Raw genomic sequence first — 57,671 nt, 5'->3', positions numbered from 1 at the left:
AAACATTTGGTTGCAATGTAGGTTACAGCAATTCTGCAGTAACTGTCGAAACCAAACCATTAGTCATCGATGGTGTAAAGGTGAAAGCAGTGCAAGAAGAATACTATCTGACTTTTGGCGAAGTAGTAAATCAAATCACCGGTAATACATATAACGAAGCGATATATAATATTTTTGTTGAAAACAAAGGGATGAAGGTCGAAGCACCTTCTAACTACGCCGATAACGTAAACCTCGTGACAACTGGCGACTACTATAAAGGTGGACAATTTGACTTTCTTGACCAGGAAGGGAAGAGCATAAAACGTTTTGATGTTTATACCTTAGTTCAATCAACGACTGCTAATGACGCCCCCGAGACTTTAATTTATGAAGCAAATGAAAACCAATGGTTTAGGTTTAACTACAAAGCACTTCTGGATATTTTGGGGTTAATTGATATTGCCTCAAAGAACGGTTTTTTTAAGGAGATCAGCAATACAGCTCCGTAAAAAGGTACGATAGCTCAATGTGTTGTGTACGATAGCAACTCCGCCTTAAACTTGAAAGGGAATCGAATTTACGGCGTCCAGCTATGAGGAATTTTTAACTGATAAAAATGTCGTCAAGGGTAAATGAGATTGAACTAACGGGCACGATAGTTAAACAACAGCAGACTGCTGGAACTTGTGTTCAGTGAAGATTAGGCATATTGGAGGTTGATTGATAAAGTGAGAAAGTATGCCTTAACTAAACCCAGCACTTCTCATGATATTAAAAAGGTCATGATATATGAAACTGAGCACGATGGAATATATCTATTTGTTTATCTATCACATCGAGATCTACCAGCACACAACGATTTTTGGTTTGACGATTTAGAAGATGCCGAGCATTTTAGTAAAGCTTATTTCCAAACGTCCAAAGCCGACTGGATTCTAATTGACGATCCAATGGAAAGCTGTCAACATGATTTAATCAGACCCATACGACGTAAAAATAACTCTTATGAATTGTTTGAAAACGGGAGTTGGAGAATGGTTGAGTTAGGGATATAAAGAATTATTTGAAATTCAGGATGTTGAACTAACGGAGAACGATAGCTCAATCATGACACGACGGCAGCCGGCCTCAGAACGATCGGCTGCCGTCGTTGCGCATACTGGCAGGATAGTTTAATTTCCTAGCGAATGGTACTAGAAAACCAGTTCATAATTGAGAGGATTATTCCCCATGAGACTTAGTAGCAAGCTGCTTATTGAACAATTAGGAACGGATTATATTGATACTAAGCTAAAGGGCTTCTCATACGACCATGCGTCACATTTAGTTCAAATGAGATATGGAGATGTAGTTAACAATGAAAATGATAAGATGATTTTCTTTAGGAATTGTTTTTCGGTCAGTATTAATACTTGGCTGGAGGGAATAAAGGGGAAGGCTCCTAGCAATCCAGGTGAAATGGATTTCTTCTTGCATGGGATTACGATTGACGATGTTGAAGTTAGTGGTGTTCAACTTTATAAATGTTCAATGAAGATACCTATGATGGATTGTCAAATCACATGTGTCACGATTGAATTGAATTGCACTAACGGGGCACGCTACTTGAATCAATTAGTCTAAAACCTTCTATTAGTAGCAAACTAGTATTAATTGCTCTAATAGGAGGTATTTATTATGAATTTAAGCGAGCTTTGGCATCATTATGAATCAGATAAACGAATCCAAGGGTTTAGTGCAAATACATTGAAAGCCTATTCCCTGCAACTCAAGATGCTGGTTACGGAGCTGGGGGACCTAGAAATTACTGAAATAACTCTGAACCTGCTTAAGGAATACCTAGCAAAGCAGTCCGATCGATTAAAGCCTAGCAGTCTAGGGCACCGTATTCGTTTTGTGCGTTCGCTCTTCCGATTTGCATATGAAGAAACCTATCTACCCACCAACCCTTCACTCAAGCTACGTGCCCAAAATGGATAAGCGGATTCCTAAGTTTTTGATGGAGGAAGATGTAATCCATCTCAAGATTTCCTGTCAGACCTCAAGGGAAAAGGCGCTGCTCGAGTTTCTCTACAGCACAGGCTGCCGTATTGGAGAGGTCGAGAAGATAAACATTGAAGATCTGAATTGGGAAACCTGCTCGGCTATTGTAAATGGAAAAGGTTCAAAGCAGAGAGAAATTTACTTCACAACGGAGTGTAAAGTATGGTTGAGGAAGTACTTGGCTAGCCGTGAAGATTCGTGTAAAGCCTTATTTGTAACGGATACAAACCCGGTTAAACGTATGGCCATTCCAACGCTCAGGTGGGCAATAAAACGGCTTGCAGCTCGCGGAGCAATCGAGGCAAACGTATACCCCATCGATTTCGTCATACTTATGCATGCCAGCTGCTGGATAATGGCGCACCATTAGATTTTATTCAAGGCATGCTGGGGCATGAAAAAGCATCAACCACACAAATCTATGCTCAGCTCCGCGGCGAGCGAAGAAGAGAACTTTATCGCCGATTTTTTTAGTGTGTTAGCAGCGGATGATTCAACTAAAGGGCAGGATAGTTCCAATATGTGGTATTGTAGAAGAGTGTGTTGAAATTTATAAAATATATTTCCGTTCTGAAGGGGATAAATCATGAAACCATGGAAAATTGTTGGGCTATTAGTGATTCTATTAATATTAGGGGGAGTATTTTATTTTCTAGATACAAGATTTTGGATAGACAAATATAAAATGAATGGCGATACATTAGTATTTGAGAATAATGTTTATATTAGTAAGCATTCACTTACTGAATCTGATACTAGCAATCTTGGCAAGACGATTGGTATTGCCGTATACAAAAAAAGGTCAATCACAGACTACCTTTGGCCCGATTGGGTTATAGAGTATAAAAATGAAAAGAATCATAATCGTATTTTTGTAAGGGGACTAATGGACTTAGGAAATGTTTATATAAAACAGTCCCAATAAGCAGCCAATAGAACCGTTTCAGGTTTCGGGCCATTCGGCAAGATTCTTACGCTCCCTCGAAATGATTCACTTTCCTCACTCAAGCTCATGAATTCGCAGGATTTCACCCTTAAATGAAAATGAAAGAAGAAGATAGGCTGGAGCTTGTTGCTGGGAGAAAGCGAAAAGGGCATGCGTAAATAAAGGTGAGGAAAGCTTCACCCACATTGTTCCATTTACGAACGTCTCCACTTTGCCTTAGCGATTCTCGCTCCCATGTCGCAACGGGTCATAGCCCTTTCATTCCTTCGTCACATCTAACTAAAGGGTAGAGGTCAGTGTATCTAATGGAATGGGTCCCAGCCTTTTGCGTAACGTCTCCCGATACTCCGTGCTTCTTGTCATCCTGCGAATGCGTGAGCTGGTGAGGTTAGAGCGGTTTTAAGCTGCCTGAGGGAACAAGCGAGCGGAATCGTAAGCCTCATTGCTCTTAGACAGGCCGACCAGCAAACGCGCTACTTTGTTACATAACTTCATGATGGATTTCATCTTCTTCACGTTCTTTTCTCCACATTGTAACGGTGCAAAGCCCGGATTTCCGGGTTTGTCATGACCATACACATCGTCATGAGCTAGAGGAAATGACGTAGGCGGGGACGACCTCGTTTGCTAGTACCATCTTTCCTCGCCACTTCCCAGAACTGGCCTCAGCTAGATTTAACCCGGCATGCCGCAGCAACGCATTTCCGTGCGAAAAGCTGCTTAAATCGCCGGCCTCACCAAGCACACCGGCTAGACTCGTTGCACGGATGCCTCGGATTTCAATCAGCTTCTGCGCGTAGGGAATTTGTTCAAGAATGAGATGAAGCTCGCGTTCGATCTGTTCGAGCTGTTGCTGTTCGAGGTCGTATTCATCGAGCAATTGCCTAAGATGAAACTGGTAAGCATGAAGTGCCGTGGTGGTCCCGACACTGGATTTTGCCACTGAAATAAGCTGTTCAGCCCGTTTTACACCAACATGACGCTTCACGTGTTGCTTCCAACCGTCGAGGATCTGTGCTTAAGCGGCTGATTTCGTTCGTCAATGGGAAGAGCCTGAGCGTAGCGATTGCGCTGGTGCAGGTGAGAATGTTAAACACCTGTCGCAGCTCGGGGAAGACAATGTCCATCCAGCGGTGGATTTGGTTAACCGCGCTGTTTAGTCGGTTGGTCACCGTCTCTCGGTTTGCCATGAGAATTCGCAGTTCCACGTAAGTTTCGGGATGGAAACGAACCGGGGAGTAGTACCCATTTTTGATCATCTCTTCAATGACGAGTGCGACCTTGCGATCGCTTTTAGACGGGGTGTTGTCTCGGTTTTCCTTTTTCTTTTGACGAGGTGAGGGTTAACCAGAACGGGGTCCAGGCTTTGAGTGACCAGCCAGCGGGCGAGGTTGAACCAGTAATGGCCAGTGGGTTCCATGCCAACGATGACTTTGTTCGGTTTGTTGGTTTTGAATAGCTCTTGAATCCAACGTTTGAATTGATTGAATCCTTCACGATCGTTACCAAACTCAAGCTGAGGACCTAGCGCAATGCCGCGAAAGTTGACGGCTCGGGCTACATGAACTTCCTGAGCAATGTCAACGCCGACAACAAGGTGAGATCGGTAATGTTTTTAATGCGTTAATTTTGCTTGTCCTGTGATTTAAACTTCATAATAGAGCGACCTCCTGATGAGCTTTTTGAGGCTATTGACCTCGTGCATAACCCCATCGTGCTGAGGCGCTCGTTTTTTCTAACGGGACACAATAGCTAAAACATGACACTACGGCAGCCAGCCTTAGACGATCGGTTGCCGTCGCTGCGCAAAAGGCAGGATAGTTTAATCACGTCGCAAATACTTTATAACATACGAACCTTCCCGGTATTCTTCTTCACACTGACCAAGGCTTTCAGTACACCTCAATACCGTTTAATGCTAAACTCATGAGCTAGGCATTGTAGGCAGTCACTCCCGACGCGAGAGAAATGGAATGAAGTCAATAAAAAAATAAATAGTCCGTTGAGGCTTGTACCGGAGAAGAGAAGACAAAGCTATTGGATGGTCGTGCTGATGCTTATGTATGGCATGAAAACAAAAGTCGCGGTTTAATCCCCGCGACTTCAATTCTGTGAGACCCCTATGAAAGCTTCAATAAAATTATCGGCTCCGGTGGCTAATCTGAATATGCAGTTGCATTAAAACTCTCCATTCCTACTCTGTCGGCATTTACCGTACTAAGCAAGTAGAAAGTATATAACAACGTGTTAGACGGATCAACTGGAACATTGAAGTCCGAAGCCGTAAAAGCGAAGACCTGAAAATTAGAATTTCCCAAATTTAGCGGATAGGTTACATAAGCAATAACCTTGTCGCTGGTGATATCTCCTCGTAGCACACCTATAAAAATTGAGGTACTCGGTGGCGGAGGTGAACCTGTAAAACGAAGTTCAGCGACCCCATTGAATACCACTTGTTGCCCCTGTTGCCTCCGCCGTGTTTAACAATACACTCCCTAAAGATGTGCGTACATTAGCTGCTAATGGGGTTAAGATTGAAAAACCATAGCTTGCATTTTGAGCTGTTCTCACATCTAGTAACTTTACCATCGTCATCACCTCCTTGTTACTAGATAATGGAGGTGTTGTCTCATTGGTTACGGCGCTAATGAATTTATAACTAATGTTTTCAGTTCGCATTGCGTTGCAATTTTCCAGAGGAGAAAATCGAGGATAAGTCCCTTGGCGACACTGTCAACAATACCTAACTTCCGAATAATATGGTACACTGGCGCCGAGTAGGAAGCACTAATAGGGGGACGTGCATGTCCGCCTCGACCCTCTCGAACATACTGGCCGGCACTACGAACGCTGTAGCTGTACACGAGTTGAGCTACGCGCTCACATCCGATGGAGTTGTGACAGACATAACTGATCTTTCCTTACGTGAATTTAACACACTGATCGGACTTATGTCCAACGACGGGTCGAAGTGTGTTTTCATTTACTAAGTAATTAATGTAGCCATTAACCTCTTCAATAGTCATTCTATTCAACATTTCCAAATTGACTTCCTTACTGTCGAGGTGGTTGTTTTCAACTCTTGGAGGTGGTGATGTCGTGGATAAAAACCAACTAATAACCTATTTGTATGAGAGATTACGATATCTGAATAAGTGGAAGTTAAGCCATTTAATTTATTCAGTACGTAACAAAAATGAAGGCAGAATTGAAGAGCTTGAAGATATTATTTACCGGATACAAACAGATAACTTAAAAGATCCAGAACATAAATAAAGATCGAGACCCCAAGAGGGTCTCTTTTTTATGCGCGGCCAGTACCGTTTTTGGGACACTTTTCTACGTGGAGGACTTATCGATTAAGGACATCGCGGGCATCTTGGCTGAGCATGAACGGCTTCAAGTTGAGGCTGCACAGAGGCAGCTTAAATCTTGTCATCATTGATGAATGAATCTGAGTCTAAGGGGGAGTTGCAATGAAACACACCGATTGGGATGTACGTTTGGCAGATAAGCTACGCGACGCGGCTTTTGTATTTATGGGATCAAGTTCTTTGACGATCTGCGACAACCACACGGGGCATCGATCGGGAGCGGCCGACCAACATCCGGCGGCGCTTACAGGAAGATGGATTCGCTGGCAACACGCCCTCGGACTAACCCACGTGCAGCACGAACTAGATGTTATTCCCGACGGAGTAGCCTCCAAACAGACTTTTTTCAACACCCTCATCGTAATAGCAAATTGGTGCCGTTTTTTGGGAAACGGCCAAATGGCGGGCTAGGAACTTGATTTTCTGCTTCTTGCCGACGATGAAGAATAGTTTCGATTGGCGGAGATTGATCTAGAAAGTGAAGGAGCAAAAAAATTTTAAGCATTCTGGAAATTATCTGAACATATTTTCATTAAATTTGGGGATATTATCCTCGATTCAAATAGAAGTACCAGTTTAAGGGTGAAATATGAATTTCAGTTGTATCTACTATTGATTACTTTAATTGGTTTCTAAAACCAAGCGCCGTAATCAGGAAGCATGGATCTCCGTATTGTTCTTCACCAGTGCACTTTATATATCACAGGTGAAGGTCAGTATGAAAAATTGTATTTCAGAGTAATGAAAGGAATGACGGGAAAGTGGTGAAGTGGTATGAGTACTATATACGAAGGTGATATTCGGGGATTATTCGAGCACTGCGGCGATGTAGTTTTCGAGCCAAATAAAGATTTTCTATTTGTCTTCTGCCAAGGCATGTCCAATAGAGAGCAAATCAATGAGCTAAGCACATGCAGCGTGGACGTTTGGCGGCAGCATCCCATAACCTTGACGGAATATTGGAAGGACGAGCTCGCCTCTTACGTGTTCAACGGCAGCTTGCTTCTCTTTGAGCTGGCATCGGCTCGGTGCTACGTGCAATATGTGGCAGACCCGCCCCAGAGAAACCCGGAAGAGTCCGTTACGGAGACTTCTTCGAAGGGCGCGCGTGACGGTTTCACCGAGAGCCTTCAGACCAATGTCGCTCTGATTCGTAAGCGGCTAGGGACGACGACGCTCAAAGTAGAATCATTCACGATAGGCGTCCGGAGCCAGACCGCGATTAGCCTCCTTTATATCCAGGATATTGCGAACAAGGGGGCTGTCGATGAGGCCCGGACAAGATTGCGGAAAATCAACATCGATGCGCTCATTACCAGTTCCCAGTTGGAGGAAGCCATCTCAGACCGGACTCTGTCGGTGGTTCCATTGATCGACAATACCGGTCGGCCGGATTTCGCCGCAGAATATCTGATCGGCGGCCGATTCGTCATTTTGCTAAACGGCTCTCCACTTGCCATCATCGCCCCCGTCACGCTGACGTCGCTCATCAAGTCGCCGGAAGACGGCTATTACCGTTCAATCATCGGCTCCTTTCAACGATTGATGCGTTTATTCGGCTGGAATTTGGCCTTGTTCCTGCCTGGGTTCTACATAGCACTCCTCGGCTTCAATTTCGATCAAGTCCCGCTTCCGTTACTGGCTACCATCGCAACGAACCGCATCGGGCTCCCGACCTCACTTCCACTCGAAGCGATCATCGTGCTTATCATTTTTGAGCTGTTTAAGGAAGCTGGCCTTCGGCTCCCCAAATCGGTCGGGCCAACCGTAACTGTCGTCGGCGGAATCATCGTAGGCGATGCCGCCATACGGGCTGGCATTACGTCCCCTACGGTTACGGTCATTGCCGCCACTACGGTCATTGCCGGCTATACGCTTGTGAACCCTACGCTTATCGGTATCGTGTCGATCGTTCGTATTTTAATTATGGTGATTTGCTCGATACTCGGCATGTTCGGATTCTTCATGTCCGTCTTCCTCGTCGCATATTTATCGGATCTAAAATCATTCGGCGTTCCGTATCTGTCTCCGGTATCGCCGCCGTCCTGGTCAGATCTCACGGGAGGGTTACTGAAAAAACCAGCAAACATGATGAAGAAACGTTCGCAAAACCTCCATTTGCAGGACGATACCAAAATGGAGGATGACACAAAATGAAACAGGCAAGAAAAGCGATTTGCATCAGTTGTCTGTTATTAGTTCTCTGCGGTTGCTGGGACGTCAAAAATATTCAATACTTCAACTTCGTTAATATGATGGGTATCGATTTCGTCGATGGACAATACAAAATCTATGCACAAATCAACGAGCTCTCTTCTATGGCGAAGCAAGAAGGAAGCGCAGTTGCCCCGAATCCGGTCGTCGTAGCAAAAGGAGAAGGCGAAAGCATCGGGATGGCGATGTACGATCTGCAGAAGGAAAGCCAGATGCGGACCGATTGGACCCAGAATAAAGTGTTTATTTTCACCGATCGCATGCTGAAAAAAGGAGTCTTCGAAATTCATGACGAATTGATGCGAACACGAGATCAGCGATATACGCCTTGGGTTTTTGCAACGAATGAAGACCTCGATAAGGTTCTCAGCACCAAACCGATTACGGGGACGTCTCCCGTGAACACCATGTACTTCCAACCAAATCTCCTGTTCAAACAGATGAATTCCTCCTTCAAGCCTCTGAGCTACCAGAATTTCATACGCTCATCGAGAGAACCGTACGAGACGACACTGCTTGATCATATCAAGCTGACCGAGAATTGGGATAAGGAAGGCGAGCCGATGACGCTACCGATCGTGAACGGCCTTCTCGCGCTGCGGAACGGAAAGATCGAAGCCATGTTCAACCGTGAAGAGGTGAGCGGTTTGAAATGGCTGGATAAGAATACGTCCCGTGGCATTCTCTCCATTAAAGACGAAAAGGGCAACTTTTATGGAACCGTTGCGGTCAAGAACAGCAAGATCACGAAGAGCCCTGCATATCAACATGGGAAACGGATCATCAAGCTTTCCCTCAACGTGGACGCCTTCCTCCGTGAGCAGAAGCTTGAGTTCGGGCTGAATAAAGCAGAGTCACTGATTAAAGAAAACATCGAGGGCGAAATAACCCAAACCTACGAGAACGGAAAGAAACGCGCTGTCGACATTTACTCCTTAAACGAAATCTGGTATCGCAAAGGTTTTGCCATTAATGAGGACGTACCGGGAATGGAGTTGCAGGTCAAAGTCAAGCTCATGGGAACAAATACGTTCGAGCTGCGAGAGAAAAGCAATGAATGACATAGAAGCGAAGATTGACTTAAGAAATCTTCCCCTTAATCTCCTCGCGCCTTTATGTTGACCAACTATACGACGAGTACTCAGCGAAGCATGTGAATACGGAGTGAGTTCAACACCTTAATGGTTTTCCTCGCTGGTTATTCTTTGTTATGCTGTTATAGACCAAATAATGCGTTAGGGATGTGAAAGTAAAATAATGTTGAATCCAATTGCTATTTCGTTGGGGCCAATTCAAGTTCATTGGTACGGAATTATTATCGGACTAGGAGCTTTTATTGGATTACTGCTCGCGTTAAAGGAAGGAAAGCGATTTGGAATTTCCTCTGATTTCTTTATATTGGCTTGCCTTCCGCATTGATTGCTGCAAGAGCTTATTATGTAGCCTTCGAATGGAGCTATTATCATCATCATTTAGCCGAAATTGTAGCCATATGGCATGGTGGTATAGCCATTTACGGTGCGTTAATTGGGGCTGTCGTAGTGGCTGTTATTTATACGCGGCGAAAAGGGTATGACTTCTGGCGTAAGCGGATTTTTGCGCTCCCGGTTTAATTACAGGACAAATGATTGGTCGTTGGGGAAACTTTATGAACCAAGAAGCGCATGGTGGTCCTGTATCGGAGAGTTTTTTGCGAAATACACTACATCTTCCGAATTTCATCGTTAACCAAATGTTCATCGCAGGTCAGTAATATCACCCGACATTTTTATACGAATCTATATGGAGTCTTATCGGACTTCTTGTACTCCTATGGATTCGCAGAAGATCATTTCTGCGTGCAGGCGAGCTTTTTATGAGCTATTTCATATGATACTCGCTCGGTCGTTTCTATATTGAAGGCGTCGTACAGACAGCAGCCTCGCTTTTGAAGGTCCACAGTGGTTGGCTTCAATGCTTAAAACAATGTGGAGTCCAATGAACGCTTTTGGGTGGGGAGTAATGGAAACGGGTAAAAATATTCGTATATCCCAGTTGCTTGCAGTAGTAATTATTATAGCTGCAGTCGCGTTCATCATAATTCGGCGAAACGAAAAAATTGCTAATTGCTATAGTTCACCCTTTAAATCAAGAAACACGGTTGCTACTGTATTCCAGGTTAATCATCCTCAAGATAGTCATTAAAAACATTAAAACTCCGTCCATCAATATGGCAGGAGTTCATTTTTGATTATAAAAGCGGAAATAGTTAGCGTACAATTATTGAAAAGTTGTATCATTGATAGTACGACGAAAACCCGAACTTAAAAATGTGCAACAGCATTTGGCAAATGAATGAACTTATCTGGCTAGAGAAGTACCTCAATTACGATTATCGGACTACAGAAATAACTAAACAGAACATAGGTAAGCTAAGCTTAGAGCCAAACGAGGTTTTATATGCAAACTTATTGGCCATAATAATGAAAAAAGAAAAAAGAGGCAATATTAATGATCGGACTCCTAAGTTCAGTCGTCCTGTTCAATTTAGCCGCATTCACCTTTAACAAACGGCTTACTGGAAATCAAATACTTCACATATGGTCTTTCACTACGGCGTTTAAAAATACCTTCGATCTTTATGTGGACTTAAAATATCATGGTTATTGGTATTTTACTAAAGACATTGACTGGCCAGCAATAGTAGCTCATTTATTTCTGCTTCCACCAGTTAACATGATGATATTGAATTGGTATCCATTTAAAAAGTCGTTGATTTTTCAAGTCATATACTTACTGCTGTTGGATGTATGCTTAGGGTTATATGAATTAGTTACATTGCTTCCGAGACCTTGGGGATATTTTAACTATGGATGGTGGACAATATGGCATTCTTTAATGATCAATCCTATACTTATATTAATTTTAGTATCATATTTCAAATTGGTTCGGAAGTTTGAAAACATTCTCGGAACTAATCTCAAGTAACATTAGAAATATCTTCAGTAGGAATTGCAGGCTGCCAGTCCAGGTGCAACGACGCTCTGAGCGTTCCATGCACACTTCTAAGTAAAAGCCATTGATTAATTAGAAACTTCCCCTATGTACAACGGAACCTATAAAATGACGAAGGATGCATCAATAATCGTGATGGGAGCGATTAGAATGGCATCCCATAGGCTTCGCAATCATGGAGCAATCATAGTAATCCTCGCTTGCTTGCAATCCGGTCCAAAAAGGTCATCGGCAACACCAAGCGACAGAGGTATCATCGGTTAAAAGAACCCTCGTTATTTGCGGAAATGGGGGTGTAAGGCGTATCGGGTTATAAAATCTTCGATATACCCAGACTTCAGTCTCCATCGTTTTGGAACTTATGAATCCGTCTGCGGATATGATGGAGCAATGGCGAAGACCGTGATTTTACGTTGCGAACTGCCTTCGCTTCAGCCGATTCGATCTGACTTTCAGAGATCCTGGCCGATCTTGAAAGTTGGAATCGTTGAGTTTCTTCAACATGAAGGCATTGCTTTCGAAGGCGTATCTATTTACAACATGGGCTTGATCTCTTATAATCAAAAGCAGACAAATCGCAGGAGCCTGTCACGACAGGCTCCTTTTTGTCAATTTGGTTTAATCCCGACGGTATGCTAGTGCAGTTTCGGGTCGATTGCCGTAGAATGACCGCCATTACGAACTTCGTCGAAGATGGAGCTTGCGGGATTTTGAGGCAGACGAACTCCGAGGAGACGCTCCAAGTCTCCTAACGTGACCGGTCTCGCTTGGGGCGTGAGTTCGTAGCCGACTTGTCCATTCGGTCCGATCGTGGCGCTCTTCACGTCCTCGAACCGAGTGATGCCTTGTTGTCTGAGCAATGCCTCTAATTGATCAACGGTCATCCGAATTGATCTTAATTTGTCAGGTTGAACTTGACCATCCTGTATGACCAATACGGCTCTGCCCGTAAGCAACCCTTCGATCCAATTAAATTTGTATTCAAGTACTTCTACAATAATCAGCGCTGCGATGAAGACAGCTGCCGACCCGATGGCCTTATACATGTGCTGGTCGGCGATCGGCTGTACGATCGTCGTTCCGATGGAAATCATAATGACGGTCGTGGCAACGGTCATTTGCGAGATGGACTTTCGCCCGGCGATTCGCAGCAACACAATCCCGACGAGGACGAGTACGAACGATTTCCATATCCAGTCCATGTTTACGGCACGCTCCTTTTTGCAACTTAGTATGACACGCGATAATGGGGGATATACGATAAATGGAATCAGGAGGGGCCATGGAAACGGTACAGAAACGAATTCAATGTTATTTAAGCTGTTCCTGGTATTTTGACCAAGCATACGAAGAATTAGCGAAAATGCTCGAGAAATCCAATGAATTTACGTTTGATTTCCACACGGTTCAAGCCCATATCGCCCGGTCTCCGAGCTATCAGGGACGACTCCGTTACGAACGAATCAAAGACAAGATGGAGACATGCGACGCGCTTCTTCTGCTCGGAGGCGTCTATACGCATTATCACGACTGGATTAGCAAAGAAATCATGGCTTGTAAGTCGGAGGGAGACAAGCCGTTGATCGTCGTGCTTAAGGATCATAACCTGCATATCTCGCCCGTTGTGAAACGCTATGCGGACCGGTGCGTTCCATGGAACGCCGAAGAACTGTTTAAAGCATTTCACGATCTAATTTGAAGAAATTGTTTCGATAAATAACGCTTGCTTCCGGCTTCTAGGGATGCAGGCGTTTTTTGTGTTCATATACGACTCGTTATAAGTGATGTTTATCTTATCATGTTAACAATAACGGTTTTTTATATATAAGAAAAACTTATTAACATAAAAATAGCGAGATGTAAAACGCTCTCATCGCAATCATCCGGGAGGAAACTGGAGGGATTTGGCGATAGAGGGCGGTGACTCCCTTTGATGTCAAGTCAACCTTAAAAAGGCTGAATTATCTTGCAATTCTGGAAATGACCCCGAGTGCTAATTGATGGTAGCCTTGTAAGTGTTCTAAAAAAATTTTAATGAAAGGTCGTGAGAATGCGTGAGAGGAAAGTGGTTGGTTCTAATGGTCCTTCCCTTGCTGCTGCTTGGCGCGTGCGGTTCGAAAACGAACGACGAGCCGGCTTCGGCCACGGCGGGAAATGCGGGATCGAGCAACGGGGGGAAGGCTTCTGAGAGCATCCTAGAGAAGCTGAAATCGCAAGGATATGCGACTGTCGGGTTTGCGAACGAGAATCCGTACGCTTACAAAACCGCGGACGGCGAGCTTACGGGAGAGGCGGTCGAAATCGCCAGAACCGTGCTGAAGCGACTCGGCATTAACGAAATTCGCGGCGAGCTGACGGAGTTTTCTTCGCTAATCGCCGGACTGCAGGCGGATCGGTTCGATCTCGTTACAGCGGGCATGTTCATTAACCCCGAGCGCTGTCAAGCGGTGGCCTTCGCGAATCCCGAATACAGCATCGGAGAAGGCTTGGCCGTTCAAGCCGGCAATCCGCTCAAGCTAACGAGCTACAAGGCGGTGGCGAGTAACGCGAAAGCGAAAGTGGCCGTCATGGCCGGTGCTATTGAAATCGGATACTTGAAAGCTTCCGGCGTCACCGAGAAACAAATGGTGATCGTGCCGGACCAGGACGCGGCACTTAGCGCGCTGCAATCCGGCAGAGCCGATGCCATCACAATGACGGGACCGGCGCTCCAATCCAGGCTGGATGCCGCCGCAGATGCCAAGTTGGAGCGAGTCATGGATTTCGAACAGCCGGTCGTAGACGGGAAGAGCGTTCGCGGTTACGGAGCGACGGCTTTCCGCACCGCGGATACGTCTTTCAGGGACGCCTACAATGCCGAGCTTGAAAAGATGAAAGACTCAGGGGAACTATTGACAATCTTGAAGCAATTCGGCTTTACGGAGCAGGAACTGCCGGGAGATGCCAAAACGGCAGAGCTGTGCGCCGGGTAAGATGACCATGCACGGACTAGATTGGTTACCACTAATTGCAAGCGGTATTAACATTACCGTAAAGGTCGCGCTGTTATCGGCCGCGCTAGCGCTCATGCTTTCCGGTCTTGCCGGGCTCGGCAGCCTGTCGCGATTCGCTGCCATTCGGGTCCTATGCCGCTCCTATATCCAAGTATTCCGATCTGTTTCCTTGCTTATTTTATTGTTTTGGTTATACTTTGCGCTGCCCTTTGCGGGAGTCGGTCTATCCAAACTCCTCTCGGCGGTGCTTGCGATCGGGTTGAATATTGGCGCATATGGCGCTGAAATCGTAAGAAGCGCGGTAGAAGCCATTCCAAAAGGACAACTGGAGGCATCGACCGCCCTGAACTTGACGCCATGGCAGCGGTTGCGGCTAATCGTGCTGCCCCAAGCGTTTGTGCGGATGATGCCGCCGATGGGCAATTTGATGATCGAGCTGCTGAAGTCGACGTCTTTGATTTATTTCATCACGCTGGCGGACTTGACGTACCAGGCGATGGTATTGCGCAATAATTATTATTCGTGGACACCGGCTATCTTCGGTTTGCTTCTGCTGACTTATTTCCTGTTATCCGCTTGCATTATCGTCACGGTACGGGTCCTCGAACGCAAGTTTTCGGAATGGAGGTGAGCGGTCGTGTGGGATTGGTCGTACGCGCTTGAAGTGCTGCCCGAATTGCTTCGCGCTTTTCTGGTTACGATCACCGCGACGCTGACCGGATTCGCGGCGGCCGCCTGCATCGGCATGGGTTTTGCGATTCTTGGCCGATTCCGCTTAGCGCCGGTGCGCCTCGCAAATCGCGGGATCGTCGAGTTTATCCGAAGTACGCCGCTGCTGGTTCAGCTGTTCTTTCTGTACTACAGCTTGCCGATGCTGACTCCGGTGTCTCTGTCGGCGTTCGCGACGGGCGTAATCGGTCTTGGGCTGCACTATGGCGCCTATTTGTCCGAAGTCTACCGTTCCGGCATCGATGCCGTGCCCCGCGGACAATGGGAAGCGGCGAAGGCGCTGAACCTCTCGCGAACGCGAACGTGGGTATCGGTTGTGCTGCCCCAGGCCGTGCCGCCTATTATTCCGGTCATGGGCAATTATTTGATCGTCATTTTGAAGGAAACGCCCACGCTTTCGGCGATTACGCTTGTGGAAGTGCTGCTCACCGCCAAAAATACCGCCTCGGTCACGTACCGGGTATTCGAGCCATACACGATTGCGGGCGTTCTGTTCTTAGCGCTCAGCCTGGCGATGGCTTTTGGCATCGCCCAAATCGAGAAGCGACTAAAACGACGGTTCACCGCTTAGGGGGTTACACATGAACGGATTATACACTCCGGAGGCAGCGGAGGAAGTATTCGGCGTGCAGGCTTATACAGCGGACTCGGCTTCAGCGCTCGTGCGCTTCGAACATGTCACGAAACGCTACGGCGAACTGGAAGTCATCAAGGGCATCGACTTGACGATGCGGCCAGGCGAAAAGCTCGCGCTCATCGGACCAAGCGGTTCGGGCAAAACAACGCTCGGTCGCATGCTGATGACGCTGGAGGAACCGACGAGCGGTCGGATTTGGATTGATGGCGAATCCCTCTGGGACATGAAGGACAAATCGGGCCGTGTCGTGCGGGCGAACGCTAAGCACTTACGTCGGATGCGCGGGAGCATCGGCATGGTTTTTCAGCACTTCAATTTATTTCCTCATTTGACGGTGCTTGATAACGTCGTGCTTGCCCCGCGTGCGGTGCTCGGCATGTCGAAACAGGATTCGCATGAACGCGCCATCGCGATGCTTCGCAAGGTTGGTCTTGCCGACAAGCTGGACGTCTATCCGTCGCGGCTGTCGGGCGGGCAAAAACAGCGCGTCGCGATCGCCAGGGCGCTCGTGATGCAGCCGAAGATCATGGTATTCGACGAGGTCACCTCGGCGCTTGACCCCGAACTGGTCGGGGAGGTGCTTGGCGTCATTAAGGAAATCGCGGCTGACGGAGATATGGCCATGATGCTGATTACGCATGAGATGGATTTTGCGCGGGACGTGGCGGATCGAGTCGTCTTCGGCGATGGCGGCCGCATCGTCGAGGAAGGACCTCCGTCGGCGATTTTCGAACATCCGAAGAGCGAACGGCTTCAGGCGTTTCTCCAACGTTTTGGCACGAGCACACGATAACCCAACGAAGGGAACGGCGGATATTGACGACTATAAACAGTTCGAAATTGACCTTCCGCAGGCCGCATGTCACGGACGGCGCAGCCATATGGCAGCTTGCGGCCGAGACAAAGAAGCTGGACGCGAATTCCGTCTATGCGTACCTGATGATGTGCGATATGTTTGCGGACACTTGCGCGGTCGCGAGTCTGCTTGACCGCCTTGCCGGATTCGTGACCGCATTTCGCAAGCCGTCGCAGCCCGACACGCTGTTCGTCTGGCAAATCGGCGTGCATCCGGACTTCCAAGGCGCAGGAGTCGGCATGCGGTTGCTTCGTCATCTCCTGGAGCGGGAGGAATTGTCCGGCATCCGGTACGTCGAAGCGACAATCGGTCCCGGCAATCAGCCTTCGCGACAGCTGTTCCTTCGCCTTGCCGAAGGATACGGTACCCAATGCCGCATGGCGGAGCATTACCGCAAGACCTTATTTCCCAGCGAAACGGTTCATGATGCGGAGCTGCTATTTCGCATCGGGCCCCTGCAGGCTGCCCGGTCTGCAACCGCAAATCTACCGACAGGGAGGTCGTAACGTGAAACCTAACGAGAACAAGCCCGGCGCGATGGACATATTCGAACGGCTTGAATCTGAGGTACGCAGCTATTGCCGCAGCTTTCAGACCGTTTTTACCAAAGCCAGCAACGCGCGTGTCTGGGACAAAGCCGGAAAGGAATACATTGATTTCTTCGCAGGCGCTGGTGCACTAAATTATGGACACAACAATCCCCGCATCCGCGCCAAGCTGATCGAGTACTTGCTGGCGGACGGCGTAACGCACAGCCTGGACATGGCTACAGAGGCGAAGGAGACGTTTCTCACCCGCTTCAAGTCGTTCATACTCGAACCTCGCAAGCTGGATTATAAGGTCATGTTCCCGGGGCCGACGGGCACCAATTCGGTGGAGAGCGCCTTGAAGATCGCGCGCAAAGCCACGGGCCGGACGAATGTGATTTGCTTCACCAACGCCTTTCATGGCATGTCGCTCGGATCGCTTGCGGCAACGGGCAACGCCTTTAAACGCAAAGGTGCCGGCGTTACGCTCAGCGGAACGACGTTTATGCCGTACGATCAATACTTCGGTACGCTTATCGATACGACGCTTATGTTGGAAAAGCTGCTGGACGATCCGGGAAGCGGAATCGATCAGCCAGCAGCCGTCATGCTCGAGACGCTTCAAGGCGAGGGAGGGCTAAACGAAGCGAGGATCGATTGGCTTCGCCGGGTAGAGCGCATTTGCCGCGACCGCGGCATTTTGTTCATCGTCGATGACGTGCAAATGGGCTGCGGAAGAACAGGGACTTTCTTCAGTTTCGAAGAAGCCGGCCTATCTCCGGATATCGTTTGTTTGTCGAAGTCTATCGGCGGCTATGGCTTACCGATGGCATTGACGCTTATTAAGCCGGAATACGATGTTTGGCACCCAGGCGAACATAATGGAACATTTCGCGGCAATAATCTGGGTTTTGTAGCGGCAAGTGAAGCGCTTGACTATTGGCGGACGCCGGAGCTGGAACTTGCGATCGCGGCAAGTTCACGGGTGATACTCGAATTTTTACACCGCATGGCGGCAAAGTATCCGAAGGCGATCACGGAAGTCCGGGGAAAGGGACTGATTCAGGGACTTGTTTTTCGAGAACCGTCCTATGCCGCGCGGCTAAGCAAAACCGCCTTTAAGCACGGCGTCATTCTCGAGACCTCCGGACCGAAGGACGAAGTCGCAAAGTTAATGCCGCCCCTCACCATTGAAGAGCATGTCCTTAAGCAAGGACTGGAGCGAATCGAGACGGCGCTGCACGAAGTGCTCGACTCAGTCCAGCTTGCCGGCGCGGCGCAAGCCAGAGCTTAATTAACCCCGTTAACCGAAGGAGCGATGGAACTTATGATCGTCAAACATTTAAACGACGTGATTCAAACGAAGGACGATGTCGATACGAAAACATGGAATGCGCGGCGTCTGCTGCTTAAGAAGGACGGAATGGGGTTCTCGCTGCACGACACGCTGATTAAAGCCGGGACCGAAACCTTGATCTGGTACCGGCATCATGTCGAAGCGGTCTACTGTATCGAAGGGGAAGGCGAAATCGAAGTAATTGGGGGACGCACGTATCCGATTCGGCCGGGAACGCTCTACGCCCTGAACGGTCATGAGAAGCATTTGCTGCGCGCCCAAAGCCAGTTGCGAATGGTGTGCGTGTTCAATCCGCCGCTTACCGGCTCCGAAGTCCATGATGACGAAGGCGTATATCCGCTCACAGCGGAAAATTAACCGAGGAGCGTGCTGCCATGAAAGCCGAACAAGCAAACCGTCGCTTCGCGGCCGATCGTTACCCTTCTCGGGAACGCGGTGAACCGGTGCTCTTGGATCGGACGGATCCCGTGCTATATGGTGATTGGTCGCCGGTGAGTCCGATATCTCAAGCGCAAGCTAACGAGTACGAGAAAAATGGCTATTTGTTTTTCGAACAATTTTTTTCGCCAGACGAAGTAGCTGCCTGGAAGTCCGAGTTGCTAAGACTTCAACGCTATTACCGCGAACGCGAAGCCGAGCCTGTTATTCGGGAGCCTGGCAGCGACGAGGTGCGTTCCGTCTTTGCCGTGCATGACGACAATCCCGTTTTTAAGGGACTCGCCGAACATAAGCGACTGACAAGCGTTGCTCGATTTTTGCTGGGATCGGAAACGTATATCCATCAATCCCGCATTAATTTCAAGCCGGGCTTCTCCGGGAAGGAATTTTACTGGCATTCCGATTTCGAAACGTGGCACGTGGAGGACGGAATGCCGGCGATGCGGGCACTGAGCGTCTCGATTGCGCTCGAAGATAACAACCCGTATAACGGACCGCTCATGGTGATGCCGGGCTCGCACAAGAAATTCGTCGCCTGCGTTGGCCGTACGCCCGAAGATCATTTTAAGCAATCGCTCCGCAAGCAAGAGTATGGCGTACCGGACAAGGATAGCTTGACATGGCTCGCACGAGAAGGCGGAATCGACATGCCGGTCGGAAAGGCGGGATCGCTGCTCGTGTTCGACTGCAACCTCATGCACGGGTCAAGCAGCAATATCTCGCCCTATCCGCGCAGTAACGTATTCATCGTCTACAACAGCGTCGAGAATCGGCTTGTGACGCCGTTTTCCGGTCAGAAGCCGAGACCACGATATATCGCTTCGCGCGACGGCCAATGAAGCTTGCCATTATCGCGATGTCGATCCTCGGCATCAACATCGCATATGTTTCGATTTTCACTATGCGCCTTATCCTGGTCATTAAGGGCAGGAGGGGCGCAGCCTCTTTATTTGCGATGATCGAAGTGTTCATCTACCTCGCCGGGCTGCAGCTCGTGCTCAAAAATTTATCGAGCCCGATCCATATGGCTGCCTACTGCATCGGTTTCGGCCTCGGCGTGTATCTAGGCAGCCGCATTGAAGAGCGGCTGGCACTCGGTTATTCGGTCGTGCAGGTCATCGCCGATACGGTTCATACGTCGCTTCCTGACAAACTGCGGCAGCATGGTTATGGCGTTACGGTATGGACGGGTGAGGGCAGACATGGCAAACGGCTCGTTATGCAGGTGCTCGTCAAGCGCAGCAACGAGAAAAAGCTCTTGAAACGGATCGAAGGGGAAGCGCCGAAGGCATTCGTCATCTCGCACGAGCCGAGGTATTTTCGCGGAGGGTTCTGGGCGAAATTGCTGGAATAACGGTCACCTCAGTAGATCTAGATCCGAGAACAAACAAATGGGCGGGGACATAGTGTCCCCGCCGTTTATGGTTTCTGCTCGAAATTCTCGCGCTATTCGTCTTCTTTTGGAATAAACGAGAAAATGTCGCCGGTTTCAAACGAATCGATCAGCCGAAGCAGCCACTTGTAATAGTTCAATGCAGCCTTGATTTTATCCTCATCAATCGCCGTTACGTTGCTCAATGCCTTATTATCCGGGTCGGATTCACGAAGCAGCCGGATTTCCCTTAATGACTTCTCAAGCGAGGCCATATTGCTTTCGACGGCCTTGCGCCACTTGATGGAAAAGAAATCCACGAAGTTCTTGTGCCAGTCCGGAACGACCTCGTAGAAGTCTTTCCGCGAGCCTTTGCCCCATACTTTATCGATCATCTTCAGATCCATCAAGGTCCGCATCCCGGTGCTCATGGACGTCTTGCTCATGCCCATCGTTTCGCTCATTTGATCTAGCGTGATGGGGTCGTTTTGAAAGTACATATAGCCATATAAATGTCCGATCGACAATGTAATCCCATATAAGTCCATATTTTTGCCGATCGAATCGATCACACGCTGTCTGGATGCATCCAGCGACCGTATTTGCTCAGGCGTTAAACCGTTCACTTCTTCGTTCATGATTGCCTCCTAGGTCACCTAATCCGGCGTCATTGTAATTGTAATCACCTGCGAAAACATTGTAAAGCTTGCTTTCACAGGAGGAATACTGAGCATAAGGGCGGATAGGGGAGCATTACATGTGTAAAGTTTATACTGTACGTAAATTATAAACGGTTTTTATTGTTGACTAAACAAGCAATCCTCCCTAAACTGGAACCAGTCGCCAGATATAGAAACAAGGAGGGGAACATGTATGTCCATCATTGAAGCCAGATCATTGACGAAAGTATTCGGCAGCGACCCGGACAAAGCGCTCCAGCTGCTCCAACAAGGATGGACGAAGGAACGGATTCTGAAGGATACGAAGCAGACGGTCGGTGTAAACCGGGCGAGCTTCTCGATTGAAGCCGGTCAAATCTTCGTCATCATGGGGTTGTCGGGAAGCGGAAAGTCGACGCTGCTTCGACTGCTGAACCGGCTGATCGAGCCGACGGACGGCCAAATCCTGTTCCAGGGGAAAGACATCGTCGGCATGAGTCCGAATGAGCTCCGAGAGTTCCGCCGCAAGCGCATGGGGATGGTCTTTCAGAAATTCGCCCTGTTTCCGCATCGAACCGTACTGCAAAACGTGGAATACGGCTTAGAAATTCAAGGGATCGCCAAATCAACCCGAAAGCAAATGGCTCGTCAGTCGCTCGAGCTCGTGGGCCTCGGCGGCTGGGAGGACAGTTACCCCGATGCGCTTAGCGGCGGCATGCAGCAGCGCGTCGGATTGGCGAGGGGACTTGCGAACGATCCCGATATTCTGCTGATGGACGAAGCGTTCAGCGCGCTTGATCCTTTGATCCGCAAGGATATGCAAGATGAGCTGCTTCAACTGCAATCGAGCATGCACAAAACGATCGTGTTCATCACGCACGATCTTGATGAAGCGCTGCGCATCGGCGATCGGATCGCCTTGATGAAGGACGGTTCGATCGTACAAATCGGTACGCCGGAAGAAATCCTGATGAAGCCGGCCGATCCGTACGTTGAGAAATTTATTGAGGATGTCGACTTGTCCAAGGTGCTGACGGCAGCGCATGTGATGCGTCGTCCGGAGACGATCATGCTCGAGCGGGGACCGCGGGTCGCGCTCCAACTGATGCGCGAGCAGGGCGTATCCAGTTTATACGTGACCGATAAGGGCAAGCGGCTGCTTGGCGTCATCACGGCGGAAGGCGCTTCGGCTGCCTTGAAGGAAGGATTGGCACTGGACGATGTTCTCATTCCCGAAACGCCGATTGTCGCGCCGGATACGGTGTTGAACGAATTGTTCGAACCGATGGCCGCGACGCATCTGCCGCTCGCCGTCACGGATGGCGCGAATCGCCTTCTTGGTATCGTGATTCGCGGAGCAGTCTTCGCGGCGCTGGCGGGGAACGCCGTGCCGGAGGCGGGTGGCGTGCGATGAACATGCCGAAACTGCCGATCGGCAATTGGATCGAATCCATTGAAGCTTGGCTCGAAGGCCACTTTACGCCCTTTTTTGATTTAATCCGAATCGTCATCGGTTCAATGGTGGATGTCCTGCAAAGTCTGCTCGTCATGGGACCGCCGATTGTCGTCATTTTGCTGGGGACTGTGCTCGCCTGGCTTGCTGGGAAATGGCGGTTTGCCATATTCGCTTTCATCGGCTTGCTGCTCATTGATAATTTAGGTTACTGGGAACACGCCATGGAAACGCTAGCCATCGTGCTGACAGCCTCGCTGCTTTCCATCGTCATCGGCGTTCCCGTCGGCATTCTTTGCGCGAGAAGCCGCCTCGCTCAGGGCATCGTGACACCGGTGCTTGATTTCATGCAAACGATGCCGGCTTTCGTATACTTGCTGCCGGCCGTCTCGTTCTTCTCGCTCGGCGTCGTTCCGGGTGTCATCGCATCGATTATCTTTGCCGTACCGCCGACGATCCGACTCACGAACCTCGGCATCCGCCAAGTGCCTTACGAGCTGGTTGAAGCGGCGGAAGCTTTTGGTTCGACGCCGAACCAAAAGCTGATCAAACTTCAGCTGCCGATGGCGCTTCCTACGATGATGGCCGGGATCAACCAGACCATCATGCTGTCTTTGTCGATGGTGGTGATCTCCTCCATGATCGGGGCGCAGGGATTGGGCGCCGATGTCTACCGCGCCGTGACGCAGACGAAGACCGGAACCGGGTTTGAAGCGGGAATATCAATTGTCGTACTGGCGATCCTGTTGGATCGTTTGACACAACGCATTATCAAAAAACAAAAAACGCAGAGGTGACGAGCATGAAGAAAAAATGGGGTTTGGCCTTATCTACCGTCGTAATGGCGGCTGCTCTTGCCGGGTGCACGAAATCCGGGGACGACAAAGCGATTAAGCTGGCTTACGTGGCTTGGGATTCCGAGATTGCAAGCACGAACGTCGTAAAATACGTGTTGGAATCCAAGCTGAATTATAAAGTCGAGCTGATGCAGGTGGATGCGGGTCCGATGTGGGCCGGAATCGCGGACGGCAGCGCCGACGCAATGGTGGCAGCTTGGCTTCCGACGACGCATGCCTCTTATCTAGAAAAGTATGGAAAAGACCTCAAAGATCTCGGTCCCAACCTCGAAGGTACAAAGACCGGCCTTGTGGTGCCATCCTATATGAAGGAAAAGTCGATCGAGGATTTGAAGCAGGACGCGACCGGAACTTCCGTCGATCACAAAATCATCGGAATCGAGCCCGGGGCCGGCATTATGACCTCCACCGAGCAAGCACTGAAGGATTATGGACTTGATGGCGACTGGCAGCTTGTCGAAAGCTCGTCCGCGGCCATGGCGCAGGAGCTTCAAAAAGCATACGAGGCGAAGAAGCCGATTATCGTCACGGGCTGGACGCCGCATTGGATGTTCGCAAAGATGGATCTGAAATATTTAGCCGATCCCAAGGGCGTGTACGGAGGGGACGAGGAGATCCATACGATGGCCCGTACAGGTCTGGATGACGATATGCCGGACGCCTACAAGCTGTTGGATCAATTCCATTGGACGCCGGATGATATGGCTGAGGTAATGGTCGCGATTCAAGAGGGAAAATCGCCGGAAGACGCGGCGAAAGCCTGGGTCGACGGTCATGAGCAAGAAGTAAAAGCATGGTTGGACGGCGTTTCTTAACGCGTTTCTCGTCGTAAGCTTAAACACTTCTGTAGCATTGGGAGATGACATGGATCGATAGGAAATCGATTTATCGTCGTCTTCCTTTTCTGCATTCTGCATAAGCGTATCTGTGGGGAGCAAAATGAAGGGAAATAGCAGATGTCCGGTTGTGACAGCGCTTGGAGTTATACTTTGAGTCGATCTACCGTAAGCGGGATTAAGTTTGACCCACCAAATGATTCCGCTTACAATATAGCCGTGATTATTGGAGTTGTCCTGTGTTTATTAACGTAGACGAGGGGGCGCGAGCACATTGATGAGAGAACCGCACCATTTTCGGGAAGCTGCTCAGACGGTCAACACGGCTTCTTTCGATTGTAAGGAGAAAAACCGCCATTATCGAGAGCTTTTAGCGCATATGAGGGCTCAATTCGGAGAAAGGCTGAGGAAAGAAGAAGAATTAAAGAATCTTTATGGATGGATCACTTCTCTTATCGTAAACACGTGAGCGAGCGCCGCATTGCGGCGCTCTTTTTTTCAAGGATCAACCCACTCCCCGATCTGTATAGGAGGACTCCGCAACATTGCTTTCCATAAAGATCCGCTGTGCGGGATAAGCCATCCGTATGCCTTCATCTTCTAGAATGCCCATGATCGCGAGGTTGAGTTCCTGACGGATCGTCAAATAATCCGACCACACCGTCGTTTTGGTGAAATAATAGAAGAAGATGCCCAGACCGCCTTCTTGAAATTCGTTAAATCGCACCATAATCGTTCCGGGGTCTACATGTTCATTTTCCCGGAGCATTCGTTCCATTTGTCCGATGGCCGTTGCGAGCCGTACCCGATCGGTTTCCAGCGCCACTTTAAGCGTAAACGTCACGCGGCGCTTGCCCATCTTGCTCCAGTTGGTGATGGGATGGTTAGCCAGCGTCGAATTCGGTACCGTTACGAGGGAATCGGCGAACGTTCGAATTCGTGTGCTTCGAAACGTAATGTCTTCGACGACGCCTTCCGCGCTGGGCGTTAAAATCCAATCGCCTTTGGCGAACGGCCTTTCCGCAATGATGACGATGCCGCCGAATACGTTGCTTAACGTTTCTTTCGCGGCGAGCGCGATGGCTAAGCTTCCGAGCCCCATCCCGGCAACGACGCCATTTATGCTGAACCCCCATTCGGAGCCGACGATCGTGACGACAAGCAGGATAATGACAAATCGAATCGTCTTGGAAAGAAACGGAATGAGCATGCTGGCATGATCCAGTCCAAATCGCTTGCCAAGCTGTTCGAGCAGCATGGATGAGGTGGCAGAGACGTTGTAAATGCCGAATCCGATCAGCACAATAAGACTGCTACGAAAGAGAAGATTCAGTTCGATCGCATTTTCGATCTGAAGAGGAAGCGCGATGCGAAGTGCCGTATACAGACCGATAAGCACAAAACCGTAGCCGATCGGTTTCTCAAATGCCTTTGCCCAAGCGGAAAATCCTTGCGAACGTGAAAAGCGGCGCCGGAAGATAGCTACTGCGTACGTGGTAAAGAATTTCCGGCAAATGATAAAGAGAATCGCAACTACGATCGCGATCATGACGTCAATCCATTGGAAATCAGTAAAAAGTCGGGACAACCAGTTGAAATCAACCAGGGTAGGCACACCTCCGTGGAAAAAATGAAGGTTCATTGTACCATACTATCGGTGAGCACGGAACCATTTGCAAAATGTGGCGCCTCTAGTATAATTGTGAAAGAATCGAATTGTGTACGTTATTGGAGGAGCCTGCCACAAGCGGGCTCTTTTTGCCGTTTTTCGGCTATATCCGTTTACCGGACGCTTATCTGCGTCTCAGCCCAGGAATCGATGGAAAGGATGATTAATGCTTGAGGATCAAAAACAAAAAAAGGGGGACGCCTCAATGAACGAATTTAACGAAACATTTATTCAATTGCTCATTTTGCTTGCGGTATCCATGTTCGTCATCGCCGTCGCCAAAAAAATCAATCAGCCGTACTCGATTGCGCTTGTGGTGGTTGGCCTGTTGTTAGGCTCAGTGAACATTCCCGTGCTGGAAGAAGCGGAAGCGTATATTACCCAATCGCATGTTTTTCAGGCGGTCATCATTTCGTTGTTTCTCCCTATTCTAATCGGAGACGCGACGCTGAAGCTTCCATTTGGGCACTTGAAAGAGCAGGGCAAGCCCGTACTAGCGCTGGCGTTTGGAGGAACGCTTTTATCCTTCCTGCTGATAGCGGTCGGTGCATACTACCTCCTCGACCTGCCGCTCGTCGTCGCATTTACGTTCGCCTCGCTCATGAGCGCGACCGATCCGATCAGCGTCATCTCGATCTTCAAATCGCTTGGCGTTCCCAAGTCCGTTGTCACGATTATTGAAGGCGAATCGCTCTTTAACGATGGTATCGCCGTAGTCCTCTTTCAGATATCCTCCGTTTACTTGCTTTCTTACATGGAGATGGGCTGGACGGGAGTCGGCAGCGGAATCTTGCTCTTTCTGCAATTCGCCCTAGGGGGTATTGCCGTTGGCGCTGCTCTGGGTTGGTTTTTCTCTCAGCTGCTTCGCTTCTACGATGATTATCCGCTCGAAATCGCGTTTTCCATGCTGTTGTTTTTCGGAAGCTTCTTCATCGCCGAACACGTCCATGTTTCCGGCGTCATCGCGGTGGTGGTGAGCGGCCTGATTTTCGGCAGCTACGGGGCGAGAATCGGCATGTCGGAGACGACGCTTATGAACATCCATTCTTTCTGGGATGTCATCACGCTGCTCGCAAATTCGCTTATTTTCCTAATGATCGGCTTGGAGATTCAGCATATTGATTTCGGAGATAGGTGGTTATTGATCCTTGCGGCTATCTTAATCGTACTTGCGGGACGAACGATTGCCCTATACAGCAGCGTATCCCTGCTGCGGGATTTTCCGAGAAAGTGGAAGTCCGTCTTGAATTGGGGCGGCTTGAAAGGCAGTTTATCCATTGCGCTTGCGCTCAGCCTGCCGGATTCATTTAAGGGCAAGGACGACGTACTCATGTTAACCTTTAGCGTCGTCTTGTTTTCGCTGCTGGTGCAAGGGCTGACCATTAAGCCGCTTGTCCTAAGAGCGGGAGTGGGGGAGCACAACAAAAACGTAAACGAAACGTAAAGACAGGGAGCGATTTCATGGGGTTCATCCTATCGGCACGCAAAGAGACCGAACTGGTCAACAAACAGGACACACGCCTATCCGCTCCAAGAGTAATGATTATCGGCTTTATAGTACTCATCGTGATCGGGATGCTCCTTCTTGCGTTGCCGGCTTCATCCGTGACGGGGAGAAGCATCGGCCTGATCGATGCGCTATTTATCGCGACTTCCGCGGTATGCGTCACAGGTCTGTCCGTCCTTGACGTTCCGGGGACCTTCACAACGTTCGGCGAGCTTGTACTGCTCGTTCTCATTCAAATCGGCGGCTTGGGGTTTATGGTGTTCGGCGTCTTGTTCGCCGTGCTAATCGGCAAGAAGATCGGTCTTCGCGAGCGGCTGCTTATCCAACAATCCGTCAATTCGTATTCGACGCAAGGCGTCATCCGACTGGCGCTAAACATTTTTATCATCGCGCTAATTATCGAAACGTTCGCCGCCTGCTTGTTGACCATGCGCTGGATGCATGATTACGGCTTTGCGCGAGCGAGCTATTATGGTGCCTTTCATGCCATATCGGCGTTTAATAATGCAGGCTTTGCGCTGTGGCCGGACAATTTGACGCGTTATGTGGGCGACCCGACGGTGAATCTCGTCATCTCCGCACTCTTTATATTCGGCGGTTTGGGCTTTACGGTTATTCTGGACATCATAAAAAAACGCCGCTGGAAGGATCTATCCCTACATAGCAAAATCGTCATCGTGACCAATCTCGGATTGATTGCGGCGGGAACGCTCGTCATTCTCGCGGTCGAGCTCTTTAATCCCGCCACGTTTGGCGGCCTTACATGGCCTCAACGCTTGTGGGCTGGTTATTTCCAGGGCGTCGTGACGCGTACGGCCGGCTTCAATACCATCGATATCGGCGCCATGCTGCCGCCTTCGCAATTTTTCATGATCTTCCTGATGTTTATCGGCGGTTCCTCGGGTTCGACGGCCGGCGGGATCAAGACGAATACGTTTGCCGTCCTGCTCATGACGGTGCTTGCGATTGTAAGGGGGAAAGCTGATATTCAAGCCTATAAACGAAGGCTAGCTGTCGATCTTATTCTTCGTTCACTCGCCGTCATAATCATCTCGCTAGGCGTGGTCATGGTAAGCACGTTCTTGCTCACCATGACCGAGTATCGATCGCATGCCGAATTTTTAACGCTTCTGTTCGAGGCAACCTCCGCATTCGGGACTGTCGGAATGACGATGGACTTTACGGGCCAGCTCTCCGTTGCCGGCAAAGCGGTAATTATCGTCACGATGTTCATCGGGCGACTCGGACCGCTCACGCTCGCCTTTGCGATGACACGAGGATCCCGCAAGCAGCCGTATCGTTATCCCGAAGAAAAGATCTTAATCGGATAAACGCGTAGCTGATTGCCGCTGCATATTCGACAAAGCCAAAGTCATACCGGCATGGCTGTAACGCATAAGATAGGCTTACGAACTATTTATTCGCGGACTGTTCGTACGGGGAGTGAGTCGAGATGCGAAGCCGGGTGATGGGACGTTTCGCGCGTCTTGAAGCAGAGTCATTTTTGCTGTTGCTTGTTGCGGCAGGTATCGGAATCGGTGGAGGGTTTGGCGCAGTCGGATTCCGGAAGGTGGTCGAACTTGCGGGCTATCTTTTTTACGGAAGATCGGCAGATGAAATCTCGCAATACGTATACGGAATCCGTACCTTGATCATGCCCGCTTTAGGGGGGTTACTCACGGGATTGTTGATTTACTTGTTTGCCCGGGAAGCGAAAGGACACGGCGTCCCGGAGGTCATGGTGGCCGTGACCGACAAGGGCGGCGTGATCCGAAAGCGCATTGTCTTAGTTAAAGCACTAGCCTCCGCTTTAACAATTGGCTCCGGTGGATCCGTGGGGAGAGAAGGCCCGATCGTGCACATCGGATCGGCATGGGGATCCGCATTCGGTCAATGGTTAGGCATTTCGAAAAGGCGACTGCCGCTGCTTGTCGCGTGCGGAGCGGCGGCCGGTATCTCAGGGACATTCAACGCGCCGATCGGAGGCGCGTTGTTCGCCTTTGAAATCATTCTGGGAAGCTTCGCGCTGACCTATATTGGTCCTATCGTTGTCTCATCCGTCGTTTCAGCCGCGATTGGCCGCGTCTTTCTAGGCAACCTGCCAACATTTCCGGTTCCGCACGATGAGATGCAGGGCAGCATGGGGATGATCGCGCTGTTCGCGCTGCTTGGTCTTGCTGGCGGGCTGCTCTCACTTGTTTACATTCGCTCGCTGCTTCTTTTTGAACGGCGGTGGGAAGCGGTTCGTACGCTTCCAGAGTGGACGAAACCTGCGATCGGAGGTTTAGCGGTCGGTGTCATCGGTTTCTTCTACCCGCAACTGCTCGGCGTCGGTTATCCTGCAGTTGAGTTAACGCTCACCGGGCACGCGACCTTGCACCTTGTAGTTGTATTACTGGCGTTAAAGCTGTTCGCAACTACGACGACCATCGCGTCAGGCGGATCAGGCGGTGTCTTCGCGCCTGGGCTGTTTATGGGGGCGATGATGGGGTCGGCGTTCGGCATACTGGCTAATCTCCTGCTACCCTTGCCCGATGTGAATCCCGGCATTTTTGCCATCGTCGGAATGGCGGCGGTGTTCGCCGGAACGGCACACGCGCCGATTACCGCAATGGTCATGTTGTTCGAGTTAACGGGGGATTATCGGTTGATATTACCGCTCATGCTCGTCGCGATCCTCTCAAGCTCAGTAACGACCAAGTTGTTCCGGGAGAGCATTTACACCGCCAAAGCAGCCAAAAGAGGCATCGACTTGATTCGTAAGCGAGCCGCTGACAAGCTCTCTGCAATTTTGGTGACGGAAGCGATGGATGTCGAGCCCGTCATGATTGCCTCGAATACGACCATCGAGGTGGCCATCGGACTCTTTATGGGGAGAAGGGGACAGATAGCGATTGTTAAGGACGACCAAGGAAATTGGCTGGGCTTTGTGAATAAAATACGAATGTTGGAAGAGGTTTCGCTCGGGAACGGAGACGTGAGGGTACAAACGGTCATGGAATGCGTCATGCCTTGGATAGAGGGAACGGCAACGCTAGGCGAAGCAAGTGTTCGCCTGTGTGCCGAGCAGTCCGATAGCTTAATTGTTAAAAATGAACGGTTGGAGCCGCTCGGCCTCATCTCCGCTTTGGATATCGTGCGAGCCTACCGGCTGCCATGAGCATTCAACGGGACACCTCTTATAAAGGTGTCCTTTTCAATTCGAACGAGTTTCGTTAGTCTAGCGTATTTAGTTCAATTCTAAAGGGCAAACAAGTTTAGTTCTCCCCGTTTTAGGGAAGAAAAGTAGCAGTACTATTAAGGAGTAACGGCGCATGAACCTTCAACGCATGATCCGTACCTTACTGAAGATAGTGAGCGTTATTGGAATCTTACTGCTGACCGGCTGTTGGGATAGAACGGAAGTAAACGATCTGGGTCTAATTACCGGAGTTGCTATTGATAGAGTAAACAGCAACCAAATCGAGTTATCTCTGCAAATTTTTACGCCCCGCCTTTCAATTGGCGGAACAGGTGAAATAGGAAAAGCAGGTATCGGCTCAGACAATGCCATGGTTTATTCATCAAAAGGAACCAATATTGCCGAAGCACTTAGTCATTTACAGGAGAAAATGTCACGGAAGTTGTTCTGGGGCCATACTGAGGTTTTTATTTTCGGAGAATCTGAAGCGAAACATGGTATCTCAGACGATATTGATTTTTTCATTAGGGCACCTCAACCTAGAGAAAGTGCCTATATTTACGTTAGCGAAGGTAAAGCTCAAGAAGCGCTTGAGATGCATGCTATTTTAGAACGCAACACTTCCGAGGCATACAGAGAACTCGCCAAAAAGAAGACGGCTATGAGTGTAACCTTGATTGAGTTAATGCAAATGATTAACAGTGACTCCAATTCTGCAGCACTCCCTTGGATCAAGAAAAATTCGCAGGAAACTATGCAATCGACAACCATTAGTTATAGAGTTGGAACTGCTGTCTTCAAGGGCGATCGCATGGTTACGGTATTGGGTGAGTCATCTACGCGAGGCGTTCTATGGCTTCGCAACGAAATTCAGAATGCCGTATTAACCGTAACCCCTGATGGGGCAGACGGGCCTGTCTCTGTTCGACTTCTGAAAAGCAAAACAACTTTAAAGCCTCACATAGAAGGTAATGATTGGAGTGTAACCGTTCGTATTAATACAAGCTCTTATGCCGTGCAAAACGCATCATCAAAGTATCTAATGAAAAGTGAAGCGATTGATCATCAGGTTGAAGAAGCCTTGAACACCTATATAGAACATCGTGTATTAGACGCTTTAAGACGAGTTCAAATCGGTCTTGATATCGATATATTTGATTTTGCTGGAGAGTTCCGTCGCGCTTTTCCAAAAGAATGGCACCGTAAAAGGTACCAATGGGATGCCATCTATCCAAAAATAAACGTGAAGATTGAGACTTATTCAGAGTTGTTGCGACCGGGATTATCGGATATGAATCCGAAACATCAACGCGTTATGACACAATGAGCTTAATCTCCGCTTCGGAAATTGTGCGAGCCTGCCAGCTCTCCATAATAACTGGATTAAGGTCGCTGGAGTATGCAAGTGTTTTTTCGGATGAAATAAAGGTTGTGAGTCAGGTACCGATGGATCCGCTTTACAATCAAGCGAGCAATATTCTAAAAGAAGAGGCTTCATTGTATTTGCTGCAGAAGCAAACGCTTGAGCAGACCATGGCGAATGTACAGACTCGAAATAAGAAAGAAATTAAATGAGGGATACGTGTCGAGTTATTCGTGAATCCTCACCTCTTCCACAGCAAGATCCTCAAAACACCTACCACAAGAAACGCGAAAAATCTTCTTTTCTAATGCGCTTATAAGCGAATCAATTCTAACTCGTCGCAAAATGAAAGCGTATACATCAGGGGCGGATGCTGCAATTGGCTAATTATGTTGAGTTTTCTTGAGAAGAACGGGGTTTGTTATGACCAGTTGAAATCATGGTGAGTCATGGATAAATGAGGAGGAGCTCCCAAACATGCTAAAAAAGACCTTTGCTGTCGCTTTGTGCGTACTGATCTTGTGCGCCATTGCGCCTGCCGCTTTCGCAACGAACTATTATTATCCTTCATACCCCGGTCCGGCAAAAGCTCAGCCGCCAGCGGGGCGGGAATATTTTCCGACCAACATCTCTAAACTGCCAAGCTCGGAGGGGCTGCCCGATCTTTTTAAATTTCTCGATCCGACCAAAGGTACGAACGGGTATGTAACGACGCCTGCCGAGTGGGAGCAGCGACGTGCGGAGCTCTCGGATTTACTGCAATACTATTATTACGGCAAGAAGATGGATACCGCGAAGGAAGACGTATCGTATAGCGGCAACCTCGGCACGAGTAATGCGTCTTTGACGGTAACCGTTCGCAATCCGGCGAATGCAACTTCCGGCAGCTACAATGTTACCGGTATTTATGTCCCGACCTATAAAGAAGGCGTAGCGGATGCGGACTTGAAGAACGGAGAGACGAACATTGCGCCTCCGTATCCCTTCGTCATCGGCGTCGGCGGTGGTGTGTCCGCCAACATGCGCAATACATTCCTGCGTCATGGTTATGCCGTAATGAACAATCCAACCGGGACGATTTTTAGCGATAACGCGAGTCGAACCGGCGTCTATACAACGCTGTATCCATTCAATAGGGATACCTATGAAGGGGATTCGGCAGCGTTGATGGCGTGGGCATGGGGTATTTCCCGCACCCTCGATGCACTTGAGAACGGCGCGTATAAAGGCTTGATCGATCCGTCACGCTCGGTTGTCACGGGCGTATCCCGTAACGGCAAGGCGGCTGCGCTAGCCGGTGCGTTCGATCAACGCATCAGCATAGTCGTACCGGTGGATCCCGGGCAGGGCGGCATCGCCTCTATGCGCTATACGTCCGAGGGACGTATCTACAATTACAATGTACCGAATAACGCAAATGGAGCACCAAACGCCTCGTACAGCAATTCCAGCATGAATCGCAGTTACTTCCGTAACGAGAAACCGACCAATACGATGTCTCCCGGCGGCGATCATTGGCTCGATACCAAAGCCGAGGAATTCCGCTTCGAGCTGGACAAGCTGCCGTTTGATTCGCATGCGTTAGCGGCAATGGTCGCTCCGCGTCCGCTCCTAACCTTTACGGGGGAGGGCTTTGATTGGCTCAGTTCCCCGTCGAACATATTAGCGACCGTCGCTGCCAAGGAAGTTTATGAGTTCCTCGGTAAAGGCGACAACATCGGAGTCTTCGTCCATGACGGCGCGCATGCCTTCCAGGATCGTGACCACGCTTATATGTTGGCGATGATGGACCGCGAATTCCACGGCGGAAAATACGGAGATCCGCTTAAGGTTGAAGGACCGGATACGCTTGGCGTTACCGTCAATCCGCCGATTCGGCCCGCAGCAACATACAATGGCGTGTGGGACATGTCCGCCTATCCGTTCGAAGTAGATAGCTCATACATGAAATGGTCCCGTCCGAACAAATATACGCTCTACAGCACGAACGAGATGGTGACAGCGGGTTATCCCACAACGATCAAAGCGTATTCCAACGCACCGCAAATAATGCTGAACACCGGCGAAGGGATTTACACCGCCGATGTCGTCGGAGGCGTTGCGACTTTCAACCTCAGCGCGGAGAAGACTGTGCCCGGCCGATACGCGCTTTCTACGATTGGCAAGACAAAGGACACCCAGACGGTCTATCTCCAAAGCTACGACCTGACGGGCATTCTGCGTACGAGTATTACGTGCGACGATACTGGCGATCAGCGCTGGATTTTCGGCTTCACGAGCAAGGTCGACCAACAAGCGATGAAGATTTTCGCCAACGATGTACCTGTGCCGACCAGCGTGAACGAAGCGGAGGAGCCTGGTTGGATCCTATCATATGGGGCTTCCATCAACACCGGTTATACAAGTGCTGACGCCGATAATACGAACAAACATGCCTTTTTCCAGGAAAATGTGCCTGATTTTCCGGTCAGCTATGCAGCCGGCTCGAACAGGGTTGTACGATTGGAGGACGTCAAGCTTGAATCGCTGCCCGGATACGATTTCCAATTCTCGTACGACTTGAACAAGGCGAAGGCGATCTTCTCGCCGTCCTGGCCATCCACCAATATCAAGATTGGTCCGAGTCCGAACTGGCCGCTATATCCGAATAAGAACACCGATGCCGGCGACAGGCCTGAATCGCTGCCTTGGCCGACGACCAAGCTCGGCGAGGTGAGCTTTAATCCGAAGAATGTTGTAATTACGCCGGATACCAAGAGCGTGTCGTTCGGCTTTGCGAATCCGATGGATCCGCAGAACTTCGGGTTCGGCACCAATTTCGCCGAGGATTATACCCTCGACTGGAGCGAGAACGACACGATTGTCACCATCGGTTTCGATAAGCCAGTCACAGCGGACAGCCAACTTATCTTTGCTCGACTCCAGGATGCGTCGGGTAACGTAAACGTACGCCCTTATGTCTTCGATCTTGCACCTAAAGCTGCCACTGGCATTACGGTTACGCCGCCGGCTAAGACGGACTACAAGGTTGGCGAGCACATCGACTTAACCGGTCTTATCGTGACCGCCAGCTTTGAGGACGGCACGTCGAAGCCGGTAAGCGGCTATAAAATCGACGTAGAGGACGGCGCGCTGGTGCAGAAGCAAGGCACCATCACGGCGACGGTCAGCTATGGTGGATTTACCGCGAAGTTCGATCTCAAGACTTCGTTGCCGGACAGCATCGTCTACACGGTCAACGTGCCGGCGAAAGTCATCGTTAATAGTAAAGACAAGGAGACGCCGGTTAAATTCACGCTTGACGCACAAAATTATGCCGGTCTACAAGGCTTTAACGCCACGGTGAAATACGACGCGGATCTTACGTTCGTCAGCGCTGTCGGGAAGTCCGGTATATCGATCGTCGATGCGAAGAATGACGCGGGCAAGAAGGAAATTCACCTCGCCGTCGCCAAGCTCGGCGCTCCGATCTCAGCCGGCGAGAATCTGTTGAACCTGCTAGATCTGAACTTCACGGTTCCCACAGGCTATGTCGGCGACGTAAGCGCTGAATTGACCATCGACTTTGCGAGCAACGGGAAGAACGAAATGGCCGTGACTCCGCTGAATAACAAAGCAACGATTACGGTAGGCTCCTACATGGTGCTGACGTATGACATTAACAACGACAAGGCCGTCGATTGGAATGACTTCTACGCCCTTGCAGGCTACTACGGAGCGTCGAGCGTCGACAGCAACTGGCTCGAAAATGCGTATCGCGGCGATTACAGTGGTGACGGCAAGATTGGCATCGATGATCTGCTGCTCTTCATTCAAGTGCTGAACGACAATAACATCGGCTTTTAAAAGCTAGATCATCAACACTATAAAGGATAGATCGTGCGAGGCGTCGGAAGCGTTCAGCTTCTGACGCCTAGTACGCTTGGGAGGAAAATACCATGAACGTTTTGGTAAAATTGCGCCATGTTTCATTGATTTCTTTGATGGTCGTTCTGCTGGGCATCCGTGCCTTTCCGGCGCACGCTGCCGTTCCCGTGAGCGTGGAGACAGCTTGGAATGAAATTACGATAACCATTTCACTTACAGAGAAAGAGAAATATGCCGGCGTGGAGATGTCCGTCGAACTTTCGGATGGCTTGATGTATCTCAGCCATGAAATGGATCCTAGCTTTACGGGTTTGTATCAGTATAATGGCACTCGTCACCTTATCGGGGGCATGACGACCAAAGGGAAGAACGTTTTCTCCGGCAAACTCAAAGTTTGTGAGGTGAAATTACGTTATACGGGTAATGCAAGCGAGACCATATCCATCACCCCGGCCTTGACCCGTTATGACAGCGCAGGCAAGCCCGTATCCACACCGAAAAAGGTACAGACGGTTAAGATCTCCCGCCCAGGAGTTGAATCAGGCAGCAGCGTCTCCAGTGGTTCGAGCACTAACACCGGTAGTCCAATTATCCTCAATGAGGACAATCCGAACCTGGAGGTCTCGATCGATGCAGACGATCTCTCCACTTCTTCTGCCGCCTTCACAGACATCGGCGGACATTGGGCGGAAAGCTATATTCGTTCGTTAGCGGATCTGAATTACGTATCCGGTGTCGGAAACGGTAAGTTCAGTCCGAACGCGGTCCTCACCCGAGCACAATTTGTACAAATGCTCTACAATGCGTTTGGTGGTGGTGCTCAGTTAGGAGGCAGCGTAACTTTTAAAGACGCCGTACCGGGTCAATGGTACAGCAATGCCATTGCTTGGGCGAAGGTAAATAACATCGTGGGCGGTTACAATGACAAACAGTTTGGTCCGAACGATCCGATTATGCGTCAGGATATTACGGTCATTACGGAGCGACTGGCTAAAGCGTATAAAATAGACCTGAAGCCAAGTAAGCAGTCAACCGCTTTCGCGGATGATCGATTAATAGCCAGCTATGCCAAGGAATCTGTGTACGCCATGCAAAAAGCATCTTTAATTGCCGGCAAGGGAACTAATCTGTTCGATCCGCTTGGCAACGCCACCCGTGCAGAGGCCGCGAAGATGCTCTACGTGGTTCTGGATAAAGCCGGCAAGATCGACCCGGCATATAGAATGCAACCTTAACGGTTCTAAGGGAGTCGAAGCTTGTTAATTGATTGCAAGGTAGGTGCAAGGGACGGACGATTCCATGGTGAATCGTCTGTTCTTTTGCATGCGAACGAGGATTTATTCTCATTTATCCCGTTAGCCCCTATGCTACAATGGTAACCATATTGGGTTCTTCATGCCCATCAGGGGGTGCAAGTTTGTCGGCATTGCGAAGATATTGGGAGACGCGCACGTTCAAGAAGAAAATGATCCTGACGTTCTTGCCACTTGTGCTTTTTCCGATGCTTTTCCTAACGGTATTATCAAGTTGGATTTACAGCAATCAAATCACGAAGAGCATGGAGAGTAATGTGAGCAACACGGTCCAGTTGGTCAACAGTCATTTGGACACTTACCTGGACGAGCTCACCCGTTTATCCGTGCTCCCTTACTACAACAGCCAGATTTTAAACATTATGCAGGAAACAGGCACCATCAGTGATTCGGACTTCAAACAAATTGAAAGCCTGCTGACCCAGGCCATCCGAAATCCCCGGGAGGATTTGCAAAGCGTCTCCATCTACCGAAGGGACGGGCAGGTGTTCTCCAGCTCCATCTATAACGCGGACATCAACTACGCCTATGATTTTAAGAATTCGCTCTGGTATAAGAAAGCAATCGCAGCGAACGGTAAGGTTGTCTTTACCGGCAAGATCAACGATTCGCGGATTGCAAACCGACCTGAACCGGCGTTCTCGGTCGTCCGGGCGATAAAGATTTATAACGGACCGATACTTGGAGTCATTATCATCGACGTGAATTTTACCGGGCTTGAGAGCATCTTTAAGCGTGTAGATCTAGGTAAAACTTCAAATATTATCGTGCTGGACGATCAGCAGCAGATCATCTACAGTAAGAACGGCCGCTACGTTCAGCTTCAGCCAAGATTGGCAACCTTGACTGACCAAGTGCAAGACATGAAGGTCGGCAACGAAACCTTAATCGTCAACCATATCGATTCGGCCAACACAGGGTGGAAAATCGTGGGGATTGTATCCGAAGCCGAGATAAGGAAAGGAACGGCAATTCTCTATAAATCGATTCTTACGGTATCGGCCATTTTATTCCTCGTCATCGTCATCGTATCTGTGTTGTTCTCCGATACGATTACGAAACCATTGAAAGCGCTTCGATTGTTAATGGGGAAAGTGGAGAAGGGCGTCTTCAACGTTTCTTATCAGGCGTTGAACGGTAACATGGAGATCAGCTTGGTTGGACGGGCGTTTAATAAAATGAACCAGAAAATCGACGAACTGATCAATCAGGTGCTGGAAAGTCGTTTTAAGCAGAAGGAAGCGGAACTGAACACGCTCAAGCTGCAAATCCGCCCGCATTTTCTATTCAATAACCTGGAGGCGATTCGGGCATTAGCGGAAATCGGAGATCGCGAGGGAATCGTGGAGATCACTTCGGCACTCGGGGGCATGCTGCGCTATAGTTTGAACAAACAAGACTCGAAGGTAGCGCTAATCGACGAGATCCACCAGATTCAGAACTATTTGCGAATCGAGCAGATCCGATCGGGAGATGCGCTTGTCGTCAAATACGACATCGACGAGGCGCTTCTTACGTGCATCACGATTCCGATTCTGTTACAGCCTGTCGTCGAGAATTGCATCCATCACGGCTTCGATCAGGCTGTCGGGACCAAGTTGATCCGGATTGCAGTCAAGCCGTACGAGAAAGGCATTCGGATCACGGTGGCGGACAACGGGATGGGAATGGTTTCGGGCGAACTGACGAAACTCCTTGCATACTTGACGGACGAGACAAACGAGCTGACGTTCAGCGCATCCGGAATCGGATTAAAGAACCTGCATGCCCGGATTCAGTTGGAGTATGGGATATCGTTTGGATTAACGCTGGAAAGCGAGGGCGGAGCGGGCATGACAGTTCATATCCGAATCCCGCGCGTCGAATTTCGTCCGCATTCATAAATAGACTTGGAGAGGTGAATTAAAATGCTGCGTTTATTTATTGTCGATGACGAATGGCTGATTCGAAAAGGCATCGTGCGTATGGTGGAGCGATTAAGCACCGAGTGGAAAATTGAAGAAGCATCGAACGGATTAGACGCGGTCGAACGGATCAAGCAAGCCGCGTTTGATTTGATCTTTTGCGATATCAAGATGCCCGGACGAGATGGCATCGAAACGCTGGACGAGCTAACTAGGCAGGGGTACCGAATCCCTGTCGTTTTCTTGACCGGATATGACGAATTTGCATTGATGCAAAGCGCACTTCGCTTGAGGGCGTACGATTATTTACTAAAGCCGGTTCATGATAATGACATCCTCGCCGTGTTCACGAATTTCAAGAAGGACTTCTTGAGCATCACCATGCGTTCCGATTCGCAGCATGCAAAGCTTCAACAATTCGAATTCCACCTGTTAAACGCGCTGGAATCCTTCGATGCCGAGCGGGTTGCAGGCGCTATCGAAGAGGGGCAGGCTTCGTTCGGCGGATGCATGACCATGACAGCGTACGTGGACGAGATCCGCCGCATTGCGAATCACTTCTTCAGCAAGCACCGGATTCACGGCTTTGACAAGGATGTGCTACTGACCTCGAACGACGTGAGTAATTTATCTGCGATCCAGCATGCGATCCGCATCCGGTTCACGCTTATCAAGGGTGTGGAAGAGAAGGAAACCAACAATTTAAAAATCATTCGATTGGTAAAGGACTATATCAAGACACATTTGCAGCATCCGCTGACGCTCGCGGAGGTCGCGGATTATGTGCATTTCAATCCAACCTACTTCAGCGAATACTTCAAAGAAAAGAGCGGTGAGACGTTCATTCATTACGTGACTCGCATGAAGATCGAACAAGCCAAAACCATGCTGGCGGATCCTACCGTCAAGATTACGTATGTCTCCGAATATCTAGGATACAAGGATCCAAGGTCCTTCAGTAAAATGTTTAAAATCTTCCTCGGTATGACGCCGACGGAATATCGGAACCTCCAGACTTAACCGCTAAACGAATACTTAGTCATGGCCTTCCCGAAATGCGGAGGGCTGTTTGTCCTTGTGATGCTGGGAGCAAGTGCCGAAGAATAGTTCCTTTTTCCGAATGTTAAACCGTTTTCAAAGACTCTGGCCACCGATAAAATGAAGCATAGATGGTCGCGACATCGAATCTATCGACGGGGGTTTACCAGCATGAAACGAAATAAATATTTGCTGCTGCTAGGCGCGCTTGTTACCGTTATGAGCACTGGTGTCTTGACCGCGTGTTCGTCGAATGACCCCGGCCAAGCTTCTGCTACGAATTCGACAGACGCCGATACTGGCGCTGACACCAACAACGGCACCGATACCAATACCGCTTCCGATAAGCCCGTCACTATCAATTATTTCGACTGGACCGACGAGCAGCCTTACATGGATCAAATATTAAGCGCTTTCCAGCAGAAATACCCGAACATCAAAGTCAATGCCAGCTACGTGCCGAGCAGCGACTATATCCAGAAGATCCTCGTGAATCTGTCGACTGGCGGCGGCGACATGGACGTATTCGCCACGCAATCCACTTCCAATCTTGCGGAATACGTATCCAAGCAGGTGCTCGAGCCGTTGGACGACATTACGAGTTCGCCAGATCTTGCCGGGATTAGCGAGCCGATCGGGCAGCTCAAATTTGACGACCATATTTTTGGTCTTCCGTACCGGACAAGCAAATGGATGCTCTATTATAACAAGGATCTGTTCGATAAAGCAGGCCTCACCTATCCGGATGCCTCTTGGACATGGGACCAATATGCGGATACTGCCAAAAAACTGACAAGTGGAAGCGGGCAAAACAAAACATACGGCTCCATGAGCTATCAGTCCGACAATACCTGGTGGCGAGTGCTGGCGAACATTGAAGGTGCGAATAATCCGTTAAACCCTGAGGAGCTGCCGAAATTCAAACAGGTCATGGAATATTACTTCAATCTGACCTACACGGATGGAGCGCAGCAGCCGTTCGGAGAGCTCGTCGGCAACGCGGGTGCCGATTACGCGGGACGATTCCTGCAAGGAAACACTGCCATGATGTGGAACGGCGACTGGGCCGTTCAGCAGTTGAACGACGCTATCCAGCAAAAGGGCGTGAAGCTGAACTACGACATAGCTCCGCTTCCGCACTGGAAAGATTCAGAGCCGGCCACGACAGGCTCCTTCGCCGTTGTCATGGTGAACAAGGAAACGGAAAACATGGATGCGTCAAAGAAGCTTGCGACATTCATTGCTTCCGAGGAAGCGGCAAAAATCATTGCTGGCAACGGACTGCTGACGCCATGGAGCTCGGATGCTGTGAAGCAGGCCTTTCTAACCAAAGTGACGACGCCGGAGCATGCGGGCATTTTCTCCGACAATACCAAGGTCTTGAGCCAAGTGCCGATGGATCCACTGTACAACCAAGGCATGAACATCATGAAGGAAGAGTCCTCCCTGTATTTGCTGAAGAAGCAATCGTTGGATAAAACCATGCAGAACATCGAGGACCGTATCAAGAAAGAAGTCAAGTAGCTGCGCAGATTCCCTGCCCGGCCGCGGGCAGGGAGCTTTGCTGTTTACTACGCCGCAACCTTGCGGGGAAGAGAGGGAAGTCATGCTCCGCTTCAAACACTACATGATCGCGTATTTGTTCCTGGCACCGAGTCTGGTCGGCTTGCTCGTGTTTGTTTTATACCCGATTCTCGATTCGCTTTATTTGAGCTTTACGAAGTGGGACGGTCTGACGCCGATTAAATTCATCGGTCTTGACAACTACCGGGATCTGCTGACGGACGACACCTTCGGCATTTCGCTGCGAAACAATATCTACTATACGGCAGTCACCGTACCGCTGACCGTCGTTATTTCCATCCTGCTCGCGCTCGTGATGAACGTGAAGGTGCGGGGGATCAAAGCGTTCCGCGTCCTCTATTTCTTTCCGAATATTACGGCTTCCATCGCTGTCGGCATTATTTGGGCCGCGATGTTCACGCAGTATGGGCCGATTAATACGATTTTGCGTCTTTTCGGCGTCAGTGATCCGCCGATTTGGCTTGCTTCAACCTCGCTCGCGCTGCCGGCTGTTATGATGGTCAGCATTTGGAAAAGCGTCGGATACAGTGCCGTTATTCTATTTGCCGGTCTGCAGGGCGTGCCCCGCCAGCTGTACGAAGCCGCCGAGCTCGACGGAGCAAATCGGTTCAAGCAGTTTCTGCATGTGACGCTCCCGGGGTTGTCGCCGGTTATTTTCTTCTGCACGGTGACCGGGATTATTGGATCGTTCCAGGTCTTCGATACCGTCATGGCGATGACGCAAGGCGGCCCGGGAAGATCGACGAACGTGCTCGTCTACTATATTTACAACACGGCCTTCCAGAACTACCGCTTCGGATCTGCCTCGGCTATGTCCTATGTCTTGTTCATAATTATCCTGATCCTGACGCTGATTCAACTGAGAGTCCAGAAGCGTTGGGTCACCTACTGATGAAAGGAGCGCCATATCGTGGAGTTGTCAGCGAGCAATCAATCCAAATCGGCCGGTCTCGGCACGAAGCAGGTCCTTCGGAACGGGTGGACGTATCTCTTGCTTCTGCTTGTATGCGTCATTACCGTCCTGCCCTTTGTATGGATGCTGTCAGGCTCGCTCAAAAACCAGGCGACCATCTTCCAGCATTCCATGCAGCTTATACCCGCGAAGCCGTTGTGGTCGAATTATAGCGACGTATGGAAGAAGATCCCCTTCGGGACGTTCTATTGGAACACGATCAAAATATCGGTCCTGTCGACAGCCGGATCACTCATATCCGCATCTCTTGCGGCGTATGCCTTCGCAAAGCTGAAATTTCCGGGGAGCAATAAATTGTTTATGCTCTATCTGGCGACGATGATGATCCCGGGGCAAGCGATTATGATTCCGCAATTCAGAATCCTGAATAACCTGCACCTGGTCAATACGCATTGGGCGTTGATTCTGCTCCATTTGTTCAGCCCGTACGGCGTCTTTCTGCTACGGCAATTTTTCGTTCAACTGCCGCATGACCTGAACGAGTCCGCTCGTATCGACGGCTGCTCGGAATTCGGGATCTTCTTCCGGATCGTGCTGCCTCTGGCGAAACCGGCGCTCGTGACGCTGGGTATATTCAGCCTACTCGGCTCGTGGAACGATTTTCTCCAGCCTTTAATCTACTTGAGCAAAGAAAAGCTGTACACGATTCAAATGGGCATTCGCTATTTTCAGCAGGTGAATGGGGCGGATTATCCGCTGATTTTGGCGGCGACGACCATGTCCCTGGTGCCGATCATCCTGATCTATTTGTTCGCACAGCGCTATTTCATCGAAGGCATCGCCGTAACGGGCACCAAAGGCTAAGCGTAGAAAGGAAGTTGTAACTCGTGAATCAGAAACGATTGTTTAACGACGGCTGGGAATTTGCCAAAAGCGGTCTGGACACCGATACTTGCGCGGGGCTCACCTTCGAACCGGTGGATCTTCCCCATGATTGGCTCATCTACGATACGTTGAATCTCTACGAGAACAGCATCGGCTGGTACCGCAGGCAATATGAGCGCGCGAACGACGCGAACCGGGTGCTGTTAAGCTTCGACGGCGTGTATATGGATTCTACGCTTTACGTGAACGGCCAATGGATCGGGGAATGGAAATACGGGTATTCCTCGTTCGAGCATGACATCACGGATGCACTTGCTATAGGCGGCAATGAAATTTTGCTAAAGGTCGTGCACCACAGCCCAAACAGCCGCTGGTACTCGGGCGCAGGCATCTATCGGAATGTCTGGCTGAAGACAAGGGCGCGCAGCCATATTACAACGGACGGCATCTACATCGTCACGAGCCGGGAAGAGGATCGTTGGCGGATCGAAATCGAGACCGAAATAAATCTGGTCGAAGACGCACGGCTAACCCATACGATTCTGTACAAGGACAAGACGGTAGCCGTCGTTAGCGGGCTGATTGCGGCGGAACATGAGCCAGTTATTCATGATCGGCAGACGCTGCAGATTGATAATCCGCAGGTTTGGAATACGGAGGAACCGCATTTGTACCGAGTCATAACCGAGCTGCAATTGGTCGCTACGGAAGAACGGACCGGAAATCGGGAATTGGAAGTTATTGAGACCGTCGAGACGCGAATCGGGTTCAGGGAGATCGAGCTTACCCCTGATGATGGCTTCCGCTTGAACGGCCGGCGGATGAAGCTGAACGGCGTCTGCGAGCATCATGATCTCGGCGCGCTCGGAGCGGCGTTTAACAAGGAGGCGGTGCGTCGACGGTTTCGGATCTTAAAGGACATGGGCGCCAATGCAATCCGCACGGCCCATAACATGCCCGCGCCGGAGCTGATGGAGCTGGCGGACGAGATGGGGCTGCTCGTCGTCTCGGAAGCCTTCGACATGTGGGAGCGGCCGAAGACCCGCTTTGATTATGCGCGCTTCTTCCGGGACTGGGGGCGGCTCGACGTACGAAGCTGGGTGAAGCGAGACCGCAATCATCCGAGTCTGCTGATGTGGAGCATCGGAAACGAGATTTACGATACCCATGCCGACGAGAAAGGGCAGGAGCTCACGCGCATGCTGATGGACGAAGTTCGTAAACATGATCCGCTCGGCAACGCCGTGGTGACGATTGGCTCGAATTACATGCCGTGGGAGAATGCGCAGCGCTGCGCGAACATCGTGAAGGTCGCCGGCTATAATTACGCCGAGAAATATTACGCCGATCATCATGCGGAGCATCCGGATTGGATTATCTACGGCAGCGAGACCGCTTCCGTCGTCCAAAGCCGGGGAATTTACCATTTTCCGTTCGAAAAGTCCCTCCTGGCCGACGATGATGAGCAGTGCTCCGCGCTCGGCAACAGTGCGACGAGCTGGGGGGCCAAGTCGGCGGAGGCCTGCATACTCGCAGAGCGCGACGCGCCGTTTTCGCTCGGTCAATTTATCTGGACCGGCTTCGACTATATCGGCGAACCGACGCCGTACCATACAAAAAATTCGTATTTTGGTCAGATCGACACTGCTACGTTTAAGAAGGATTCCTACTATATCTATCAGTCGGCTTGGACGGATTACAAAACGAATCCGATGGTTCATATTTTCCCGTACTGGGACTTCAATCCGGGCCAGATGATCGACGTTCGCGTATGCTCGAACGCACCGAGGATCGAATTGTTTTGTAATGGCGTCTCAGTCGGAGTCCTCGATATCGACCATGCGCATGGTACGCAGCTGGTCGGCTGGTGGAAGCTTCCGTACGTAGCGGGGGAATTAAAGGCGCTTGCGTACGATGAAAACGGACTTGTCATTGCAAGCGAGGTGAAGCAATCCTTCGGTGACGCGAGGGCCTTACGGCTACAGGCGGACAAGGATACGCTCCGGGCCGACGGTACCGACTTGATCTTCGTGGAGATCGGTATGGCGGATGAAGAGGGCCATCCCGTAGAGAATGCCAACAATCGCGTCCACGTCGAAGTGACGGGAGCCGGTCGGCTCCTCGGTCTCGATAACGGAGACAGCACCGATTACGATCCGTATAAGGGCGTCAGCCGGCGCTTGTTCAGCGGCAAACTGATGGCGATCATTGGGGCAAAGACGGTGCCCGGCAAGATTCGGATCGAGGTTTCCTCCGAAGGCATGAAGAGCCGGTCGGCGGAATTTGAGTCACTTCCGGTCGGCGCGGAAGCCTTAAAGGGGATCGCAGCCACCACGGGCAACCGTTCGCTGCCGGGTAACATGACCAGTCTGCGGGAGATTCCGCTGCGCAAGATGGAGCTCCTTTGCACGGACGGGCAGATGTTCGATGCAGCGCGAAGAGAGGTGACGGTGCACGCGAAGCTGTATCCTGCGGATACGTCGTATCCGGACGTGGAATGGCGCGTCGTCAATGAAACCGGCATTACGTCCAATATCGCGACAGTCGAAGCGAACGATCTCGAAGCTAAGATCACCGCGCTTGGCGACGGCGAATTCCGTGTTCGCTGCATGAGCAAGAACGGCACGGATAAGACGAAGCTCATTTCCCAGCTGGAATTTAAAGCGGTCGGGCTCGGCACGGCGTATAAGGACCCGTACGGATTTGTCTCCGCAGGCTTGTATGATTACAGCAAAGGAGAGGTCGGCAACGGCAACGAAAGAGGCGTAGCAACGAGCAGGGACGGCGAAACCCAGGTGGGCTTCCGCGATCTCGACTTCGGCTCATACGGATCGGACAGCATCACCATCCCGATCTTCGCGCTGAACAGCGAGCCGTACGAGATGCAGATATGGGAAGGCATGCCCGGCGAAGCAGGCAGCGTGCTGCTTGCTGACGTGATCTATCAGAAGGATTCCAAGTGGAATGTGTACCAGGAAGCGACGTATAAGCTGTCCAAACGGCTGCACGGCATCACGTCGATTTGTTTCGTTCTGCATAAGAAGGTGCATATCAAAGGGTTTACGTTCGAATCCGGGAACAGAGCCTACGGGCGCATCAACGCCGCGGAATGCGACGGCATATACGGCGATACGTTCAGGATCGCGGAGCATGCCGTGGAAGGGATCGGTAACAATGTATCCCTTGTCTTCAGCGATATGGATTTTGTATCTGGCGGGACGATGAAGCTCGTCCTTAAGGGTCATTCGCCAATTGCTTGCAATTCGATCCAAATCCGGTTCCTGGGCCAGGAGGGTGAAAGCGTGCAGCTAATCGAATTCACACAATCCGCGGGCTATGAAGAGCGCGTCTTTGAGCTGGTGCCCGTCACCGGTCTGCAAACTGTCACCTTCGTCTTCCTGCCGGGGAGTCAATTCGATTTTGGCTGGTTCCAATTTGAAAAATGAGGCGAAGCGACATTCTTATTAAAAGTGGGCGAGACTGAATATGAAAATGGTATTCCGTTGGTTCGGCGAAGGCAACGATACCGTGACGTTGAAGCAAATCAAACAGATCCCGGGCGTGGAGGGGATTGTCTGGGCGCTACATGACGTGCCGGCGGGCGAAGAATGGCCGATGGCTAAGATTTTGGAGGTCAAGCAAGCAGCCGATAGGATCGGTTTGCACACGAAAGTCGTTGAGAGCGTAAACATTCACGAAGATATCAAGCTCGGATTGCCGAGTCGCGACCGATATCTCGACAATTACAAGAAGACGATCGCCAAATTGGCGCAGGTCGGCGTAAAGGTTATCTGCTATAATTTTATGCCCGTCTTCGACTGGGTCCGTACCGAGTTGCACAAGGAAATGGAAGACGGGTCCACTGCTTTATTCTATGAACATCAAAAGGCGGCCGAGATGGATCCATCGGAACAAGCAGAACGAATCAACGCGAACCAAAACTTCACGATGCCTGGATGGGAGCCAGAGCGTATGGCTCGCTTGACCGAATTGTTCGCGGCGTATCAAGGCATTACGGAAGAGCAGCTTTGGTCGAACGCCGGCTATTTTCTGAATGAGATCATTCCGTTCGCAGCCCAACACGACATCGTCATGGTCATACATCCGGATGATCCGCCATGGCCGATCTTCGGATTGCCGCGATTAATAACGAATCAAGCGAACATCCGGCGCTACCTAGACCTGTTTGACAGTCCCTATAACGGACTTACGATGTGCAGCGGGTCACTCGGGGCTAACCCGGCCAACGACATCGTCGCAATCGTGAATGAATTTGCAGATCGGATTCCGTTCGCGCATATCCGAAATGTGCGCGTGTACGAGAACGGCGATTTTATCGAAACCTCGCATCGAACGTGCGACGGAACTGTCGATATTGCCGGCATTGTCGATGCGTTGGCGCGTAATGGCTTTGAGGGCTTCTGCCGTCCGGATCACGGCCGGCATATTTGGGGCGAACAGTGCAGACCGGGGTACGGGCTCTATGATCGCGCGCTTGGCATTATGTACTTATGGGGACTGTGGGATGCATCGAAACGAAGTGAAGGGGAGGTTGCACCGTAATGCCAGAGCTTGCGCGCTTTCCATCATTGAACGGCAAAATCGCCGTGATTACCGGAGGAGCGGGCGTATTATGCCGAGTTATGGCCATGGGGCTCGCCAAACATGGCGCGCGGATTGCGATCTTGAATCGTTCGCTCGATAAAGGACAGGAACTCGCGGACGCGATCCGGCAAACGGGTGGAGACGCGATCGCGATTTCGTGCGATGTGACCTTCGAAGCGAACGTCCGGCATGCGGCCGAGACGATCCTGGAGCTGCTAGGTCCGTGCGATGTGCTGATTAACGGAGCCGGCGGGAACCACTCGAGCGCAAATACGACCAACGAAACGTTCCAGTTAGCGGACCTGTCCGCGCCGCACGTGCAAACCTTCTTCGATTTAAGCGTCACGGGTTTTCGCGACGTGCTCGATTTGAATTTCATCGGCACACTAATTCCGACTCAACTCTTCGCCAAGCAGATGCTTGGTAGACCAGGTACGACGATTATAAATATTTCCTCTATGAGTGCTCCGTCTCCGATGACGAAGGTGCCGGCATACAGTGCGGCCAAAGCGGCGATTGAGAACTTCACGAAGTGGCTAGCGGTGCATTTAGCCGATACCGGCATTCGCGTGAATGCGATTGCACCAGGTTTCTTCCTGACCGCGCAGAACAAGAAGCTGTTGATGAACGAAGACGGCACACTTACCGAACGCTCTGGCAAAATAATCAGTCATACGCCGATGCGCCGCTTTGGAAATCCGGAGGACCTGCTTGGCACGTTATTATGGCTGGCTGACGATACGCTATCAGGTTTCGTCACAGGTTCGACAATCCCTGTTGATGGAGGATTTTTGGCATACAGCGGAGTTTGACCGAACCCTTCATCCGAATTCAAGGAGGATGTCCGTATGAGAATCGCTGCGATGATAGGCACGCCGTTGGTGCGTTCCACGAATCGGGAGTCCCGTCAAAGATGAGTACGGTTCAAGACATCTTGAACAAACTGACGGAACCCGTCGAGCCTCTCGCATCCACGGTGGACGGGTTGGAGTTTGGCGATGCGTCAACGGTCGTCACGGGAATCGTGACCGCGTTCATGGCCACTCAGGAAGTACTTGAACAGGCACTCGCGGTCGGAGCGAATCTAATTATCGCGCATGAGGGAACATTTTACAGCCATCAGAACAAAGGCGTCCCATGGCGCGAGAATCCCGTTTATAGACGAAAACAAGCGCTGATCCAGGAGTCCGGCATAGCGATCTACAGATTTCACGATTATTTGCATCGCTATCAACCTGACGGCATTATGATCGGATTGCTTCAGGAGTTGGGCTGGACTTCTTACAAAATCGAGCATCGGCCGTCCGCATCCATTGTCACAATTCCGACGAATACGGTCCGTGAAGTCGCCAAATGGGTAAAGCGAAAACTAGATATTCCTTATGTTCGCGTTGTCGGGGACATATCCATGCCTTGTAGTCAAATCGGCTTGCTTGCGGGATATAGGGGTGGAGGTACCTTGTCCATTCCTCTGTTCGAGGAAGCGAACTTAGATTTGGTTATTGCCGGAGAAGGCCCGGAATGGGAGACGCCTGAATACGTGCGTGATGCCGTGCATCAGCGCAGACGGAAGGCATTGATTCTGCTTGGGCATGCCTACAGCGAAGAACCCGGCATGAAGCATCTGGCTAAGCGGATTAAAGACGGGTTTCCTGGGGTTCCGGTTCGTTTTATTTCGGGGAAGCATGTCTTTCAAGTGGTTTAACGTAAACGGATCAATTTATATAACAATTACGTTTGCAGGAGGAACCCTATATGAACTCATCTGCATCATTTCATCATTCGGATGCCTATCGGGCATGGCTTGGTTATCGCCGCATAGCCCCGGGGGAGCGGTACAATCAGTACGAATTATACAGCAGTATCGTCATATCGGAACAAGACGATAGGATTCACGCGGCCGCAACCGAACTCTCGCGAGGAATCGAAGGGCTGCTCGGCCAGCCCGCTCCCCTGTCGGATTACCGGAACGGGGACGCCTGTATTGCGCTTGGAACCTTCGGCCATAGCGCTGCGATTGACGAAGTTTTTCAAGACGAAGCGCTTGCGAAGATAGGACCGGAAGGGTATGTTATTCGAACGAACAGCACATTGCGCTGCATTGCGATAGGTGCATCGTCCTCAGCGGGCATCGTCTATGGTGTGTTCCATTTGCTAAGACTGCTTGCCCTAGGCATCGATGTTGAAGCCTTGGATATCGCGGAAAATCCGGTTAACCGGCTGCGGATGATCAATCAATGGGACAATATGGACGGCAGCGTGGAACGGGGATACGCTGGACGGTCGATCTTTTTTGCGGACAACCGGATTACCTGGGACTCGGAGCGCATTCGGGATTACGCGAGATTGCTCGCTTCGTCCGGCGTCAATGCCATCTCCATCAACAACGTGAATGTTCATCGGGTAGAATCCAAGCTCGTGACAACACAATTCTTGCCGGATGTCGCTAAGCTAGCGGACATCTTCCGTCTTTACGGCATCCGATTGTTTCTGAGTGTCAATTACGCCAGCCCGCTTGAAGTTGGCGGACTATCTACGGCTGATCCGCTTGACACCACCGTTCGCGAATGGTGGCGTACCCAGGTAGCTGAGGTATATGCGGCGATTCCCGATTTCGGCGGGTTATTGGTTAAGGCGGATTCAGAAAATCGGCCTGGACCTTTCACGTACGGGCGCGATCATGCGGACGGCTCCAACATGCTTGCCGAAGCCCTCAAGCCATATGGCGGCGTCGTGATTTGGCGTTGTTTCGTATACAACTGCAAGCAGGATTGGCGCGACCGCAAGACGGACCGGGCGCGGGCAGCCTATGATCATTTCAAGCCCCTCGACGGTAAGTTCATGGACAACGTCATTCTGCAGGTGAAGAACGGTCCTATCGATTTTCAGGTGCGGGAGCCGGTATCCCCGCTGTTTGGCGCTATGGAAGCGACAAACCAAATGATCGAATTCCAGATTACGCAGGAGTATACTGGGCAGCAGCGCCATGTCTGTTATCTTGTGCCGCAGTGGAAGGAGGTCCTCGAATTCGATACGCTGATTAAAGGCGATGGTTCAAGCGTCAAGCGCGTCGTCGACGGTTCTTTTCACGGCAACGCGCACAGCGGATTCGCCGCCGTCTCCAATATTGGCGATGACGAGAATTGGACGGGGCATCTGTTGGCGCAAGCCAACTTGTACGGATACGGTCGTCTGGCGTGGAATCCGGAGCTGTCCGCCGAAGCAATCGCCGAAGAATGGATACGCCTGTCTTTCGGCGGCGACGAACAGCTTGTTCATACGATTCGGGATATCCTGATGAGTTCCTGGGGCATTTACGAGTCCTATACGGCACCGCTTGGTATAGGCTTCATGGTAAATCCCGATCATCATTACGGGCCAAACGTGGACGGGTACGAGTATTCGATGTGGGGCACCTATCATTTCGCGGATTGCCACGGCATCGGCGTGGATCGAACGAAAGCGACCGGAACCGGCTACACCGCTCAATATGCCGGCGCGAATATGGAGCAATACGACTCGCCGGCTAACTGTCCCGACGAGCTGCTGTTATTCTTTCATCACGTCCCGTATACTCATCGTCTTCAATCCGGCAAGACGGTAATCCAATCGATTTACGACACCCATTTCGAGGGGGCGGAACGGGCCGAGGGATTGAAAGCGTCGTGGGAACTCCTCGAGGGCAAGATGGATAGGGAGTTGCACCGGCAAGTTGCGGACCGTCTCGCGGAACAGGCCACGCATGCGAGAGAATGGCGCGACCAGATTAATACATATTTCTATCGTAAAAGCGGGATAGTTGATCAAGCAGGAAGGCTCATCTATTAACTCAACATCAATCGGAAAGCGTAGCGAAATAAAGGAATTATGGAGTACGTAGGGTGTATTCCAGAAGGGTGCCGTCGGCAGATCTTATGCACTAATGGAAAATACTGCGAATCCATTCTTGTTAGAGGACAAAAATTTATATGCAGCCGGGGTTTATTCTACTCTTGGCACGATACGAGTTAGGCAACAGTGTTATGTATTTGCAGCCTACTCAGATTAATGAAAATATACATGAATGAGCCTCGCATATATTGCGGGGCTTATTAAATATTGCAGCTCGTTTTTTCAGTAAGAGCAAGTGTTCTTTTACTCGTTATTTTCCTATGCAGGGAAACTGATTTTTTTAGCATCATGCAAACAATAACGGCTCGCGCCGTTACAGAAAAAGAATCAGGCGCTGATCGCTCGAAGTACGATTAACCTGGTTGTCATGATCGACAGCTGTAGCAGGGAGAACACGCTGAGTAGGAAATGTAAAAGAAAAGTAAGTTAATTCGCATATAATCCTCTAGATTGATGAAAGGGGAGACTTCATTTTGTGGAACTTGAGGAGAAAAACGACATTTCAAGCATTATGTCCAATATGCTGCCAGGTTAAATGGATAACCGCGTTCCCCAGCGAATTCAATCAGAATGTTTATCCTGTTTACGTTTGTTTGGACTGTACGGAAGAAATTGTAGAGAAATGGAATTCGGTTCGTAAGCTTCATTGCTTTAGCTATTTAAAGTACAATCAGAGGACGATGGCGATTCCAATCGACGCCAACAAATAGAACGTTGTAAGGATTCAAGGCTTAGGCGAAAAGCACAAGAAAAATGCCTGCCGGTTCAATAAGTGGCTACCGGTCGGAGCGTATCATACGCGATCTAGGGGGAGCTTGAGTATAGTGTAATAGTGTTTGGGCTAAACTAATAGGAGGTATAAAATCTCCTTTGTTATTGAGGCTAAATTTTATGAGTAATGATCAGTTGCATGAGATTCAACAAAAAGCCGCACAATTCGAATTGAATAGATGGTTATTAAGTGGAGTTTTTACCTGGCAGTGGTGGTTTTTGTTTGCGGGTTTCATAATTCCGTGGATAATACTTTTCAAATTTATTGATCGTAAAAGAGCAGCGCCAATTTGGTTTTTTGGACTTCTGGTGCTAATAATTACTTCCTTTACAGACGATCTTGGTGCAGAAATTGGGATGTGGGTTTATCCTATAAAACTACTACCATACTCTCTAATTTCTTTTCCTTTTGATTTTTCTTTAGTTCCTGTTGCACAAATGTTGATTTATCAATATTGCAAAACATGGAAGATCTTCCTGTTTGCATTATTGATACAAGCGGGTATTTTTGCAGCTGTTGGAGAGCCATTTTCAATATGGGCTGAAACTATTACTTATTACGGATGGAATTACGCCTATTCATTTCTTTTTTATATCTTCACGGGTACATTATCAAGAGCATTCGTTAGTTACTGGATTAATGGAAGAAGTCGCTCATAACTGAGGGACTTCCTTTTGTTTGTTCAAAAACCAATCCAATTTAAGGGAGAAGGCAATTTCGACTCTATGAGGACTTCATTCGGACAATGTTCTTATCAACCGGCATTCGGTCGGTAGCGCTAGCTGTCTAACGATACAATTATCAAACATATAAACGTCGGGACATTAGAGCCCTTCATCGTTAGTAGTATAGCGCGCCCGCTATGTAGGTTATGCCATATTGGGCCAGTAATGCCGAATGGATTTAAGCATGGACGACGGCTTCACTAGGACATCGGTGCAATAGCTTGATCCTGAGGCATCCTATAGCTGGAGACGCTGGAGCTGGAAGTGGCCTTTCTTTAAATTCGGTACGTATTCTATTATGGAAGCAGTCGATCCATCCGGAAAAACGCAGCCTAAAGTAGTCAAATGGAATGTAAATGGTTTTGAAAACAACTCCATGCCCCATATTCATGTGTAAATTGAATAAATCCTGATTAGCGATGAGCTTGATGGTCGTTACTCCTGATGTATCAGTTCGACCCTATAAGTCGTCACAATAAAGATTGACATCGAGCGGATTTAAAACTACAATAAATGCAATTAGTTTTTGAATAGGCGATGGAGTTCGCCATAACCGTCGTAAGGCTAATGACTCCTACCAGTGAATTACTGCTGGTAGGAGTCTGTTTTTTTTGTCTAATTTTTAATGCCTAGAGAGGATGCACGTAAAGAAATGGTACGAATTAAACTGCTTTTGAAGAGGAGCATGCAGCAAACCATGATTTTTGCTGTAAGTACAACCTTTTTTAAATGGCTGCTGCTAGGAAGTGCCGTCGGTATCTTGTCTGGAACCGCTTCTGCATTCTTTCTTATAAGTCTGGATTATGTGACCGATCAGCGCAATCTTCATCCATGGTTATTGTTCGGACTCCCACTTGGCGGGGCTTTCGTCAGCTACTTGTACATGAAGCTTGGGAAAAACAGCGCTAAAGGAAATAATCTTATTTTAGAGCAAATTCATGAAGGCAACGATACGATTCCACTACGAATGGCCCCGTTTTGTTTTATTCGGAACATTAGTTACGCATCTTTTGGGCGGGTCAGCGGGCCGCGAAGGGACTGCCATACAGATGGGAGGCAGCTTGGCTGAAACGCTGGGGCGCACGCTAAGAGTCAACGCCAAGGATCGAAAAATGCTTCTGATATGCGGAATCAGCGGCGGCTTCGGTTCGATATTCGGAACCCCGATTGCTGGAGCTGTGTTTGGGTTGGAAGTGCTCACGATAGGATTAATTTCCTACGAAGCTTTGATCCCGGCATTTATAGCCAGTATGGTTGGGAATCTGGTAACGACTTCGTTCTGGGGTGTGCAACATATTCATTTCCATGTAAACGCCGTACCTGATTTCTCATTAGGCGTTGCAACCAAAGTTGTTCTGGCATCCATAATCTTCGGTTTAATAAGCTTGGTTTTCAGTGAATTAACGCATTTTCTGAAAAAGATGTATGCCAAGATTTTTAAAAGCCCGATGCTAAAATCAGCCTGCGGAAGTCTACTTATTATCGGCTTGGTCTATGCTGTAGGCACACGCGAATATTTGGGTTTAAGCGTTCCGTTAATACAGAGTTCATTTGATGGGGAGATTACGATGTTAGCTTTTTTGTGGAAGCTAATTTTCACTTCGCTTACGCTCGGGGCCGGTTTTCAAGGCGGAGAAGTCACTCCGTTGTTTGGAATCGGCGCTACCCTAGGACATACTTTGGCGGGTGTTTTAGGCTTGCATGCCCCCTTCTTGGCATCGCTTGGTTTTATTGCGGTCTTTTGCGGAGCGACGAGTACGCCGATTGCATGCTTCATCATGGGCATAGAGCTGTTCGGGGCGGAGGGGGCCGAATACTTGTTTATTGCCAGTATTGTCAGTTACTTGGCCTCCGGACATACTGGGATCTATACATCACAGAAAATAGCAATATCCAAAGTGCAATCTGTACAAGTTCCCGAAGGCGCCACGCTGATGACGGTTAAAGAACTTAAAACGCGCGCGAGCGAACGTCAGAAGGATAATGGAAGTTGAAAGGTCTGCCATTTTAACGAATCAGTCTGTTATACTTAATGATGGTTATGGAACGACGAAAGGAGAGGAACTGGTTGTTGAATCCGATTGCGTTTTCAATTGGGACGTTATCTGTCCATTGGTACGGCATTATTATTGGATGTGGGGCCATGCTCGGTCTATGGCTTGCGATAAGAGAGGGGAGACGTTTTAACCTTCCAGCGGATTTTTTTATGGATCTCGTATTAATTGGTCTTCCATCTGCTTTAGTAGGCGCAAGGCTCTATTATGTTGCGTTCGAATGGCGTAGCTATAAAAACACGCCGCTTGAAATCGTAGCGATTTGGCATGGAGGTATAGCAATATATGGCGCTTTGATTGGTGCTATCATCGCAGCTGTCATCTATACGAAACGAAAAGGTTACAGCTTCTGGCGAATCGTAGATATTTGTGCGCCTGGGCTTATAACGGGGCAGATGATTGGCCGATGGGGAAACTTCATGAACCAGGAAGCTCATGGAGGACCTGTGACCGAAAGCTTCCTTCGAAATACACTTCATTTACCGAATTGGCTCGTTAATCAGATGCACATACAGGGCGTTTATTACCATCCCACATTCCTATATGAGTCTTTGTGGAGTTTTACAGGGCTTATCCTATTAATCATCGTCAGGCGAGTACCGGGATTGCGATCTGGTGAGTTGTTTATGGGCTATCTAAGCTGGTACTCGCTTGGCCGTTTCTTTGTTGAGGGTGTCCGTACCGATAGCCTGGCATTTACTGGCCCTAACTGGCTGGCCGTGACTATTAAAACCTTGTGGACCCCAATGCATTTCTTTGGTTGGGGGGCGTTGGAGGCTGGGAAAAATATTCGCGTTTCACAGTTGCTTGCGCTTGCGGTCGTAGCAGCAGCGGTCTTGTTGATTGCATACCGTAGAATGAGGTTAACGGTTCCGAACTATACAGATCCTATTACAGAAAAGATACCTTCGGCGATGCCGCTTGGCAGCCCGAAAACGTAATCGACGATCGCGCGTTTGGCGATCTGGGACAGCGCCGGCTGCAACATCTCGCGCCTGACGCTACGTCGAACGTCTGGCCAGGAACGTTGAGCCCACCGGCAGCGCATCGCTGACGACGATGTTCGCGGCGTTGGCGGCGGTGCCGGTGTTGCTGACGGTGACGGTATAGATGATCTGGTCACCGATATCGACCGTACGAATGGATTCAACTACGAAATTTACGACAATGCGGGGAGTGACCAAGGAGGATCTACTACAGGTTGCTAAGTACATTGAGGCGAAGCAAAATTGATCGTTTCAATAAAATGAATGTAAACAACAACAAAGCCTATTTGTGTCAGGTGACAAGAACAGCCGCGATAATCGTGGCACTTTGTTTTTATGGGATAAAGTTCTTGTCACTGAACTAACGGGAGGATAGATAGATCATGACACGACGGCAGTTCAGTCTGAACTGCACCCCGTCAAGTAGACAGTACAAATAAATAAAGTCAATTAGGCGGCCTTAGTCCTGTACTCCATCGGACTGAGGCCGTTTAGTTTTGCTTGTAATCGTTCATGGTTGTAGAAGTGGATGTAAGCTTGAATATCTATCAAGCTCTTCAAAAGTAGGGTATGTGTGCAAATAATACTTCTCACATTTGAGAGTCCCCCAGAAAGATTCCATTGGACCATTATCGATGCACCGCCCTACACGAGACATGCTCTGGATCATGTTACTGTCATCCAAGAGCTTCTTAAAGCCCAAGGAAGTGTATTGGTAGCCTCGGTCACTATGAAGCATGGGGCTGCTTCCAGGAGCAGCTTGCAAGGCCTGCTTCAACGTTTGGAATACAAGGGGGTTGTTATTGGAACGCCCTACTACATAGGAGACAATGGATTTATCATGAAGATCGAGAATAGCGCTCAAATAAGCTTTCTGACCATTGCCGTACTTAAATTCCGTTACATCAGTGAGCCACTTTTCATTCGGAGCAGCAGCATGGAATTTACGGTTTAGCAGGTTCTCTGCCACTTGCTGCGGCGTGGCGTTCGCATACTTCTTTTTCTTTCTCCGAATAACAAACTGGATCCCCATTACCTTCATTAACCGTTCAACGCGCTTATGGTTGATGGTTTTTCCGGTTTGCTTACGCATATGCAGGGTCAGTTGACGGTATCCAAATGTACGTTCCACTTTCTCATAGATCGT

The 57,671-nt window shown here is 49.7% G+C and carries 50 protein-coding genes, 4 pseudogenes and 1 riboswitch (1 of these 55 running past the window's edge); of the genes and pseudogenes, 47 read left to right on the top strand and 7 right to left on the bottom strand.

Annotated elements, in window-relative coordinates; translation table 11 throughout:
• The 7 genes from I8J29_RS16285 to I8J29_RS16265 form a co-directional block, all read left to right on the top strand.
• Nucleotides 1-491: the 3' portion of a copper amine oxidase N-terminal domain-containing protein gene (locus I8J29_RS16285; protein WP_240546244.1), read on the top strand. Its footprint begins 367 nt before the window's first position; 491 of the gene's 858 nt are visible here — the last part of the coding sequence; its start codon lies beyond the left edge, outside the window; the stop codon is at nt 489-491.
• 219 nt (nt 492-710) lie between these two features.
• Complete coding sequence (locus I8J29_RS16280; RefSeq protein ID WP_208848598.1) at nt 711-1,037, top strand: hypothetical protein; 327 nt, start codon at nt 711-713, stop codon at nt 1,035-1,037.
• A 175-nt stretch (nt 1,038-1,212) separates the two neighbouring features.
• Nucleotides 1,213-1,605: a hypothetical protein gene (locus I8J29_RS16275; protein WP_208848597.1), complete on the top strand. Its 393-nt coding sequence runs from the start codon at nt 1,213-1,215 to the stop codon at nt 1,603-1,605.
• Nucleotides 1,606-1,659: 54 nt separating this feature from the next.
• Nucleotides 1,660-1,962, top strand: a complete 303-nt coding sequence (locus I8J29_RS34490; RefSeq protein ID WP_338113186.1) for a site-specific integrase — start codon at nt 1,660-1,662, stop codon at nt 1,960-1,962.
• Nucleotides 1,963-1,981: 19 nt separating this feature from the next.
• Complete coding sequence (locus I8J29_RS34485; protein WP_338113192.1) at nt 1,982-2,395, top strand: tyrosine-type recombinase/integrase; 414 nt, start codon at nt 1,982-1,984, stop codon at nt 2,393-2,395.
• Nucleotides 2,335-2,499 (top strand): tyrosine-type recombinase/integrase, encoded by a 165-nt coding sequence (locus I8J29_RS34480; protein WP_338113191.1) that lies wholly within the window; start codon nt 2,335-2,337, stop codon nt 2,497-2,499. The genes I8J29_RS34485 and I8J29_RS34480 overlap by 61 nt, the downstream gene beginning before the upstream one ends.
• A 112-nt stretch (nt 2,500-2,611) precedes the next feature.
• Complete coding sequence (locus I8J29_RS16265) at nt 2,612-2,950, top strand: hypothetical protein (RefSeq protein ID WP_208848596.1); 339 nt, start codon at nt 2,612-2,614, stop codon at nt 2,948-2,950.
• A 420-nt stretch (nt 2,951-3,370) separates the two neighbouring features.
• Here the strand turns inward: I8J29_RS16265 and I8J29_RS16260 are convergent.
• Both I8J29_RS16260 and I8J29_RS16255 read right to left on the bottom strand, forming a co-directional pair.
• Nucleotides 3,371-4,591, bottom strand: a pseudogene (locus I8J29_RS16260) (IS110 family RNA-guided transposase).
• Nucleotides 4,592-5,401: 810 nt separating this feature from the next.
• Complete coding sequence (locus tag I8J29_RS16255) at nt 5,402-5,560, bottom strand: hypothetical protein (RefSeq protein ID WP_208848595.1); 159 nt, start codon at nt 5,558-5,560, stop codon at nt 5,402-5,404.
• 510 nt (nt 5,561-6,070) lie between these two features.
• On the opposite strand from I8J29_RS16255, the gene I8J29_RS16250 reads away from it, so the two are divergent.
• The 5 genes and pseudogenes from I8J29_RS16250 (at nt 6,071) to lgt (I8J29_RS16230) (ending at nt 10,743) form a co-directional block, all read left to right on the top strand.
• A complete protein-coding gene (locus I8J29_RS16250; RefSeq protein WP_208848594.1) occupies nt 6,071-6,247 on the top strand; it encodes a hypothetical protein in 177 nt (58 codons plus the stop codon).
• Nucleotides 6,248-6,447: 200 nt separating this feature from the next.
• Complete coding sequence (locus tag I8J29_RS16245; protein WP_208848593.1) at nt 6,448-6,756, top strand: hypothetical protein; 309 nt, start codon at nt 6,448-6,450, stop codon at nt 6,754-6,756.
• Nucleotides 6,757-7,119: 363 nt separating this feature from the next.
• The gene (locus I8J29_RS16240; protein WP_208848592.1) at nt 7,120-8,502 is read left to right on the top strand and encodes a spore germination protein; all 1,383 of its coding nucleotides are present in this window, start codon (nt 7,120-7,122) and stop codon (nt 8,500-8,502) included.
• A complete protein-coding gene (locus I8J29_RS16235; RefSeq protein ID WP_208848591.1) occupies nt 8,499-9,620 on the top strand; it encodes a Ger(x)C family spore germination protein in 1,122 nt (373 codons plus the stop codon). The genes I8J29_RS16240 and I8J29_RS16235 overlap by 4 nt, the downstream gene beginning before the upstream one ends.
• Before the next feature lie 196 nt (nt 9,621-9,816).
• A pseudogene (lgt, locus tag I8J29_RS16230) lies at nt 9,817-10,743 on the top strand (prolipoprotein diacylglyceryl transferase).
• A 1,445-nt stretch (nt 10,744-12,188) separates the two neighbouring features.
• On the opposite strand, the gene I8J29_RS16225 reads toward lgt (I8J29_RS16230), so the two are convergent.
• Entirely contained in the window at nt 12,189-12,755 is a 567-nt protein-coding gene (locus I8J29_RS16225; RefSeq protein WP_208848590.1) for a DUF421 domain-containing protein, read from the bottom strand.
• Between the two features lie 80 nt (nt 12,756-12,835).
• Here I8J29_RS16225 and I8J29_RS16220 point away from each other — a divergent pair, with 80 nt between their 5' ends.
• The 10 genes from I8J29_RS16220 to I8J29_RS16175 all read left to right on the top strand — a co-directional run bounded on the left by I8J29_RS16220 (nt 12,836) and on the right by I8J29_RS16175 (nt 20,444).
• Complete coding sequence (locus tag I8J29_RS16220) at nt 12,836-13,252, top strand: TIR domain-containing protein (protein WP_208848589.1); 417 nt, start codon at nt 12,836-12,838, stop codon at nt 13,250-13,252.
• Nucleotides 13,253-13,631: 379 nt separating this feature from the next.
• The gene (gene ehuB / locus I8J29_RS16215) at nt 13,632-14,525 is read left to right on the top strand and encodes an ectoine/hydroxyectoine ABC transporter substrate-binding protein EhuB (protein ID WP_208848588.1); all 894 of its coding nucleotides are present in this window, start codon (nt 13,632-13,634) and stop codon (nt 14,523-14,525) included.
• Entirely contained in the window at nt 14,494-15,177 is a 684-nt protein-coding gene (ehuC, locus tag I8J29_RS16210; protein WP_240546242.1) for an ectoine/hydroxyectoine ABC transporter permease subunit EhuC, read from the top strand. The genes ehuB and ehuC overlap by 32 nt, the downstream gene beginning before the upstream one ends.
• Nucleotides 15,178-15,183: 6 nt before the next feature.
• The gene (gene ehuD / locus I8J29_RS16205; protein ID WP_208848587.1) at nt 15,184-15,846 is read left to right on the top strand and encodes an ectoine/hydroxyectoine ABC transporter permease subunit EhuD; all 663 of its coding nucleotides are present in this window, start codon (nt 15,184-15,186) and stop codon (nt 15,844-15,846) included.
• A gap of 10 nt (nt 15,847-15,856) precedes the next feature.
• Complete coding sequence (gene ehuA, locus I8J29_RS16200; RefSeq protein ID WP_208848586.1) at nt 15,857-16,705, top strand: ectoine/hydroxyectoine ABC transporter ATP-binding protein EhuA; 849 nt, start codon at nt 15,857-15,859, stop codon at nt 16,703-16,705.
• A 23-nt stretch (nt 16,706-16,728) separates the two neighbouring features.
• Complete coding sequence (gene ectA, locus I8J29_RS16195; protein WP_240546241.1) at nt 16,729-17,274, top strand: diaminobutyrate acetyltransferase; 546 nt, start codon at nt 16,729-16,731, stop codon at nt 17,272-17,274.
• 31 nt (nt 17,275-17,305) lie between these two features.
• Nucleotides 17,306-18,589 carry a diaminobutyrate--2-oxoglutarate transaminase gene (gene ectB / locus I8J29_RS16190; RefSeq protein ID WP_208848659.1) on the top strand — a complete coding sequence of 428 codons (1,284 nt, stop codon included), beginning with the start codon at nt 17,306-17,308 and terminating at the stop codon, nt 18,587-18,589.
• Nucleotides 18,590-18,622: 33 nt separating this feature from the next.
• Nucleotides 18,623-19,009, top strand: a complete 387-nt coding sequence (locus tag I8J29_RS16185; RefSeq protein WP_208848585.1) for an ectoine synthase — start codon at nt 18,623-18,625, stop codon at nt 19,007-19,009.
• 17 nt (nt 19,010-19,026) lie between these two features.
• Entirely contained in the window at nt 19,027-19,929 is a 903-nt protein-coding gene (thpD, locus tag I8J29_RS16180) for an ectoine hydroxylase (protein WP_208848584.1), read from the top strand.
• Entirely contained in the window at nt 19,926-20,444 is a 519-nt protein-coding gene (locus tag I8J29_RS16175) for a DUF2179 domain-containing protein (protein ID WP_208848583.1), read from the top strand. Before thpD ends, I8J29_RS16175 begins: the two co-directional genes overlap by 4 nt.
• A 92-nt stretch (nt 20,445-20,536) precedes the next feature.
• On the opposite strand, the gene I8J29_RS16170 is transcribed toward I8J29_RS16175, so the two are convergent.
• A complete protein-coding gene (locus tag I8J29_RS16170) occupies nt 20,537-21,100 on the bottom strand; it encodes a GbsR/MarR family transcriptional regulator (protein ID WP_208848582.1) in 564 nt (187 codons plus the stop codon).
• A 235-nt stretch (nt 21,101-21,335) separates the two neighbouring features.
• Between I8J29_RS16170 and I8J29_RS16165 the strand changes: the two genes are divergently transcribed.
• From I8J29_RS16165 to I8J29_RS16155, 3 genes are read left to right on the top strand one after another with little or no spacing between them, the layout of a single operon-like run.
• Entirely contained in the window at nt 21,336-22,535 is a 1,200-nt protein-coding gene (locus tag I8J29_RS16165; RefSeq protein WP_208848581.1) for a quaternary amine ABC transporter ATP-binding protein, read from the top strand.
• Nucleotides 22,532-23,371 carry an ABC transporter permease gene (locus tag I8J29_RS16160; protein WP_208848580.1) on the top strand — a complete coding sequence of 280 codons (840 nt, stop codon included), beginning with the start codon at nt 22,532-22,534 and terminating at the stop codon, nt 23,369-23,371. Before I8J29_RS16165 ends, I8J29_RS16160 begins: the two co-directional genes overlap by 4 nt.
• A 5-nt stretch (nt 23,372-23,376) precedes the next feature.
• A complete protein-coding gene (locus I8J29_RS16155; RefSeq protein WP_208848579.1) occupies nt 23,377-24,246 on the top strand; it encodes a glycine betaine ABC transporter substrate-binding protein in 870 nt (289 codons plus the stop codon).
• Nucleotides 24,247-24,772: 526 nt separating this feature from the next.
• On the opposite strand, the gene I8J29_RS16150 is transcribed toward I8J29_RS16155, so the two are convergent.
• Nucleotides 24,773-25,816 (bottom strand): mechanosensitive ion channel family protein, encoded by a 1,044-nt coding sequence (locus I8J29_RS16150; protein ID WP_208848578.1) that lies wholly within the window; start codon nt 25,814-25,816, stop codon nt 24,773-24,775.
• A gap of 325 nt (nt 25,817-26,141) precedes the next feature.
• Between I8J29_RS16150 and I8J29_RS16145 the strand changes: the two genes are divergently transcribed.
• The 22 genes and pseudogenes from I8J29_RS16145 (at nt 26,142) to lgt (I8J29_RS16045) (ending at nt 56,479) form a co-directional block, all read left to right on the top strand.
• Entirely contained in the window at nt 26,142-27,380 is a 1,239-nt protein-coding gene (locus tag I8J29_RS16145) for a cation:proton antiporter (RefSeq protein ID WP_208848577.1), read from the top strand.
• Between the two features lie 17 nt (nt 27,381-27,397).
• Nucleotides 27,398-28,774, top strand: a complete 1,377-nt coding sequence (locus tag I8J29_RS16140) for a TrkH family potassium uptake protein (RefSeq protein ID WP_208848576.1) — start codon at nt 27,398-27,400, stop codon at nt 28,772-28,774.
• A gap of 122 nt (nt 28,775-28,896) precedes the next feature.
• A complete protein-coding gene (locus tag I8J29_RS16135; protein WP_208848575.1) occupies nt 28,897-30,603 on the top strand; it encodes a chloride channel protein in 1,707 nt (568 codons plus the stop codon).
• 154 nt (nt 30,604-30,757) lie between these two features.
• Nucleotides 30,758-31,951 carry a Ger(x)C family spore germination protein gene (locus I8J29_RS16130; RefSeq protein WP_208848574.1) on the top strand — a complete coding sequence of 398 codons (1,194 nt, stop codon included), beginning with the start codon at nt 30,758-30,760 and terminating at the stop codon, nt 31,949-31,951.
• Complete coding sequence (locus I8J29_RS16125) at nt 31,948-32,199, top strand: hypothetical protein (RefSeq protein ID WP_208848573.1); 252 nt, start codon at nt 31,948-31,950, stop codon at nt 32,197-32,199. Before I8J29_RS16130 ends, I8J29_RS16125 begins: the two co-directional genes overlap by 4 nt.
• Before the next feature lie 265 nt (nt 32,200-32,464).
• Nucleotides 32,465-35,833, top strand: a complete 3,369-nt coding sequence (locus I8J29_RS16120) for a glucuronyl esterase domain-containing protein (RefSeq protein WP_208848572.1) — start codon at nt 32,465-32,467, stop codon at nt 35,831-35,833.
• Between the two features lie 92 nt (nt 35,834-35,925).
• Entirely contained in the window at nt 35,926-37,089 is a 1,164-nt protein-coding gene (locus tag I8J29_RS16115; protein WP_208848571.1) for an S-layer homology domain-containing protein, read from the top strand.
• 182 nt (nt 37,090-37,271) lie between these two features.
• Nucleotides 37,272-39,050 carry a cache domain-containing sensor histidine kinase gene (locus I8J29_RS16110; protein WP_208848570.1) on the top strand — a complete coding sequence of 593 codons (1,779 nt, stop codon included), beginning with the start codon at nt 37,272-37,274 and terminating at the stop codon, nt 39,048-39,050.
• A gap of 24 nt (nt 39,051-39,074) precedes the next feature.
• Nucleotides 39,075-40,091, top strand: a complete 1,017-nt coding sequence (locus I8J29_RS16105; RefSeq protein WP_208848569.1) for a response regulator transcription factor — start codon at nt 39,075-39,077, stop codon at nt 40,089-40,091.
• Between the two features lie 189 nt (nt 40,092-40,280).
• Nucleotides 40,281-41,633 (top strand): ABC transporter substrate-binding protein, encoded by a 1,353-nt coding sequence (locus tag I8J29_RS16100; RefSeq protein ID WP_208848568.1) that lies wholly within the window; start codon nt 40,281-40,283, stop codon nt 41,631-41,633.
• 82 nt (nt 41,634-41,715) lie between these two features.
• Nucleotides 41,716-42,585, top strand: a complete 870-nt coding sequence (locus tag I8J29_RS16095; RefSeq protein WP_208848567.1) for a carbohydrate ABC transporter permease — start codon at nt 41,716-41,718, stop codon at nt 42,583-42,585.
• Nucleotides 42,586-42,603: 18 nt separating this feature from the next.
• The gene (locus I8J29_RS16090; RefSeq protein ID WP_338113183.1) at nt 42,604-43,470 is read left to right on the top strand and encodes a carbohydrate ABC transporter permease; all 867 of its coding nucleotides are present in this window, start codon (nt 42,604-42,606) and stop codon (nt 43,468-43,470) included.
• A 23-nt stretch (nt 43,471-43,493) separates the two neighbouring features.
• Nucleotides 43,494-46,937 (top strand): glycoside hydrolase family 2 TIM barrel-domain containing protein, encoded by a 3,444-nt coding sequence (locus I8J29_RS16085; RefSeq protein ID WP_208848566.1) that lies wholly within the window; start codon nt 43,494-43,496, stop codon nt 46,935-46,937.
• A 40-nt stretch (nt 46,938-46,977) separates the two neighbouring features.
• Complete coding sequence (gene uxuA / locus I8J29_RS16080; RefSeq protein ID WP_208848565.1) at nt 46,978-48,054, top strand: mannonate dehydratase; 1,077 nt, start codon at nt 46,978-46,980, stop codon at nt 48,052-48,054.
• A complete protein-coding gene (locus I8J29_RS16075) occupies nt 48,054-48,908 on the top strand; it encodes an SDR family oxidoreductase (RefSeq protein ID WP_208848564.1) in 855 nt (284 codons plus the stop codon). Before uxuA ends, I8J29_RS16075 begins: the two co-directional genes overlap by 1 nt.
• 101 nt (nt 48,909-49,009) lie before the next feature.
• Complete coding sequence (locus tag I8J29_RS16070) at nt 49,010-49,801, top strand: Nif3-like dinuclear metal center hexameric protein (RefSeq protein WP_208848563.1); 792 nt, start codon at nt 49,010-49,012, stop codon at nt 49,799-49,801.
• Between the two features lie 50 nt (nt 49,802-49,851).
• Complete coding sequence (locus tag I8J29_RS16065; protein ID WP_208848562.1) at nt 49,852-51,924, top strand: alpha-glucuronidase family glycosyl hydrolase; 2,073 nt, start codon at nt 49,852-49,854, stop codon at nt 51,922-51,924.
• Between the two features lie 954 nt (nt 51,925-52,878).
• Nucleotides 52,879-53,418 carry a CBO0543 family protein gene (locus I8J29_RS16060; RefSeq protein ID WP_208848561.1) on the top strand — a complete coding sequence of 180 codons (540 nt, stop codon included), beginning with the start codon at nt 52,879-52,881 and terminating at the stop codon, nt 53,416-53,418.
• A 307-nt stretch (nt 53,419-53,725) separates the two neighbouring features.
• Nucleotides 53,726-53,881 (top strand): annotated as a pseudogene (locus I8J29_RS34650) (hypothetical protein); the annotation flags it as partial.
• Nucleotides 53,882-54,008: 127 nt separating this feature from the next.
• Nucleotides 54,009-54,068: riboswitch (Fluoride riboswitch) on the top strand.
• Nucleotides 54,069-54,169: 101 nt separating this feature from the next.
• Nucleotides 54,170-54,553: a voltage-gated chloride channel family protein gene (locus I8J29_RS34645; RefSeq protein ID WP_420831128.1), complete on the top strand. Its 384-nt coding sequence runs from the start codon at nt 54,170-54,172 to the stop codon at nt 54,551-54,553.
• On the top strand, nt 54,495-55,478 hold the full coding sequence (locus I8J29_RS16050; RefSeq protein WP_420831127.1) for a chloride channel protein: 984 nt from the start codon (nt 54,495-54,497) through the stop codon (nt 55,476-55,478). The genes I8J29_RS34645 and I8J29_RS16050 overlap by 59 nt, the downstream gene beginning before the upstream one ends.
• A 74-nt stretch (nt 55,479-55,552) precedes the next feature.
• A complete protein-coding gene (gene lgt, locus I8J29_RS16045; RefSeq protein WP_240546240.1) occupies nt 55,553-56,479 on the top strand; it encodes a prolipoprotein diacylglyceryl transferase in 927 nt (308 codons plus the stop codon).
• Between the two features lie 60 nt (nt 56,480-56,539).
• Here lgt (I8J29_RS16045) and I8J29_RS16040 read toward each other — a convergent pair whose 3' ends face one another.
• Both I8J29_RS16040 and I8J29_RS16030 read right to left on the bottom strand, forming a co-directional pair.
• The gene (locus I8J29_RS16040) at nt 56,540-56,722 is read right to left on the bottom strand and encodes a DUF11 domain-containing protein (protein WP_208848559.1); all 183 of its coding nucleotides are present in this window, start codon (nt 56,720-56,722) and stop codon (nt 56,540-56,542) included.
• Nucleotides 56,723-56,974: 252 nt separating this feature from the next.
• Nucleotides 56,975-57,671, bottom strand: a pseudogene (locus I8J29_RS16030) (IS3 family transposase); the annotation flags it as partial.

It is taken from the genome of Paenibacillus artemisiicola (genome assembly GCF_017652985.1).
Classification (GTDB): Bacteria; Bacillota; Bacilli; order Paenibacillales; family Paenibacillaceae; genus Paenibacillus_Z; species Paenibacillus_Z artemisiicola.
This window is presented reverse-complemented; position numbering and strand designations above follow the sequence as displayed.

Coding starts and splice junctions, on each gene's coding strand:
- ectB (WP_208848659.1), top strand. CDS start 17,306: ATGGACATATTCGAACGGCTTGAATCTGAGGTACGCAGCTATTGCCGC.
- ehuC (WP_240546242.1), top strand. CDS start 14,494: ATGCCAAAACGGCAGAGCTGTGCGCCGGGTAAGATGACCATGCACGGA.
- I8J29_RS16235 (WP_208848591.1), top strand. CDS start 8,499: ATGAAACAGGCAAGAAAAGCGATTTGCATCAGTTGTCTGTTATTAGTT.
- I8J29_RS16220 (WP_208848589.1), top strand. CDS start 12,836: ATGGAAACGGTACAGAAACGAATTCAATGTTATTTAAGCTGTTCCTGG.
- I8J29_RS16070 (WP_208848563.1), top strand. CDS start 49,010: ATGAGTACGGTTCAAGACATCTTGAACAAACTGACGGAACCCGTCGAG.
- I8J29_RS16255 (WP_208848595.1), bottom strand. CDS start 5,560: ATGGTAAAGTTACTAGATGTGAGAACAGCTCAAAATGCAAGCTATGGT.
- I8J29_RS16165 (WP_208848581.1), top strand. CDS start 21,336: ATGTCCATCATTGAAGCCAGATCATTGACGAAAGTATTCGGCAGCGAC.
- I8J29_RS16150 (WP_208848578.1), bottom strand. CDS start 25,816: ATGATCGCGATCGTAGTTGCGATTCTCTTTATCATTTGCCGGAAATTC.
- I8J29_RS16115 (WP_208848571.1), top strand. CDS start 35,926: ATGAACGTTTTGGTAAAATTGCGCCATGTTTCATTGATTTCTTTGATG.
- I8J29_RS16155 (WP_208848579.1), top strand. CDS start 23,377: ATGAAGAAAAAATGGGGTTTGGCCTTATCTACCGTCGTAATGGCGGCT.
- ehuA (WP_208848586.1), top strand. CDS start 15,857: ATGAACGGATTATACACTCCGGAGGCAGCGGAGGAAGTATTCGGCGTG.
- I8J29_RS16170 (WP_208848582.1), bottom strand. CDS start 21,100: ATGAACGAAGAAGTGAACGGTTTAACGCCTGAGCAAATACGGTCGCTG.
- I8J29_RS16100 (WP_208848568.1), top strand. CDS start 40,281: ATGAAACGAAATAAATATTTGCTGCTGCTAGGCGCGCTTGTTACCGTT.
- I8J29_RS16075 (WP_208848564.1), top strand. CDS start 48,054: ATGCCAGAGCTTGCGCGCTTTCCATCATTGAACGGCAAAATCGCCGTG.
- I8J29_RS16160 (WP_208848580.1), top strand. CDS start 22,532: ATGAACATGCCGAAACTGCCGATCGGCAATTGGATCGAATCCATTGAA.
- I8J29_RS16130 (WP_208848574.1), top strand. CDS start 30,758: ATGAACCTTCAACGCATGATCCGTACCTTACTGAAGATAGTGAGCGTT.
- I8J29_RS16095 (WP_208848567.1), top strand. CDS start 41,716: ATGCTCCGCTTCAAACACTACATGATCGCGTATTTGTTCCTGGCACCG.
- I8J29_RS16125 (WP_208848573.1), top strand. CDS start 31,948: ATGAGCTTAATCTCCGCTTCGGAAATTGTGCGAGCCTGCCAGCTCTCC.
- I8J29_RS34645 (WP_420831128.1), top strand. CDS start 54,170: ATGCAGCAAACCATGATTTTTGCTGTAAGTACAACCTTTTTTAAATGG.
- I8J29_RS34485 (WP_338113192.1), top strand. CDS start 1,982: ATGGAGGAAGATGTAATCCATCTCAAGATTTCCTGTCAGACCTCAAGG.
- I8J29_RS16105 (WP_208848569.1), top strand. CDS start 39,075: ATGCTGCGTTTATTTATTGTCGATGACGAATGGCTGATTCGAAAAGGC.
- I8J29_RS16275 (WP_208848597.1), top strand. CDS start 1,213: ATGAGACTTAGTAGCAAGCTGCTTATTGAACAATTAGGAACGGATTAT.
- I8J29_RS16240 (WP_208848592.1), top strand. CDS start 7,120: ATGAGTACTATATACGAAGGTGATATTCGGGGATTATTCGAGCACTGC.
- I8J29_RS16185 (WP_208848585.1), top strand. CDS start 18,623: ATGATCGTCAAACATTTAAACGACGTGATTCAAACGAAGGACGATGTC.
- thpD (WP_208848584.1), top strand. CDS start 19,027: ATGAAAGCCGAACAAGCAAACCGTCGCTTCGCGGCCGATCGTTACCCT.
- I8J29_RS16245 (WP_208848593.1), top strand. CDS start 6,448: ATGAAACACACCGATTGGGATGTACGTTTGGCAGATAAGCTACGCGAC.
- I8J29_RS16175 (WP_208848583.1), top strand. CDS start 19,926: ATGAAGCTTGCCATTATCGCGATGTCGATCCTCGGCATCAACATCGCA.
- uxuA (WP_208848565.1), top strand. CDS start 46,978: ATGAAAATGGTATTCCGTTGGTTCGGCGAAGGCAACGATACCGTGACG.
- I8J29_RS16145 (WP_208848577.1), top strand. CDS start 26,142: ATGAACGAATTTAACGAAACATTTATTCAATTGCTCATTTTGCTTGCG.
- I8J29_RS16060 (WP_208848561.1), top strand. CDS start 52,879: ATGAGTAATGATCAGTTGCATGAGATTCAACAAAAAGCCGCACAATTC.
- I8J29_RS16135 (WP_208848575.1), top strand. CDS start 28,897: ATGCGAAGCCGGGTGATGGGACGTTTCGCGCGTCTTGAAGCAGAGTCA.
- I8J29_RS16265 (WP_208848596.1), top strand. CDS start 2,612: ATGAAACCATGGAAAATTGTTGGGCTATTAGTGATTCTATTAATATTA.
- I8J29_RS34490 (WP_338113186.1), top strand. CDS start 1,660: ATGAATTTAAGCGAGCTTTGGCATCATTATGAATCAGATAAACGAATC.
- I8J29_RS16225 (WP_208848590.1), bottom strand. CDS start 12,755: ATGGACTGGATATGGAAATCGTTCGTACTCGTCCTCGTCGGGATTGTG.
- I8J29_RS16120 (WP_208848572.1), top strand. CDS start 32,465: ATGCTAAAAAAGACCTTTGCTGTCGCTTTGTGCGTACTGATCTTGTGC.
- ehuB (WP_208848588.1), top strand. CDS start 13,632: ATGGTCCTTCCCTTGCTGCTGCTTGGCGCGTGCGGTTCGAAAACGAAC.
- I8J29_RS16140 (WP_208848576.1), top strand. CDS start 27,398: ATGGGGTTCATCCTATCGGCACGCAAAGAGACCGAACTGGTCAACAAA.
- I8J29_RS16065 (WP_208848562.1), top strand. CDS start 49,852: ATGAACTCATCTGCATCATTTCATCATTCGGATGCCTATCGGGCATGG.